40 protein-coding genes are annotated in these 45,573 nt (G+C 45.0%); 24 read left to right on the top strand and 16 right to left on the bottom strand.

The annotated features are described in order from the left end of the window. Positions 1 to 3: 3 nt before the first annotated feature. The 3 genes from B4240_RS06545 to B4240_RS06535 are packed head-to-tail and all read right to left on the bottom strand — an operon-like array spanning position 4 to position 2,975. The gene (locus tag B4240_RS06545) at positions 4 to 990 is read right to left on the bottom strand and encodes a hypothetical protein (protein WP_296237655.1); all 987 of its coding nucleotides are present in this window, start codon (positions 988 to 990) and stop codon (positions 4 to 6) included. A gap of 34 nt (positions 991 to 1,024) precedes the next feature. Next, complete coding sequence (locus tag B4240_RS06540) at positions 1,025 to 1,843, bottom strand: DUF72 domain-containing protein (protein ID WP_296237652.1); 819 nt, start codon at positions 1,841 to 1,843, stop codon at positions 1,025 to 1,027. Positions 1,844 to 1,883: 40 nt separating this feature from the next. Continuing rightward, the gene (locus B4240_RS06535; protein ID WP_296237650.1) at positions 1,884 to 2,975 is read right to left on the bottom strand and encodes a polyprenyl synthetase family protein; all 1,092 of its coding nucleotides are present in this window, start codon (positions 2,973 to 2,975) and stop codon (positions 1,884 to 1,886) included. 798 nt (positions 2,976 to 3,773) lie between these two features. Between B4240_RS06535 and fadB the strand changes: the two genes are divergently transcribed. The 4 genes from fadB to B4240_RS06515 all read left to right on the top strand — a co-directional run bounded on the left by fadB (position 3,774) and on the right by B4240_RS06515 (position 9,084). After that, positions 3,774 to 5,933, top strand: a complete 2,160-nt coding sequence (fadB, locus tag B4240_RS06530) for a fatty acid oxidation complex subunit alpha FadB (RefSeq protein ID WP_296237648.1) — start codon at positions 3,774 to 3,776, stop codon at positions 5,931 to 5,933. Positions 5,934 to 6,168: 235 nt separating this feature from the next. Next, positions 6,169 to 7,341, top strand: coding sequence for an acetyl-CoA C-acyltransferase FadA (gene fadA, locus B4240_RS06525; protein ID WP_296237647.1), 1,173 nt, complete (start codon positions 6,169 to 6,171; stop codon positions 7,339 to 7,341). 281 nt (positions 7,342 to 7,622) lie between these two features. Then, complete coding sequence (locus B4240_RS06520) at positions 7,623 to 8,198, top strand: isochorismatase family protein (protein WP_296237645.1); 576 nt, start codon at positions 7,623 to 7,625, stop codon at positions 8,196 to 8,198. 274 nt (positions 8,199 to 8,472) lie between these two features. Beyond that, the gene (locus tag B4240_RS06515; RefSeq protein ID WP_296237643.1) at positions 8,473 to 9,084 is read left to right on the top strand and encodes an HD domain-containing protein; all 612 of its coding nucleotides are present in this window, start codon (positions 8,473 to 8,475) and stop codon (positions 9,082 to 9,084) included. A gap of 114 nt (positions 9,085 to 9,198) precedes the next feature. On the opposite strand, the gene asd is transcribed toward B4240_RS06515, so the two are convergent. Then, complete coding sequence (gene asd / locus B4240_RS06510) at positions 9,199 to 10,035, bottom strand: archaetidylserine decarboxylase (protein WP_296237641.1); 837 nt, start codon at positions 10,033 to 10,035, stop codon at positions 9,199 to 9,201. A 127-nt stretch (positions 10,036 to 10,162) separates the two neighbouring features. Here asd and dtd point away from each other — a divergent pair, with 127 nt between their 5' ends. After that, the gene (dtd, locus tag B4240_RS06505; protein WP_296237639.1) at positions 10,163 to 10,615 is read left to right on the top strand and encodes a D-aminoacyl-tRNA deacylase; all 453 of its coding nucleotides are present in this window, start codon (positions 10,163 to 10,165) and stop codon (positions 10,613 to 10,615) included. Between the two features lie 11 nt (positions 10,616 to 10,626). On the opposite strand, the gene B4240_RS06500 is transcribed toward dtd, so the two are convergent. After that, positions 10,627 to 11,247, bottom strand: a complete 621-nt coding sequence (locus B4240_RS06500; protein ID WP_296237637.1) for a M23 family metallopeptidase — start codon at positions 11,245 to 11,247, stop codon at positions 10,627 to 10,629. Positions 11,248 to 11,442: 195 nt separating this feature from the next. On the opposite strand from B4240_RS06500, the gene B4240_RS06495 reads away from it, so the two are divergent. Further along, a complete protein-coding gene (locus tag B4240_RS06495; RefSeq protein WP_296237635.1) occupies positions 11,443 to 12,144 on the top strand; it encodes a putative quorum-sensing-regulated virulence factor in 702 nt (233 codons plus the stop codon). A gap of 27 nt (positions 12,145 to 12,171) precedes the next feature. Here B4240_RS06495 and B4240_RS06490 read toward each other — a convergent pair whose 3' ends face one another. After that, entirely contained in the window at positions 12,172 to 13,068 is an 897-nt protein-coding gene (locus B4240_RS06490) for an alpha/beta fold hydrolase (RefSeq protein WP_296237633.1), read from the bottom strand. Between the two features lie 438 nt (positions 13,069 to 13,506). On the opposite strand from B4240_RS06490, the gene B4240_RS06485 reads away from it, so the two are divergent. Next, a complete protein-coding gene (locus B4240_RS06485; RefSeq protein ID WP_296237631.1) occupies positions 13,507 to 14,184 on the top strand; it encodes a TIGR00730 family Rossman fold protein in 678 nt (225 codons plus the stop codon). Between the two features lie 155 nt (positions 14,185 to 14,339). On the opposite strand, the gene B4240_RS06480 is transcribed toward B4240_RS06485, so the two are convergent. Continuing rightward, positions 14,340 to 15,938 (bottom strand): FAD-dependent oxidoreductase, encoded by a 1,599-nt coding sequence (locus tag B4240_RS06480; protein WP_296237629.1) that lies wholly within the window; start codon positions 15,936 to 15,938, stop codon positions 14,340 to 14,342. A 564-nt stretch (positions 15,939 to 16,502) separates the two neighbouring features. Between B4240_RS06480 and B4240_RS06475 the strand changes: the two genes are divergently transcribed. Both B4240_RS06475 and B4240_RS06470 read left to right on the top strand, forming a co-directional pair. Then, positions 16,503 to 16,937 carry a hypothetical protein gene (locus tag B4240_RS06475; RefSeq protein ID WP_296237627.1) on the top strand — a complete coding sequence of 145 codons (435 nt, stop codon included), beginning with the start codon at positions 16,503 to 16,505 and terminating at the stop codon, positions 16,935 to 16,937. Between the two features lie 349 nt (positions 16,938 to 17,286). Next, positions 17,287 to 17,565, top strand: a complete 279-nt coding sequence (locus tag B4240_RS06470) for a type B 50S ribosomal protein L31 (RefSeq protein WP_296237626.1) — start codon at positions 17,287 to 17,289, stop codon at positions 17,563 to 17,565. Positions 17,566 to 17,719: 154 nt separating this feature from the next. Here the strand turns inward: B4240_RS06470 and B4240_RS06465 are convergent, their stop codons facing one another. The 5 genes from B4240_RS06465 to B4240_RS06445 form a co-directional block, all read right to left on the bottom strand. Further along, positions 17,720 to 18,553, bottom strand: coding sequence for an SGNH/GDSL hydrolase family protein (locus B4240_RS06465; RefSeq protein WP_296237623.1), 834 nt, complete (start codon positions 18,551 to 18,553; stop codon positions 17,720 to 17,722). Further along, positions 18,547 to 19,944 carry a nicotinate phosphoribosyltransferase gene (locus B4240_RS06460; RefSeq protein ID WP_296237621.1) on the bottom strand — a complete coding sequence of 466 codons (1,398 nt, stop codon included), beginning with the start codon at positions 19,942 to 19,944 and terminating at the stop codon, positions 18,547 to 18,549. Before B4240_RS06460 ends, B4240_RS06465 begins: the two co-directional genes overlap by 7 nt. Before the next feature lie 131 nt (positions 19,945 to 20,075). Beyond that, positions 20,076 to 21,158 carry a bifunctional nicotinamide-nucleotide adenylyltransferase/Nudix hydroxylase gene (locus B4240_RS06455; RefSeq protein WP_296237618.1) on the bottom strand — a complete coding sequence of 361 codons (1,083 nt, stop codon included), beginning with the start codon at positions 21,156 to 21,158 and terminating at the stop codon, positions 20,076 to 20,078. Positions 21,159 to 21,412: 254 nt separating this feature from the next. Then, positions 21,413 to 22,042: a glutathione S-transferase family protein gene (locus B4240_RS06450; RefSeq protein WP_296237617.1), complete on the bottom strand. Its 630-nt coding sequence runs from the start codon at positions 22,040 to 22,042 to the stop codon at positions 21,413 to 21,415. A 114-nt stretch (positions 22,043 to 22,156) separates the two neighbouring features. Continuing rightward, a complete protein-coding gene (locus B4240_RS06445) occupies positions 22,157 to 23,173 on the bottom strand; it encodes an alpha/beta fold hydrolase (RefSeq protein WP_296237615.1) in 1,017 nt (338 codons plus the stop codon). Positions 23,174 to 23,619: 446 nt separating this feature from the next. Between B4240_RS06445 and nfuA the strand changes: the two genes are divergently transcribed. Further along, the gene (gene nfuA, locus B4240_RS06440) at positions 23,620 to 24,303 is read left to right on the top strand and encodes a Fe-S biogenesis protein NfuA (RefSeq protein ID WP_296237613.1); all 684 of its coding nucleotides are present in this window, start codon (positions 23,620 to 23,622) and stop codon (positions 24,301 to 24,303) included. 225 nt (positions 24,304 to 24,528) lie between these two features. Further along, positions 24,529 to 25,833, top strand: a complete 1,305-nt coding sequence (locus tag B4240_RS06435) for an O-acetylhomoserine aminocarboxypropyltransferase/cysteine synthase family protein (protein WP_296237611.1) — start codon at positions 24,529 to 24,531, stop codon at positions 25,831 to 25,833. Positions 25,834 to 25,956: 123 nt separating this feature from the next. Here the strand turns inward: B4240_RS06435 and B4240_RS06430 are convergent, their stop codons facing one another. Both B4240_RS06430 and rsmI read right to left on the bottom strand, forming a co-directional pair. Continuing rightward, complete coding sequence (locus B4240_RS06430; RefSeq protein ID WP_296237609.1) at positions 25,957 to 26,976, bottom strand: adenosine kinase; 1,020 nt, start codon at positions 26,974 to 26,976, stop codon at positions 25,957 to 25,959. A gap of 192 nt (positions 26,977 to 27,168) precedes the next feature. Continuing rightward, positions 27,169 to 28,128 carry a 16S rRNA (cytidine(1402)-2'-O)-methyltransferase gene (rsmI, locus tag B4240_RS06425; RefSeq protein WP_296237607.1) on the bottom strand — a complete coding sequence of 320 codons (960 nt, stop codon included), beginning with the start codon at positions 28,126 to 28,128 and terminating at the stop codon, positions 27,169 to 27,171. 119 nt (positions 28,129 to 28,247) lie between these two features. Between rsmI and B4240_RS06420 the strand changes: the two genes are divergently transcribed. The 8 genes from B4240_RS06420 to hisC all read left to right on the top strand — a co-directional run bounded on the left by B4240_RS06420 (position 28,248) and on the right by hisC (position 36,376). Next, positions 28,248 to 28,697 (top strand): YraN family protein, encoded by a 450-nt coding sequence (locus B4240_RS06420; RefSeq protein ID WP_296237606.1) that lies wholly within the window; start codon positions 28,248 to 28,250, stop codon positions 28,695 to 28,697. 236 nt (positions 28,698 to 28,933) lie between these two features. Next, positions 28,934 to 29,740: a BON domain-containing protein gene (locus tag B4240_RS06415; protein WP_296237604.1), complete on the top strand. Its 807-nt coding sequence runs from the start codon at positions 28,934 to 28,936 to the stop codon at positions 29,738 to 29,740. A gap of 401 nt (positions 29,741 to 30,141) precedes the next feature. Beyond that, positions 30,142 to 31,041 (top strand): alpha/beta hydrolase, encoded by a 900-nt coding sequence (locus B4240_RS06410; RefSeq protein WP_296237602.1) that lies wholly within the window; start codon positions 30,142 to 30,144, stop codon positions 31,039 to 31,041. A 100-nt stretch (positions 31,042 to 31,141) separates the two neighbouring features. Further along, the gene (locus B4240_RS06405; RefSeq protein WP_296237601.1) at positions 31,142 to 31,393 is read left to right on the top strand and encodes a BolA family protein; all 252 of its coding nucleotides are present in this window, start codon (positions 31,142 to 31,144) and stop codon (positions 31,391 to 31,393) included. Positions 31,394 to 31,519: 126 nt separating this feature from the next. Next, positions 31,520 to 32,788 (top strand): UDP-N-acetylglucosamine 1-carboxyvinyltransferase, encoded by a 1,269-nt coding sequence (gene murA / locus B4240_RS06400; protein WP_296237599.1) that lies wholly within the window; start codon positions 31,520 to 31,522, stop codon positions 32,786 to 32,788. A 95-nt stretch (positions 32,789 to 32,883) separates the two neighbouring features. After that, positions 32,884 to 33,579: an ATP phosphoribosyltransferase gene (hisG, locus tag B4240_RS06395; protein WP_296237597.1), complete on the top strand. Its 696-nt coding sequence runs from the start codon at positions 32,884 to 32,886 to the stop codon at positions 33,577 to 33,579. Between the two features lie 286 nt (positions 33,580 to 33,865). Further along, complete coding sequence (hisD, locus tag B4240_RS06390) at positions 33,866 to 35,161, top strand: histidinol dehydrogenase (protein ID WP_296237595.1); 1,296 nt, start codon at positions 33,866 to 33,868, stop codon at positions 35,159 to 35,161. Between the two features lie 81 nt (positions 35,162 to 35,242). After that, positions 35,243 to 36,376: a histidinol-phosphate transaminase gene (gene hisC / locus B4240_RS06385; RefSeq protein ID WP_296237593.1), complete on the top strand. Its 1,134-nt coding sequence runs from the start codon at positions 35,243 to 35,245 to the stop codon at positions 36,374 to 36,376. A gap of 74 nt (positions 36,377 to 36,450) precedes the next feature. Here hisC and B4240_RS06380 read toward each other — a convergent pair whose 3' ends face one another. Both B4240_RS06380 and B4240_RS06375 read right to left on the bottom strand, forming a co-directional pair. Next, a complete protein-coding gene (locus tag B4240_RS06380; protein ID WP_296237591.1) occupies positions 36,451 to 38,139 on the bottom strand; it encodes an anthranilate synthase component I family protein in 1,689 nt (562 codons plus the stop codon). 2 nt (positions 38,140 to 38,141) lie between these two features. After that, complete coding sequence (locus B4240_RS06375; protein WP_296237589.1) at positions 38,142 to 39,377, bottom strand: beta-ketoacyl-ACP synthase II; 1,236 nt, start codon at positions 39,375 to 39,377, stop codon at positions 38,142 to 38,144. Between the two features lie 528 nt (positions 39,378 to 39,905). Here B4240_RS06375 and B4240_RS06370 point away from each other — a divergent pair. From B4240_RS06370 to B4240_RS06350, 5 genes are all read left to right on the top strand, one after another. Further along, complete coding sequence (locus B4240_RS06370; protein ID WP_296237587.1) at positions 39,906 to 41,123, top strand: EcsC family protein; 1,218 nt, start codon at positions 39,906 to 39,908, stop codon at positions 41,121 to 41,123. Positions 41,124 to 41,548: 425 nt separating this feature from the next. After that, a complete protein-coding gene (gene rpsL / locus B4240_RS06365) occupies positions 41,549 to 41,923 on the top strand; it encodes a 30S ribosomal protein S12 (RefSeq protein ID WP_011281154.1) in 375 nt (124 codons plus the stop codon). Positions 41,924 to 42,130: 207 nt separating this feature from the next. Beyond that, complete coding sequence (gene rpsG, locus B4240_RS06360; RefSeq protein ID WP_068405119.1) at positions 42,131 to 42,604, top strand: 30S ribosomal protein S7; 474 nt, start codon at positions 42,131 to 42,133, stop codon at positions 42,602 to 42,604. Between the two features lie 405 nt (positions 42,605 to 43,009). Further along, positions 43,010 to 45,136 carry an elongation factor G gene (gene fusA / locus B4240_RS06355; RefSeq protein ID WP_144297763.1) on the top strand — a complete coding sequence of 709 codons (2,127 nt, stop codon included), beginning with the start codon at positions 43,010 to 43,012 and terminating at the stop codon, positions 45,134 to 45,136. Positions 45,137 to 45,357: 221 nt separating this feature from the next. Next, a partial coding sequence (locus B4240_RS06350; RefSeq protein ID WP_296237584.1) for a GTP-binding protein occupies positions 45,358 to 45,573 on the top strand: 216 nt, incomplete at its 3' end.

The raw sequence follows: 45,573 nt of genomic DNA, 5'->3' as shown, positions 1-45,573 counted from the left end.
TAATTATTGGGTTTGGTATAAAAATTGACCTCGTTCTGATACTGCATTGGATTTATCCAAAGCAAACTTCTCTGCAAAGAATTTAACTTCATCTTGTTTTAGGCGGTCAAGATTTATAATAAGAAATTCTGCTGATACGCTGCGAACAATTGAAGATCGGTCAAACGCTGATCTATTAAGCAATTCGATTAGAGGTATATGCACATCAATTTTTCGTTCAGCAATAACAGGTATTAATTTTCTTCTGCCATAAGCTTTATCAATCCACTTCCATTCATAACCACTAATCCATGTCATTCGGGCTTCAAACAAACTACGAAACGCTTTAGCTCTTACGTAAGGCTGGATGGCATTATGAGCAATTTCATTGAGGTAATCATCAAAAATAGGCAGCTGACCAAGTTGGGACAATAAACTAGGAATGGCTCCTGACGCAAATGTGATTAAATTATTTTTCAATGATAAAGTGACATCTTTTCTTAAAGTAGTATTTAAAATGACATTTCTATTTTCTTGTCCTATACGACCCCATGAATTCCAATTTGATAAAATGGTTATCAAAGCTTCTGCAATAATTTTAGAGTCAGTTTTGCGGCTGACTAAGATAAAAGCTTCTTTGGCAGCCACACGAACTTCTGGAACCCAATCATTTAATCTGCGAGCAATTAATATAAGAAAAAAAGCATTAGGAGCGCTCTCTGACAATAATTTTAGACTTTTTTCGCGTTCGTAGCCGTCCCAACTGACCAGTCCTAGCCAAGATGCTTGCTCAATAAATAGTGATTTGATAGCTTTTGACAAGCTTTCCCACTTTGGTTGTGATACTAAGTATTTTGCTACTTCCTCACGTATGAGGCGTTCCCAGTAATCTAAATTAACTAGCTTCAGCTGTGAAGTAACTTCAATCATAGGTGTCATGTCACCTTTTGACTTTAAAACATTATTAATTGCTAAGATAAATTTATCAGTCATTTCTATTGATGGTTGCATGATTTGCTTACTCCAAGCAGCAATGATTTTTCTATTAAAGCACCTCAAACCCAAACTTACTCAACGCTTCCCTTAACATCGCAATATTATAATATGCATGGGCATTGACGGTATTTTGAAAGAAAATATACAGCGTATCAAAATGTTGACGCTGATTGGCAATCGCCTGCGCCCAGTCCTGCATCTCAGTCTCACTATAGCGATAATCATGCCGATCGCTGGCGCTCATCGCATCCCACCAGTTTAGATTATTACCATGCATGCGCAGGTAGCCAGTGCGCTGAGTAAATATCAGCCGTGACGGTGGTAGCCCGCTGACCTTGGGATAATCGACGCTACACCAAATCAAGCCTTGCTCGACAAAGCTATCAACCACTTGCGGGGTATGCCAGCCGTTATGGCGAAACTCAACGGCTAACGGATAGTCTTTAAACCAACTGACCAAATTGGCGAGATAGAGCCGATGCTCGCGGGTACGGTCAAAGCCGTGCGGGAATTGCAGTAGTAGTGGCGCGAGCGCATCCACTTCGATGAGCGGGGATAGAGCGTTTAGAAAAGCCTCAGCATGTTCGGCGGTGCCTTTACGCGCATGGGTAAAGTCTTGATGCAGTTTGACGGCGAACTTCAACTCACTATTCGCTTGCACGTAGGCTTTATCAACCATACCAGCAAAGGCTTTTTGTCCGATCGGCGCATAGAAGGTGCTATTAATCTCGACCGCGCCGTATTGCTTGGCGTATTCGCGTAAAAAGTCCGTTTTTTTGGTGCCAGTGGGATACAGCGTCCCAAGTAAATCGGTATCGCTATAACCGCCCGTGCCGAGATAAATACGCGGAGTAGGGGTACTGTCCATGTTAACCACCCTTTATCGTTTTTAATGTTTATTGCTAAGCTTATTTTTTACGTGACCAAAGCCATTCGATTAGTGCCAATAGCGCATCATTGTCCTTACTGATATTAAGCTCACGATTGTTCAAATCGCGACCGCTTAATTCACGAATAATAGCTGCGCGTCCGTCATTAAATAGCGATTGCGCATAGCGGGTAGCCTGCTCAACGCCCATCAATTTTACATAGGTGGATTTGTCTAATTTTTCATCGCTGCCGGCAGGTTTGCCCAGCGTATCGGTGCTGGTGGTCACATCTAAAATATCGTCTTGGACTTGGAAAGCCAAACCAATATGCTGCGCGCAATCTTGTAGAGCGATGCGCTGCGGCGCTGTGGCACCCGCACAAATGCCGCCCATCAGCATTGCCGCTTCAATTAAGGCACCGGTTTTATCACGGTGGATGGCTTCTAGCTCGCTTTGCGTGATATTCGTACTGGCTTCAGCATTAAGATCAAGCATCTGCCCCGCTACCATACGTCTGGCGCGAGGCGTAAAGACGGCAAATAGCTGGCTTGCGATGGCGGAATCAAACGGCGCAAAGGTTGGCAGCTCGGCGGTTAATACTTCAAAGGCAAGTGTTTGTAGAACGTCCCCTGCCAGTAGGGCGGTTGCCTCGGTAAAGACAATATGTGCGGTTGGCTGACCACGGCGCAGCTCGTCATCGTCCATACAAGGCAGGTCATCATGCACCAACGAATAGGTATGCAAAAGCTCTACCGCCAGTGCGGCGCGGCGGCACATATCATAATCTGAGTCGTTTTCTAGCAGAGATTCTAAATTATCATTTTCATTCGTGCTATTAACAACATCGTCATTAGCATTGCTTTGATTGACGCTGGCAAAGGCACTGGCAACCAATAGTGGGCGTACCAATTTGCCTTGACCGGTCATCACATAACGGCAAGCATCAAGCAGTGGGCTTGGTAGCTCGGCGTAAGCAAACAGCATCTCGATATCTCGTGCGAGTTGTGCGCGCACGGCGCTATGAAATTGCTCAGTGTTATTATTAAAGCCAGCAAAGGACATAATTCTTGAAGGCCCAAGGCTGGCAGGCGTAAAGCTTGGCGTAGAAGTAGAAGAAGAGGAAACAGTCATAATCCAACCATTTATCAGGTCAATAATAAAAATAGCGTTAGTGTAGCATGATAGATTACATTGCTTATGCGGCAAGTATTATCAATGACGCATTTTTGACGGCTTAATGTTAAAAAGGCCTGTTAAAAAATCGTAATAATGCAACAAGCCCTCGTTACGTATTATTGATTTAACTTAGCGGTTGAATATGTTCTGATGATGCAGTGGGTTAGAGATAGAAAATGCTATTTATCAGGATTGACGCTATTAGAAATAAAAGCGCTTAGAATTGAAAGCTCTAAAGATTAAAAGCGCTAAAGATTGAAAGAATAGCACTCATCATATAATCTCAGTATACAAAGCATCACTTAAAGCACCTTGGCAGCAAGGTAAAGAGTTGGTATCGACTTAAGAGTGACTTGCGAGTATGGTATTAGCTTGTGACAGTCAGGGGCATAATCCCCTACACTAATTGGCGTAAAAATGGTCTGGTACTTAGCGGATGGGTTTTTAACCTTATTTTAAGTAACCTATCATCTCAATGCTCAGTCAGTATTTATAACATCAGTACCGGTAACAATCGTATATAAATAAAGCGCCGTATTCATGGGTGCAAGCGTGGTAAAACGCGGCACAAAAAATGAATAAACATGAGCGCTGGATAATAAAGACATCTGCACTGTTCAATCATACTGACTTTATAAGACGGTGGATTGGCGGTGTTATTACTCGTTTTTCTAACAATAACTGGCTATGGGCTTTAATTTTAAAGCTTTTAATTTTAAACCGTAGCTTTCGTTATATAGCAAGGAGTTTCAAATGGTATACCAAGGAAATCGCATTACGGTGACTATGCTAGAGGATGGCATCGCCAACATGCAATACAACGCCGAAAATGAGAGCGTGAACAAGTTTGATGCTGAAACCAATAAGCAGTTTGCTGAAGTTGTGACTGCGCTAGAAAAAGCCGATGACGTTAAGGGCTTAATCGTCACCTCGAGCAAAGGCGTCTTTATCGCTGGTGCGGACATCACAGAATTCGTTGGTTCTTTTAAGCAGCCAGAAAACGAGATCAAAGATTGGGTCGTCAATATCAATGACACCTTTAACCGTTTTGAAGACCTACCATTTCCAAAAGTAGCGGCCATCAATGGCGCAGCGCTTGGCGGTGGTTGTGAGATGACGCTGGTTTGTGAATACCGCGTTATGAGCGACAAAGCCATCATCGGTCTGCCAGAAACCCAATTGGGTATCTTCCCAGGTTTTGGTGGCACGGTGCGTAGTACGCGTGTGATTGGTATCGACAATGCGCTTGAACTCATTGCTACAGGCACACCGAAAAAACCACTTGATGCGCTAAAGCTTGGCCTCGTTGATGCGACGGTTCCTGCTGATGACTTGCAAGACGCGGCGATTGATTTGGTCAAAAAATGTATCTCAGGTGAGCTTGATTGGCAAGCAAAGCGTGAAGAGAAGCTAAATCCGGTTAAGCTCAACCAGCTTGAGCAAGCGATGGCCTTTAACAGCGCCAAAGGTATGATCTTTGCCAAAGCCAATCCTAAGCAGTACCCAGCGCCAGCAATCGCGATTGAAGCGATTGAAAAGCACGTAAACTTGCCACGTGATAAAGCGATTGAAGTAGAAGCGGCAGGTTTTGCTAAAGCCGCGAAAACGCCACAAGCAGAGAGCTTGGTTGGTCTGTTCTTAAACGATCAATTGGTGAAAAAACTTGCCAAGCAGCACAGCAAGAAAGCGCATGAGATTAACGAGGCGGCCGTATTAGGCGCAGGTATCATGGGCGGCGGTATCGCCTATCAGGCAGCCAGCAAAGGCTTGCCAATCATCATGAAAGACATCAAGTCTGAGCAATTAGAACTTGGTATGGGCGAAGCCAGCAAACTGCTAAGCAAAATGGTCGAACGCAAAAAGATGACCCCAGCAAAAATGGGCGAAACCTTAAGCCGTATCCGTCCAACATTGAACTATGGCGACTTTAGCGAAACTGATATCGTTATCGAAGCGGTGGTTGAAAATCCAAAGGTTAAGCGTGCGGTACTAAAAGAAGTTGAAGATTTGGTAAAAGACGACTGTATCCTAGCGTCAAACACCTCGACGATTTCTATTACTTATTTGGCTGAAGCACTTGCGCGTCCAGAAAACTTCGTTGGTATGCATTTCTTTAACCCAGTTCACCGTATGCCACTGGTTGAAGTTATCCGCGGTGAGAAATCATCTGAAGAAGCGATTGCAACTACGGTTGCGCTAGCGTCTAAAATGGGTAAAGTGCCCGTTGTGGTTAACGACTGCCCAGGTTTCTTGGTCAACCGTGTGCTATTCCCATACTTTGGTGCCTTTGATTTGCTGCTCAAGCAAGGTGCGGATTTTGCTCATGTCGATAAAGTCATGGAAAAATTCGGCTGGCCGATGGGTCCTGCTTACCTAATCGACGTCGTCGGTTTAGATACTGGCGTACACGGCGCAGAAGTGATGGCAGAAGGTTTCCCTGACCGCATGAAGCCTGATTATAAAGGTGCTATCGAGCATTTATATGAAAACAACCGCCTAGGCCAGAAAAACGGTGTTGGTTTCTATAAATATGAGACTGACAAGCGCGGTAAGCCAAAGAAAGTCGCTGACGAAGCAACTTATGAGCTGCTAAAAGCAACGACGGATAGCGACAAGCAAACCTTTGATGATCAAACCATCATCGACCGCACCATGCTGGCGTTCTGTAATGAAACCGTACGCTGCCTAGAAGACAACATCGTCAGCACGCCAAGTGAAGCCGATATGGCAATGATTATGGGCGTCGGTTTCCCGCCATTCCGCGGTGGTCCATGCCGTTATATCGACCAAATGGGTCTGGATAACTACTTGGCGCTATGCGAAAAATACGCGCATCTTGGCAAAGCCTATGAAGCGCCGCAGAAAATTCGCGACATGGCAGCAGCAGGCGAGACCTTTTACGCAACGGCGTAATGGGCGGTCATTACTAGGATGAAGTGCCGTACGTTTGCTGATGATAGTGCAAGCTATTTATATTTAATATCAATATTTTTTAATAGCAGACGTACGATTATAGTGAGTTACATTTAGGGTTAGTACAAGGAAATCGAGCGCAGATGTGCGTATTGTGCTTTAAGCGAGATTGACGAAGTAATGGCGCTAAATTGGACTGACTACACTGACAATAAAAATTGAAAAGGAAGATAGTATGACAACTTTAAGTCCAAAAGACGTGGTCATCGTAGATGGCGTACGTTCAGCGATGGGTAAATCTAAAAACGGTATGTTCCGCCACGTTCGCGCTGATAGCATCTCTGCTGAATTGGTTCGTGCCTTGGTTGAGCGTAACGACTTTGACCCCCGTGACGTTGAAGACATTATTTGGGGCTGTGTCAACCAGACGCTAGAGCAAGGTTTAAACATTGGCCGCAACATCGGTTTGCTAGCGGATATTCCTAAGACCACTGGAGGCCAAACCGTCAACCGTCTGTGCGGCTCTTCTATGCAAGCACTACACACAGCTGCGGCGCAAATCATGACCAACCAAGGTGAAATTTTCATCATTGGCGGTGTTGAGCACATGGGTCACGTCGGCATGATGCATGGCGTTGACTTAAACCCAGAAGCCTCAAAGCACTATGCAAAAGCTTCAAACATGATGGGTTTAACGGCTGAAATGCTTGGCCGTATGAATAACATTACCCGCGAAGAGCAAGACGCTTTTGGTCTTGAGTCACATCGCCGTGCATGGGCTGCCACGGTAGAGGGTCGTTTTGACAATGAAATCATCGGTATCGAAGGCCATGATGCCGCTGGTCGCTTGCAACTATGTACTGTCGATGAAGTGATTCGTCCAGACGCAACGATGGAGCAAATGCAAAAGCTACGTCCAGCCTTTGATCCAAAAGGCGGTACGGTAACGGCTGCAACTTCATCAGCACTCTCTGATGGTGCCTCAGCAATGCTGGTCATGAGCGCGCAAAAAGCCAAAGATTTGGGTCTAAAACCACGTGCGCGTATCCGTAGCATGGCGATTGCTGGTTGTGACGCGGCTATCATGGGTTATGGTCCCGTTCCTGCCACGCAAAAAGCGCTAAAACGTGCTGGCATGAGCCTTGATGACATGCAAACCATCGAGCTAAACGAAGCGTTTGCTGCCCAAGCGCTATCGGTACTAAAAGCGTTAAACTTAACCGATAAGCAAGACATCGTTAATATCAATGGTGGTGCAATTGCTCTCGGCCATCCACTCGGCTGTTCAGGTGCGCGTATCACGGTTACGTTGCTAAACGCCATGGAGCAGATGGATACTGAGATTGGCCTTGCAACTATGTGTATCGGTCTAGGTCAAGGTATCGCCACTGTGATTGAGCGTGTGTAAGCTTTTTAACGAGCAATTTTAGTCTGATTTATTTAATAAAAACTCCAATCTTTATGATTGGGGTTTTTTTATGGCTGCATGCTAAAAATTGCGTTACTACATCATGTTCATGGCCTCATGTTCATAACGTGTGCATAAGTTGTTATTAAAAATTATCTTCATTGACGCCCTCAGAAATCTGTGACTAAATAACAGTAAAGCAAATAAGCTCGTCAATTAATAAAACCTATAAGCCAACACTAGCATTTAGTTATCAATGTCAGTCGTACAAGGAGTGTACTATGTCTACCATGATTACCGATCGCACTTATCGTATCGCCCGCGAAAATACCCAAGCAATGATTATTGATATCCAAGAACGCTTGACGCCGCACATCTATGACCATGAAAATATTGTCAAAAAAACCGTCACTCTGATTAAAGGCCTACAAGCTCTTGATATTCCTATCATGCTTAATGAGCAATATAAAAAAGGACTGGGCGATACCTTACCTGAAATACGTGAGGTACTCGAAGACGATAACGCCAAAAGTTTTGAAAAAGTGACCTTTAGCGCCTGTGATAACGATGATTCGTGGCATTATTTGGCCCAGCAAAATCGCAGTATTGTCTTATTATTTGGCGTGGAGGCGCATGTTTGCGTGATGCAAACCGCGCTTGATTTGCTCGATAATGGCATGCAGCCGGTTATCATTGGTGATGCGGTCGGCTCGCGCTTTCCTTATGATAAAAAACAAGCGATTCGCCGTATCCGCCGCGCTGGCGGGGTTATCAGTACGGTAGAATCCATTTTGTTTGAATTATGCCGCAGCAGTAAAGACCCTGCCTTTAAGACCATTAGTAATTTGATTAAATAACGGCTGTAAAGTTTTAAAAATCTTCCTAAAAAAATTTTCAGCTGTTTGACACAGATAGCGCTTAATCATATAAGCGCTATTTTTTATGGACTATCATTATAAAAGCTGTTTTGTGATAGTTTTTGACCTCATAGTTTTTGACCTCAAGGGTTTCTGCGTTGATAATGTGTATCGTTGACTAGGGCATGCTCTCATTTTAGCGCTGCCTATCTCATAAGTGCTTACGTAACACGCTAAAATAAGCACAATAAATTTTTAAAAACCAGAGACTCCTATGTTATTAACCAATCCCAATCTTACCGCAAATATTGATATCAATGATGTTACCCATTTCTTATTAGAGCTTGATGCCCTAAAACGCGTCAATCGGCGCAGCTATGTGACGGGTACGACGCGCTTAGAAAACTCCGCCGAGCATTCTTGGCATTTGGCCATGGCCTGCTGGTCCATCGCTGAATTGTTTAAGCTCGACGTTAATCATGAGCGGTTACTTAAAATGGCGCTCATTCACGATTTGGGTGAAGTCGATGCAGGGGATACCTTTTTATTTGCCAATAGCCGTGGTGATGCTCACGTTGAAGAGCGCGAGGGTATTGCGCGATTGCAAAACGAGCCCGGCAATGGTATTAAAAACTTAAGTGAGATTTGGGAAGCGCAAGAGACTGGCAGTAGTAAAGAAGCCGAACTGCTCAGAGTGGTCGATCGAATTTTGCCATTTTTGTTAAATATAAATACGGGCGGCAAAACATGGAGTGATCATGAGGTGACGCGCTCACAAGTGACAGGCGTACTGGGGTTTATTAAAGACAGCTTTCCTAGTATTCATGACTGGCTAACAGAGCAGATTGATTTTGCAACTGAGCAAGGCTGGTTGATTGATGCGTAAATAGCAGCTCAACGTCACTGTCAAAAAAGAAATAAAAAATAAAAAAGAAAACAAAAAGCCCAGTTAAACGTCAATATTTACGTTTAACTGGGCTTTTTATCAATAGTAAAAAAATTACTGGGGTTTAGCAACACCCAATAGCTGTCCCATTTGCACAATGCTATTAGCCGTTAAGCCATCTTGCCAATCGGCTTTTGCCGCTTTTGGTAAAACGATAATGGCGGTTGAACCTAAATAAAAGCGTCCAAGCTCATCGCCTTTTTTAAAGCTCATATTGTGCAGCGCTTCTTGGATAGTATCGGTGCGGCTAATTTTGCCAGTTGCTACCGTTTCGATACCAGCGACAATCATTGCCCCAACCATTACCACCGCTGCTTTGCCATATTTTGTGTCAAACAGACAAACCAAGCGCTCGTTACGGGCAAATAAATCCGGTACGTTGGCTGCCGTGACATTATTCACAGAAAATAGCGTGCCCGGTATATAACGGGTCTTGGTTAAAGTACCTGCAAATGGCATGTGCACGCGGTGATAGTCGCTCGGCGCGAGATACACGGTAGCAAAACTGCCATCAGCAAAATATTTGCCATCTTCGCTATCAGCAAGCAGTTGGCCAATATCGTAATGACGACCTTTGGCTTGCAGCAGCTTATGGTCAGAGATTTGCCCGAGCTGCGAGATGATGCCATCAGCAGGGCTGACGATACCGTCTGCGCTGCTATCAATAATACGCGCATCGCCTTTTAGCTCACGGGTAAAAAAGTCGTTAAAGCTCTCGTAAGCGTTAAAACTTTGGCGCTCGTATTCATCCAAGCTGACATTGTAAGCTTTGGCAAAGCTGCGGATAAACGCGCGTTTGACGTACGGATGACGGCTAGCGGCCAAACGTCCAGCGACTTTACTCATCTGCTGCTGTGGCACAAATTGTTGAAGGGTCGTAAATAAATTCATAATGAGATTACCAAAATAGGGTTCGATGTAATTATTAATAGGCAAGTTGATAGCGGTATTTTATCATGCTCAGGTATGATTGTATGACCATAAACTGTAAGCTATTTATAAATAAGGAAGGCCGTAAATGAGAGCGTTGATACAAAGGGTGCGCCGTGCCAGTGTCACTGTTGACGAGCAAGGCGTTGGTGAGATTGAGCAAGGCATATTGGCTTATATTGGTTTAGGGCCAGATGACAACCTGCAAAGTGCGCAGCGTATGATTGATAAAATCCTCACCTACCGTATTTTTGAAAACGCTGATGACCCTGCTAAGGTTGGTAAATTGGATAAAAATGTGCAGCAAGTGGGTGGCGGCTTACTATTGGTATCACAATTTACCTTAATGGCGAAAACCGATAAAGGCCGCCGTCCTGACTTTGGCGGCGCGATGGCTCCCGCTGCTGCACAAGCGTTATTTGAGCAATTGGTGACTTATGCAAAAACTCAGCATCCCACTGTAGCGACTGGTCAGTTTGGCGCTGATATGCAAGTGGCCAGTATCAACGATGGACCGTTAAATTTCTTACTAGAAGTGTAGAGCTTAAAGGCTTAAATCGAGCTATTAGGCTTTTTTAATAAGGGATAAGGGTTGACCGCGCTGCCATTGATATAAATGCCGTAATGGACGTGGGTCGTTGTGCCTTTGGCGTTACCACTGTCGCCGACATAGCCGATAATATCGCCGCTATTTACCCAGTCATTTGGACTGATATCGGCATAATCTTCTAGATGTGCGTAATAATGTGCGGCGCCGCCCGGTCCAATGATAACCACTACGCGCCCGCCCAAATTATTTTCGCCAACTTTACTGACAATACCTTGCGTGGTTGCCTGTATCGGCGTACCACGCGGCGCAAAAATATCGATGCCCTCATGGGTGCGGCCTTGGCTACGCGCGCCGCCCCACGTATCCGTTAAATGCCGTCCCGGTAGCGGGCTAGGTAAGCTATTTTCGGTGGGTAATGGTTGTTGTAACAGGCTGAGCTGTTGCCATCTTGCCAGTACAAACGACTGCGTTTGCTGGCTGATACTCGGTAAAAGCTTATCGAACACAAATAACAGCAGCAATAACACAGCCGCCTTGATTAAGACACTAAATACGCGGCCCAAGACGTTTGGCTTTTTGTTTGGCTCTTTGTTTGGCGGTGGGTTATTGCCGTCTGCTAGCATTGATGTCTCTTTAATTTTTTGCCTTCATTCTATTTAATATTATAGAAGTTAACGTCTCTATTTTCTGTATGCCATTGTTATCCCTAGCTTTTATCCCCATAAATACCTCGCTGCTTTTAAAATTTATATATTTTTTAAAATTTATAGAAAACCTCGATACTGCTACCTATTTTTAAATAACGATGGCTAAACTCTATGACTGACACGGCGCTGATTATTGATACCGAAACCGATCAAGGTCGTGATCCACGGCCAATTCAAGTGGCAACGATTAATGTAGCGACGGGTTTTGAGTGGATGAAATACTTTAATAGCGGTCGCTCGATTTCCCCATTCGTCATTAAAATTCATGGTATCACCGATGACGATGTCGCCGGTCTTGAGCGCTTTGAGCTCGAGCAATTTGAGTTGCCACAGTATTTGATTGGCCATAATGTACGCTTTGATTGGCGGGTGATAGGTAGCCCGTCTGCTAAGCTGATATGTACCGTACGGCTGGCGCGCGTTGCCTTTCCAGAATGGAGCGCCTATGGTCAGTCAAAATGTATCGAGCAGTTATTGGGCAAAGCTGAGGCAAGCAAGATGACGATTGCCGCTCATGACGCGCTAGGTGATGCGCGCATGTGTTATCTGCTGTATCAAGCGTGCTGCGAGCGCCTAAAGATAGCACCGACGGACTTTGCGGCCGCTCATGCTATCGCTAATAAAGCCCATCCTATAAGCAAAATGCCCTTTGGCAAACATAAAGGCATGCTGATTAAAGACGTGCCGATTAGCTACGTCAAATGGATGCTGGGTAACATTCATAATATGCAGCCGTCGCTGTATTCGGCTTTGACCAAGCGCGTCAAAGCCGAAGAGACGGCAGATCAGGCAGCAAACAATAGGCAAGCTTAAATAGGCGCGTTTATACTTAAATAAAAGCTATTGCTGCTTATTTAACCAATCAGTCGCCATTTGCCAAAGCTCAGGGGCTTTTGCATGGGTTTTGCGACTAAAATAGCCCATGTGACCGATACTGTTTAAGCCAAACTCTTTTGGCGCAAAAATGCGTTTTTCGGCCGGCATCTTACTAAAGACGCGAATCATGTCGTCCATGTTTGTACTGTTGGCAATGTCATCATCGCTAAAGCCGAGCCACAAAGATGGCGCGGTTATTTCATCATAAAAATGGGTGTGAATACTTTTGCCAAAAGCGGTCTTAATATAACCTGCGCCATTGCACCACTCGCGCCATTGACGAGCGACGCCGCGCGGTAGCGGCTCTCCCATACCGATTTTATCCGCTGGCGTATAGCCTAACGTCAGATTGGTGAGTGGAATAAAGGCATCCATAAAACCCATGGCTTTTAATTTATAAGGCATGTCCATGTTTTTGATTTGCCCTGATGAGCAAGCGACATTCAACACCGAAGCAATGGCTTTATAATTTGGCATCAAACCAATCAGCTGACCGCCGGCACTATGACCAATCAAATGATAAGTGGCATTGGTAAATTCATCTTGCAAGGCATCAAGGACGGCTGGCATGTCGTGGCGACCCCAGCTGATTAAAGAGGCATCGCATTTCGTCAAATCGGTGGTAAGCGACTCGCCGATACCTTCGTTGTCAAAGGTCAACACACCAAAGCCTTGCTCGGCTAAATAAGCGGCAAAATTATGGTAAAACTGGCGTTTAATCCCTGTCGCTGGCGCCATCATGACCGCGGCTTTCACTTCATTTTTAGGGCGATAAACCGTCGCTGCCAATGCGCGATTGCGCTCGGTCATGATGCTTAAAGAATAAATATCCGTTTGATTGTTGTTGTGAGGTTTTTCCATGGTTTAACCTTAATAGGTGGGGGTCATGTTTAATTGTCATTTTTATAAGCAAATGCTTTGGATAAATAAAAACATTGCGTAATGCGGCGCATGTGTGTGGTGCTTGATGTTAAACGTGTAGCAATTGCGTAATAATAAAGCACTTCAGCGATGTGATGACGCTGGGATGGCCGCCGAATAGCACTGCTTATGGTAAAATAAAACTTAAGTAGGAAGGGGGCCGAAAGTGACTTTCAAGTTCTATACGCCAGTTCTAGCTGGTTTATTTTGAACGACATTATTCAATAATATTTTCATTTATAGTTTTTTGACCAATTAACCTACATCAAAAAAACAACTCTTATAATCAATCATGTTTTAATAGCTAAGTATTCAATAGCCATGTATTTAATGGCTAAGTATTTAAGAAAAAATCGCTATAACAATTAAGGAAACTCTATGCAAATGAAAATTAACAATGACACTTATGAAGTTATTACCAGTCAAGATATTACCAATATTGAAAAAGCGGTAGATAAAGCCTCGTTAACGATGCCGCTGGTGGCGGTTTATTGCGGTTCACGCTCGGGTAATAATGAGGTTTACGAACAAGCAGCACGTGAGCTGGGTCGTGCGCTTGCGGATAATGGTTTGGGTTTGGTTTACGGCGGCGCCAGCATCGGGCTGATGGGCGCAGTTGCCGATGAAGTCATCAAAGGCGGGGCAGAAGCGGTTGGCGTGATTCCAACCTTTATGCTTAAGCACGAGATTGCCCATGAGCAGCTGACGCGCCTGCATCTAACCGACACCATGCACACCCGTAAAACCGTCATGGCAGAGTACGCCGATGCCTTTATTACCTTGCCGGGCGGGCTTGGAACATTAGAAGAAATTATGGAAATTGCCACGTGGCGCCAGCTATATCAGCATGAAAAACCGATGATTATTCTTAATATCAACGGTTTTTATGATTGTATGATTGAGCATTTACAATACACCGCTGAGCAAGGGTTTATGAAGCAACAAGACCTTGAGCGTTTGGTGGTGTGCAATACGATTAGCGAAGCGATTGACCTACTAAAAACTGTGGTAAAAATAGACGATGCCGTCGATACCGAAAAAATGGCGGGTAATTAAAAGCGCCTATTTTTATCTATAAATGCTTTTATTTAAAAAAGGAGAGTAGGGCGTATTATTAGCCTTGCTCTCCTTTTTTTTGCTTTATTTTTAGCACTTACGTCCCTTAAACAATTTCTCAAGTTTCATAGGTTTTAAAAAACCGTTGCAATGACTTACCTTTCACCAGCGTTTAAACTGTCCAAAGTCGTGTCATGGATACCATGATTTACGCACGCCATCGCCAGCGGAAAGCCGCGCTCTTTAGCCAAACTGCGGGCAACACCATCAATCGCTAAGCTATCATTGTGCGCTAAATACGCCCATTCATGCGCATAACGCTGACGGTTTTCTGGTGCCTCAAAATCAACCAAACCAAGCGTCGTCAATTCATCGACGATTTGATCGGCCGCTATCAAGGTAGAGGACGCTTTGACGTTTTCGGCGCGCGCATAACGGATATTAGAATACAAGCTCACATCGGCAACGCGCAAGGTATCGTCCTGACCGGGTATTTGCTGTCCACCATATAGCGCGTTACCAACCGTACGCGCGCTATGAAAGGTCGGCACAAACTCGGCGACATGATCAATCGCTTGCTGGCTACGTGCTTGTAGCGGCGCTTTATCCCAGCCGTCCTCGATATAGTGTAAGTATTGCGATGGCAATTTCGGTTGGGCGCTGTTCTTATTAGAGGCGACCAAACCATCATCAAACAGCGTGATACATTTACTCATGCCATGTATTTGAAAATAGCCATCGGGATAGGGCGTTAGCTGCGCCATGCCTTCAGGGGTGCCGCGCTCACCATAAATAATAATCTCAGGTAGCTGCCCGCCCGTGCCATCCCAGTGGGTAATATAAGACGATTTAAACTCGACCATACGCGTGACTTTGACGCCAACCATATCATCGATGACGCCCGTACGAAAACCGCAAGCGTTGATTAAGTAATCGACTTCGATAGACTCCGTTTGAGGTTCCGTGTTCGTTTCATTTTCAAAATCCGCTTCAGTTTTAATATCAGAGCGCGCCGCTTGCTGATAATCGATACGCCATTTGGTCACATGGTGGTCAGCGTTTGAGCAGTTTTCACAATCAACAGGCATCACTTGCCGCACCTTTGTGTCGGTAAACACATGCGCATGCTCATACTCTTCTAAAGCCAGTTGTGCAGAAGCTGCCAAACGGAAGATATTCCAGCCGTATTCTTGCACGACAATCAGCGGAAATTTGACTTTACTTAAGTCCAAATACTTAGCGACTGGTATCATCCATTCATCAACCGTGCGTGGCACCGCTACTTGCTCGCGCTTGGACAATTCAATAAGCCGTTCATGACTATAGAGCTGATAGTAGTCCTCAGGTTCGCCAAGCACCTTATTATTAGCATCTAGCTCGATAAGTTTACGATAAGCATCGGTCAAAATATCAAGGCGTGGTAGCAAGTCTTCGGGCAAGCCTTCATCGCGCGTTGGCACGGCAAAAACCGTCGGGCGCACATCGATGGTATAAGGATAAAGACGCAAAATATCGATGCACTGTTTAAGCAATGCGATGCAATCTTCGTCAGGGATTTCACGATAAAGATTGCCGCCGGCATGCAAATGGCACATCGGTGGCCCATCGATAAGCGATTTGTTTTTTTCAAATAAATAGGTTTCAAGCCCTAATGCCGCAAGGCGAATGGCAATGGTTGCCCCAGCCGTGCCGCCACCGAGGATACCGACCCGTTTGGCTAAAGGTGCTTGATTGTGCAAAAAAGTGTGCGTCATTGTTGTGATTATATCCTTAAGCGCATGCCCGTTATCAGAGCATGCACGGCGTATTTATTGACTGATTTATTTATAGACAGTTGGTTACTAAACAGTTTTTAGATAGGCTATCGATATGCGTGCAGCGGGCGCTAAGTTCAATATTCATCTTAAGCCGCCATAGTCACATTTGCCATTGTTTAGTCATTCTTACTTTATATAGCGTTATTCTACGAAAAACTAATCTCTATACGGCGGTAAATAAGTAAGCTGCGGCTTAATTTTGTCAGCAGATAGCGATAAGGTAAGCGAGGAGAAAAGAGAGTAAACGGAGAGAAAAGAACAATGAAAACACAGGCAGGCAAACAGCTTTCTTGTAAAGTTAGGGTTTTGGTTTACTTAGTTGAGGTCTTTAAGCGCTTTTGTAAATTTATATAATGGTAGAAACGTCTGCTGTCCTGTCTATGCTATATTAAAAATGCTTAGAGATAAAAATATTAATCATCAAAAAAATTCAAACCTTTTGACGACAAGAAAAAATCTAATCGTACTTTTATTCAATTTCACCATAACAAGGAAGTTATTATGAAACATCTACTTATCTTATCTGTCATTTCTGGCACCCTAGCGCTTAGCGGTTGCTCTACGTTTAATAACATGTTTGGCAATGACGATTCTGGCATGCATGATGTACAAGCGACCGTCAAAAATACCGCGCCAGTTGCCAGTAGAAATGGCATGTTGGTCGATGCAACCAACCATATGACCTTATATACCTTTGATAAGGATTCTATGAATAAATCAGAATGCGGCTCTGCGTGCCTGGTCGCTTGGCCAGCGTTTATGGCACCGAGTAATGCCAAAGCGTCAGGGCAGTTTGCGGCGTTCCAGCGCGAAGACGGCAAATATCAGTGGGCAGTAAACGGTAAGCCGTTATATTTTTATGCCAATGACACCAAGGTTGGTGATAAAAATGGCGATAATAAACTTGGCGTTTGGCATATCGTAAAAACCAAATAGCGTACAGAGCAATTTTAACAGAAATAAAAAGTAGCTATTTATAGCTGCTTTTTTATGCGGTTTTTTGACTCAGCATCATGGCGTTAAGTCGCGCTTATGGCGTGGTCTTATCGTAGAAGCAGCTTGCATCGAGCAGCAAAAACCGTTAAAATCGCGGTTTGATTTTCCCGCTGGGGAAAGGCTAAGTGAGCAGCGGTGTGGTGTTGGGTGCTGGAATAAGCCAGTGACGTAATTGCCAGACTGACAGATGTCCTTAGTGCCTCAGTTACGTATGTTAGTGTGCTTGATAGTTAAAAAAGATGCCATTAAGCAAAAACGCCGTACATACATCGGACATAGAGAGTTTATTATGCGTAAAGATATCCATCCTAATTACCAAGAAGTTTTGTTCCATGACACTAACGCTGACGTGTTTTTCTTAACGCGTTCAACTGTTAGCACCAAAGCCACTCGTGAATACGAAGGTGTCGAGTACCCATACTACCCACTTGATATCTCAAGTGCGTCGCATCCATTCTATACTGGCGAACAACGCAAAACGTCTACTGAAGGCCGTGTTGCAAGCTTCAACAAACGCTTTGGTGCGTTTGGTGGCCGTAGCAAAAAAGCTGCTGATTCTGCTGAATAATTTATACTTATGGTATAAATATATGTCGCTAAGCAGTCTGTTGCTAAGCAATAAAAAAACCGCTGAATATTCAGCGGTTTTTTTTGTTTAATTTTTAACGTTAAGTTTTACCATACTCAGCTATTTAACCTCAGTTATTCAACTTAGTCGCAGATTACTCTAGCAATTCGACTATTAATTCTGCCACTTGCTCGGCCCAATAACCGTACATCAGGCTGCTTGGATGAAAGCCATCACTGGCAAACATCACCCTGATATCGATTGGCGAGCCGTTAGAATGCTCCTCTATCATACGCGCAAAGTCCGTTGCCATGTAAGTAACGCCATCATGTGCAGTACAAATTTGCTGCAACATACCATCAAGGATGGCCGCTTTTGCACCAACAAAGTTATTTAACGGCGCAGGTATGGCAGGCATTTGTGCCATCGGCGGCAGGCTTAAAAAAATCAGCTCACGCACGCCAAATTTACGCTGCGCGATAGCGATGATATCTTCAATTTGCTGCTGCCACTTATCTACAGAGACGTTGGACGTGGTGTCATTGACGCCAACACTTAGCACCATGACATCAGTAGGCTGGCTAGGAGTAGGCAGTACATAGAGCCTGCGCAAGATATCAAAGCTGGTGTGTCCAGTCGTCGCTTGCAACGACCAGTTTAGGATATCAAAGGTGGTATGGATAAGCGGTTGCTGCGTCAAAATGGGAATCAAATGACCAACTAGCGCCTCTTGCTGGGTTTGACTACCGACGCCCGCCGCCGCTGAGTCACCAACGACCATTACCGTTAACGTCTTTTTGTTATCGTCATTTGAGGCATCAGGACTTGAGGCATCAGGCGCGCTATTGAGCTGAACCTGGCCGTGTCTGTCGCCATTTGGCTCCGGCAGGCGCACGGTATCGCGCTTGATTTTGTGCCCTTGATACAGATAAACAGGGGCGAATAGCACGTCTCTTGCCACTGCTGTCATTTTACTGGTATCTACCATCCTGCGCGCTCCCGAATCGTGGTGAGACTGTCTTCAATGAGTAATTGTCCATCAAGATAAACGTCTCGTAATAGGTTAACTGTATTAGCGGCTAAGTCTTCAGCTTTGATGGTTTCTAACGTGCCATCGCTGTTTTTTATCAGCGCCAAACGGCCTTTTTTTGAGCGTTTTGAGCGGCTGGTGACGGGGTCTTTATAGATGTCTTTCCACACGCCATTGATAGAGATGGCACTGGCTTTCATCGCCCAGCTCATGGTATCGCGATTGACTTGCTGCAGTAGGCCGCCGCCCATCCCAAAGGTGATATTGTCGGCGCTAAAGCCTGCGTTTAAGACCACATCGATAATTCTCCCCAAGCTTTGCGGGCTGATACCGTCGCCTTGGATGACGCGCACATAGTCAGGTAGCACTTTATAACCTTTACGGTTAATGGTCGTGCCAAATTTTACCGCCAAGCGCTCTAAAGCCTCACGCACGACTTTTGCAGGATCGCCGCTATCTGGCCGAATAACTAAAGTGCCGCCCATATTTTTAACGCCATCTTTTAGGCTACCGCCCCAGATATTATCAATGGCATTCCATAAATCATAGCTGTCAGATACCACAGAAAAACTCTTACCTGCGCCGCCAAACTGCTCAATCATATTGGCAAAAGCGGCAGTTTCTCCATCGCGGCCCCAAGCGGTCATGGTGCTGTGCTCAGCAGCAGGAATAGAGAAAGCGGCCATCTCTTTATCCATCTGATACCAGCGACTGGCGGCAACCAAAGCCGTCAATGAGTCGGTACCAGCAAAATTTACCAAATGCGCAAGGCTGCCTAAGGCGACAGATTCTTGACTAGAAGCGCCGCGCGAACCAAAATCATGCAAACGGAAAATAAGCGACTCGGTATTGTCGGCGGATTTTTCTAGTGCCTGACGAATAATACCTTTGCAATAATGCGAGACACTAGCGACGGTTGAGGGATACCAAATCGCGCGCAGGAGCGCCGTTTCGATATAGCTTGGTAGCCAATAGAACTCAGGGTCAGTATTGATGATTTGGCAGACCACATTGGATGCTGGAACGACGCTGCCCTCAGGGATGGCTTCGATGCGTAGGGGCAGATAGCCGCCATGCTTATCGACCAGCAGCTCCCAGCCCGCACGGTTAAAGGTCAAGCCGTGCGCTTCAATGACGGTTTCGGCTTCATCGATATCTTGATGGCTAATCGGTGTGCTTAAGTATTCTTTAATAAAGGCTTGCAGACCAAAAAACACCACCTCGTAATCGCCTTTACGCGCTTCAATGTAGCTTGACAGATACTCGCTACCGCTTGGATATTGCACCCAGTGCGAGGTTTTATAGCTGTCGCTATTTAAGATTAAATTGTTTAAATTGCTGGTATACATCACAGAACTCCTCTGCTTTGAGATGCCTTAGCTGTTTTTTTAAATAACAGTGGCGGCGGTGAGCCATTGCCGTCTATCGGCTTGGGCGTGAAAGTTGTTAATAACAGATAGGGTAGTCACTCGATAAAAACCTACAAACCAACCATTTTGATGATAATTGCATAATGGTCTTCAAACATCATAGTCGCATCAAGCTCAGCAAGCGGAAGCCAAAAGGCTTTGGCAGCGTCGTCACCGCCTTTTACTTTTGGCAAGCCTTTTGGGTCGTTTTTTAGCTGAAAATAAAAGGCTTGGGTAATCGTGCGCCCACGTGCCGAGCGATAAGGGTCGTCAAAGGTATGCTGACTGTGGCAAGAGCCGCGTAGCACAGGCTCAGGAACTTTTAGGCGCGTTTCTTCGCGTAGCTCACGGATGCAGGCATCAAAAAGCGTTTCTTTTGGGTTTAAAAAGCCGCCCGGTAGCGCCCACAGCCCGCGCCCCGGCATACTACGGCGCTCAACCAACAAAATATGCCCTGATTGGACGACCAACGCATCAGCGGTCATAAAGGTGGGCGGGTAAGGGGCAGACTCCCACTGGCGTTTGTATTTATCGACAAAATCAGCTTCTTCATGCAGGTTTTGATAAGTATCGGTTTTTTTAAAGTCATCGAGAACGTTGCGGGTTGATTCAGGGGTGCGCTCAGGCGTTGGCGTCGCGCCCATCAGGTAGCTATCGCGAATGGGAGTGGCGGATAAATTATGATAATTGGGCACAGAAACCGACGCCCAGTTTGGAAATAAGGATAAATAATACGACGAGCTGTCTTTTGAATGGCCAATTAGTCCAATATCGCTTTCTAAATCTCCCGTGACAGATTTGACGCCCGCTTGCACGTATTGCAGCCAGCGCGTGTCATTGTAGAGCGCATCATCCAGCCCGACGCAGTGAATACGCGCCGCTTCCGCTGGTGAGTAGGCATTTTTTATCATCGTCGCCCGCTCAGCGACGCTAAATGGATTGCGCAGGCTGCGTGGTAGGTTGGCAGAACCGATCAGCATAATGACGTTATCGGCACGTTTTAACGCTTCATCGACCACCGCTTTGTGACCACAGTGAAACGGCTGAAAGCGCCCAATAAAAACCAAATAGCGATAGTCTTTATTGTTTTTTGCGTCTGAACGTTCCTTATCGAAACGTTGCTTATCCAAACTCTGTTCTGCTGCTTCATTCATACCTACCAACTCCTAACCTGCTGCGATCAATGATCCATTCAAAATAACTCAAAGAGGCTAATACTGACACAGGCTGTATCAGGCTGACAAGTACAAAGATGTTTAGTGCTGTGACATTGCTGATGTGGATGGGCTCGTCGTTTATTGTTGTCTTGATTTTATTTAAGACCAACTGTTTTTATTAAGGCTGACTGTAAAAGAAAAGACCCTTTTAAAACATTAAAAGGGTGTCTCTAAAAATTCGTTATAAAAATCTATAGCGAGCCGATTTTTTCTAGCTCTTCTTGACGTAAGATTTCAGTCACGCCAGCATCTTCTTCGATACGCTTAATAAAGCCATCAAAGTTTTTATAGTCAGATAAATCAATCGCAAACTTCTTAGACCACGTTAAAGCAGCGTATAGATAAATATCAGCAGTGGTTTTGCTGCCTGTTAGATAATCGGTTTTGCCCAATTGCTCGTTAGGCAGTCTGAGCAGATGCACGATCTTTTCCTTAGCCTTTTTCTTTAGGTTCTCTTGTGCCGCATCACCTTCGACAAAGCCTTCAGCAGCAAAGAGCGGACCAAACGCTTTATGCAAATCCGCATTTAAAAACGCCAGCCACTGCATAAGTTTGGCTTGTCCGGCAGGGGAAGTATCTGTGCCAAAGATATTGGCTTCCGGATAGTTGGCATTGATATAAACTTGTGTGGCAATATTTTGGGTGACAATGGTGTCCCCATCGACGATGGCTGGCACCGCCCCTTGCGGATTGATACGCAAATAGTCTTCTGACTTCACCGAATCTTGATCTAAAATCTCCAGCTCATAGTCTGCCCCTGTCCATTCAAGGGCGGTATGCGGCACCATTGAGCAAGCGCCCGGCATGATATATAACTTCATAAAAAAATCCTTTGATTTATGACTGAGTTCGATTCAGTCTAAACAGCCCATCCATCTAAGTCAGTTATATTATGTGAAGTTAGTTTTAGGAGATGTAGCCTTATCATGCAGATTTTACGCGCTGCGTCCTGCATGTTTGTCAATCCACGCGGCGACGGTTGGCCAAATCTCTTTGGCGGCAGGGCGGCTATTTAGGATGCGGCTATGGTTATAATCGTCCAAGTCGCCATGACTGAGCGCGTATTCGCGAAAAACGTTGGCAGAATTGTTGTTGGGAGAGTTATTGTTGACAAAATTGTTGTTAGGAGAGCTGTTGTTGGTAGGCTGGTTAAAGTCGTTAAAAAGTGACAAGCAACCTTGAGTTGGCGAGATGAATTTATCGCCTTTAGCGCTGATGGCATAAATGGGCGTGGTAATGGTTGGCATATATTGTCGGTAATCAAAAAATTCACTGTCAGCAGCACTTTGTTGACGGTTACTATCAAAAGCGCTTTTTTTAATACCATTAGCATCGATATCATTTTGCTCAATAAAACTGCTGTGAAAGTTTTTATGCAAATTCCACTCGTACCATTGGTTCATGGTGTAGTAGTTTTCGTTAATCGGGCCTAATTTGAGTTTTTTGGCGGGAATATAACCGAAGAGGCGCGTGAACAGTTTGGCGGCGACAATTTTAAAATGATTTTTAGGGCTGACTATCGCGCCATACACTTGGCAGGCAAACATGCTGACGCTGTTTATTTTATCGATATAATGCGGATGTTGAATGAGAAACATCGTTAAGCACGCACCGCCGCCGCTATGGGTGACGCAGTGTAAATTGCTGAGCTTTAATTCGCTAAATAAATAAGCAAAAGCCGCAGCAAAATCATAAGTTGCAACGGTTTCAAAGTTAAATTTATCTTTTGGGTTTGAGCTTGCACCGTGAGCGCGCCATTCCATAATATAACAATGATGCCCAAACCCTGCTAAGTATTCAGCAATTCTTAAGCAGGTTTTTTTATCCGAAAAAGTACCATGCGTTAAGAAAATATTTTGTCCTTTATTGGCAGCATCGTTAGAGCGTTGATGGCTTTTTTCATTATCGAACACCTCCCAGATGGCGATTTTTACGGTATCTTTTGTGCTCACAAAACTTACATTCTCAGTCAACATAATACGCTCTCAAGGTAGTTAAGATTTTTTTTATTCATTTTTCAAAAGTTTTTATGACACAAGCGTTAACCGTATTCAACGCCCGCTAGACTTGATAAGTCCGCACACCGTCTTTATATACTATAAAGCTGGGGACAGCTTACTATAGTGAGCCTTGTTAAAAATAGCTACGGCTTAACGCAGCAGCGCTTAAAACATAAGTGCTTAAAACAGCCACTGCCAATTCACACTAGTACGGTCGGAATTGCGCGCTAAGTGCGCTATAATAGAAGCCATAAATAGTGATAAAGAAATAACCATCTCAGGCAGAGCAATAAAACGATAAGCCAAAATGATGGTAATTTCATTAGCCCCAACCTCACACAGACGACACAGTAGACGTGGGCAATATAACGCTTGTGTCATAACACATAGGAAGCATTATGAGTGAACACAATCCAACTGACACGCAAGTAGATCCTGCTGTCGATTACGAGTCAGCGTTAGATACTGAGCAAGCCGAAGTCAAAAGTAATATCACCATTACTGAAGCGGCGCAAGGTTACTTAGCAGAATTATTGGCCAAGCAAGGCACCGAAGGTATTGGTGTACGTATTTTCGTTGAGCATCCTGGTACGCCGCGCGCAGAGTGCTGCATGGCTTACAATCAACCGGGCGAAGAAGACAGCGCTGATTTAAAACTGACCTATGATGATTTTGCGGCGTTTATTGAAGCAGCGTCCGTGCCTTATTTAGAAGATGCGGTGATTGATTATAATAAAGACCGTTTTGGCGGGCAGTTGACGTTCCGTGCACCAAATTCAAAAGTGCCAAAAGTCGGCGCTGATGCCAGTGTCGAAGAGCGTATCAACTATGTCTTGCAGTCTGAGATTAACCCAAGCTTGGCCGCTCATGGCGGTGATGTGCAGCTGCTTGAATTGATTGAAGAAGAAGGCGTTGGTTTAACCGCCGTATTAAAATTCGGCGGTGGTTGTCAAGGCTGTTCAGCGGTTGATATGACCTTACGTCAAGGCGTTGAAGTGCAGCTTAAGCAGCAAATCCCAGAGCTGACGCAAGTCATCGATGACACGGATCATACCCGTACCGAAAACGCTTACTATAAATAAAGAGTGATGAATAAGCATATTTATAATAGTAATATTTTATGGGTATCTACTGACTGGTTTATTTGCTTATAAATATTACTTATGAATATTCGTCATTAAGAGATGAAAAATTTGCTATTCTTTTAATAAAGAAGCTGGGTTATGATTAACTCAGCTTTTTTTACGACTATTGATTGTGAATGTTTTTGATAACTTTAGTATGCCATTAATTTTTAGGAGCAGAATATGAGTGACGGACAAGCAGCTAAAAAAAATACCCCGCATCTTGAGACTTTGGCGATTCACGCCGGTTATAGTGTTGAGCCCACCACCAAGTCGGTCGCCGTGCCTATTTACCATACCAGCTCGTACGCCTTTGATAATACCCAGCATGGCGCAGACTTGTTTGATTTAAAGGTTGCCGGCAATATTTATACCCGTATTATGAACCCGACCACTGCGGTGTTAGAAGAGCGCGTTGCCGCACTTGAAGGCGGTATTGGGGCGCTTGCGGTCGCGTCTGGTATGGCGGCCATCACATATGCGATTCAAACCATTTGTGAAGCGGGCGATAATATCGTCGCCGTATCAACGCTCTATGGCGGCACTTATAATTTATTTGCTCATGCTTTGCCGCGCCAAGGTATCGAAGTGCGCTTTTTTGATCATAAAAACCCTGTAGCGATTCGCGACTTAATCGATGATAAAACCAAGATGGTCTTTGCTGAAAGCATTGGTAATCCACTGGGCAACATCGTTGATATCCAAGCGCTAAGTGACATTGCCCATGAATACGGCGTGCCAGTGGTGATTGATAGCACGGTAGCAACGCCTGCGCTGTGCCGTCCATTTGAGTTTGGCGCTGATGTTGTCATTCATTCATTGACCAAATATATGAGCGGTACGGGTACCTCGATTGGCGGGGCGATTGTTGATAGTGGTACCTTCCCTTGGGGCGATTATCCTGAGCGTTTCCCGCTGTTAAATACGCCAGATGAAAGCTATCACGGTGTCAACTTTGTCAAAGACGTTGGCGCAGCAGCCTTTATCGCCCGTGCGCGCGTCGCTCCGCTACGTAACACCGGTGCGGCAATCAGCCCATTAAACGCCTTTGGTATCTTGCAAGGTATGGAAACCTTAAGCTTGCGTATGGAGCGTCATGTACAAAACGCGCAAGCCGTTGCTGAATATCTACGCGACCACGATAAGGTTGCGTGGGTGAAATATGCAGGTTTGCCTGACCATCCTGAGCATGAGCTTGCTAAAAAATACATGAAGGGCACGCCATCTGCTATTTTAACCTTTGGGGTAAAAGGCGGACTTGAAGCTGGGGCGCGCTTTATCGATGCGCTGCAACTGATTACGCGTTTGGTCAATATCGGTGATGCTAAGTCGCTCGCTTGTCACCCAGCAACCACGACCCATCGTCAGCTTAATGAGCAAGAGCTAGAAAACGCCGGCGTTAGTGCGGATATGGTGCGTCTCTCAATTGGTATTGAACACATTGACGATATCAAAGCCGACTTAGAGCAAGCACTTGCCGCCGCTTAATTAAAAGATAGTTTGCTGTTATGTTATTGATGTTATCAATGCAAGCGAAAAAGCCCACATTCTAGGATATGGGCTTTCTTATAAGTGCTTTATCATAAAAGGTTTTTCTAAGATATTCAGCCGCTAAACAGTTAAAACGCGGCGCGAGATATATTGATACTCTTGTGACGCGAGACGTGGACCAAACTGCTGAATGACCTGCGCGGCGATTTCGCTAGCAAGTCGTCCGCATTCTGGCAGACTGTAGTGCTGCGATAAAGCATATAAAAACGCGCCAGAGTAGTTATCACCAGCGCCGTTGGTATCAATAACATTGGCAACGACTGGCGTAGGAATGTCGTAAAATTCAATTTCTGACTCATCATTTGGTTGATGAGCGATGATGGCACCATTTGGCCCATCGGTAACCACCGCTGTTTGACAATGCTCAAGTAACGCACGCGCCGCCGATTTATGCTGCTTTTTATCGGTAAATAATTTTGCTTCTTCGCTATTACAAAATATCACCGCAACTTTATTGCCAAGCATATTCAGCAAACCGTCTTTGGCAAACTTCACCACCGCAGGATCGGCAAAGCTGACGGCGATTTTGGCACCATGGACAACGGCTTGTTGGCGCAACTGGGTCATCGCTGGCTGAATACCTTCAGACATTGCCAAATAACCTTCTAAATACAACCATCCTGCTTTGGTTAATGCCTCAAAATCGACGTTGTCAGCGGTAATATCGCTTGACGTACCAAGGAAGGTTTGCATGGTACGCTCGCCATCTTCAGTCACTGCAACGACACAGGAACCTGTCACGCCGCCTGCGTGGATGGACTGCGGTGAGGTAGCAACGCCCGCTTCGTGCAAGTCTTTTAGATAAAACTCACCCTGTGTGTCATCACCGACGCGGCAGGCATAAAAAGGTTTGCCGCCCAAACTTGCAAAAGCGTACATGGCATTGGCCGCTGAGCCGCCGCCCGCTTGTTTTGATGGCGCAATTTCTGCCAGTTTAAAATAAGCCAGTAACTGCTGCTGCTCTTCTAGTCCTGCCAGCGTCATATTGCCTTTGGTGAGCTCAGTCTCTTCTAGCGCTGCATCCGACAGTACATATTCGTGGTCGACCAAGGCGTTACCTATCGCCATCACATCATACATTGCCTATTTCTCCTCAATGAATTTATTAGCATTTGTTTTATCAGTTTTAACTTATAAGGGCTTCATTTATCAGCACTTAGTTTATCAGTACTTATGTTTTATCAGTTTTAACTTATAAGGGCTTCATTTATCAGCACTTAGTTTATCAGTACTTAATTTATCAGGGCTTAGCTTATGTTTTGTCGCTAAAAATTATGGCGCTTGTAGCTCAAGTAGGCGCTGATAAAGCGCATTTTTTTTGACGCCTGTGATGTCAGCAGCCAAAGCAGCGGCTTTTTTAACCGACAAATCTTCTAGCAAGCGCTGTAATAAGTTATCGTGAATACTGATATCATCAGCGTCCTGCGTCACTTGCGCCCCAGCGACGACGACCACGATTTCACCGCGTTGCTGATTGTCATCGGCTTTGACAAATGCAACCAAATCCCCAAGCGTGCTTTTATGCACGGTTTCAAAGGTTTTGGTTAATTCACGGCAAAACGTCACTTCGCGCGCTGCCCCAAAGATTGCAGCCATGTCTTCTAAGCTGGCAATGATACGATGCGGCGCTTCATAAAAAATCAAGGTTTCGGTGCGTGAGTTGAGAGCCGTTAGCTGTTTTTGGCGACCGTGGGTTTTTGCCGGCAAAAAACCAATAAAGCTAAAACGGTCTGAAGGCAGTCCTGCAACCGACAATGCAGCAATGGCAGCAGAGGCGCCAATAACAGGCGAAACGCGAACGCCAGCAGCATGAGCGGCTTGCACCAATTGATAACCGGGATCACTAATCAGCGGCGTGCCCGCATCACTAATCAGAGCAACCGAATGACCTTGCTGAATCATCTCAATAATTTTGGGGGTTTGAATGGCGCTATTATGTTCATGATATGCCCAAAGCTTATGATGGCCTTTTTGTTTAGCCGCGCTATCAGACTCGTTTTCGGCAGTATTGTTTTTATCGTATGACGTTCCTTTTTCGGTATCCTCATCCTTACTACCTTTGGTCTGGATGCCAAAATGCGACAATAGCTTGCCTGAGGTGCGCGTGTCTTCGCAGGCGATGATGGCAACTTGTTTTAGAATATCGATGGCGTGCGGTGTCATGTCGCTTAAATTACCAATCGGCGTGGCAACGATATAAAGACAAGCTGGCATCGCGGTAGGGCTAGACATGAAAACCTCGGAGTGTTAAATACGGAAATTAAAACGCGAAAGTGGTTAGTTTAGCATGATGTGCTATGATAATTCTCAAATGTTCAGCTGTCCTATAGATGTGATAGTAAAGAGACGTGATGGTAAATGACAAACCCTTAACCCTGACTTCACCAACACAGCGTCAAGGCAGCCGTTTTGAGCAGCAAGCGTGCGAGTTCCTGCAAGCGCAAGGTTTGACATTGGTGGCGCAAAACTGGCAACAACCGAAAGTGGGTGAGCTTGACTTAATCATGATCGAAAAAGGACAGGCGTGGTCGACGCTTATTTTTATTGAGGTACGGCAGCGGCAACGTTCAGGATTTGGTGATGCAGCGCTTAGTGTAACCAAAAATAAGCAACGTAAAATTATCAAAGCAGCGCGCTATTTTTTGCAGCAGCATCCTGAATATAGTGAGTATGAGTGCCGCTTTGATGTGATTGCCTACGATACTCTTGCCAACAATAAGACCAACCATACTCAAGAAATGCCGCCAAAAAATACTCAACCAGAATGGCTACAAGGCGCTTTTATCGCCTCAGCGTGGTAAAGGGACTTTGCGAATTTAAACAGCTGGAACGCAATTTGGTTTACAGGTTAAGCTAAAAAGTAAAATAAATAAAGCATCAAGCTATCGTTACCAAAAGCCTAACCGCCTAGCATAAAATTTCAGTAAAGTAGCGGCTTTAAAAATACTTCATTTAATCATATTTTTATCATTGCCATTAACAAGCGTTATTCACTAATCATTAGTTAAACACTACACCCTGTTCTAAGAGGTAAATCATGACACGGATGCATTTGCGCACTGCTATTTTGGGCTCATCACGCTGCAAGGCGATTGGCATTATGCTACTGACCAGCATTGCCGCGCCTGGTTGTACCACCAACTATTTGACCAATAGCACAGAAGGGACGTATGGCGTGCCAATGACCGAGCGCACCATTCCGCAGCGCTTACTCGACCGTAGTATTGAACATACCGTCAAGATTAACGTCTATGGTTTGCAAGAAAATTTGCAGCAAATTAGCCGCATGAGTGTCGATAGCTTTAATAGTGAAGTGTTGCTCACCGGTGAGGTGCCAACAGAAGCCATCAAAGCAGAAATTGAAAAAGTGGTTAGCTCTATGCCAGACGTCCGTCACGTCTACAATGAGCTAAACGTTAGCGCCTCAAAAGGCTATAGCGCAACCGTTCATGATGGCTATATCACCTCCAAGCTAATGGCAAAAGTCGCCGCCAGCGATGGCGTAAAGGCCTCGCAGATTAAAGCGGTCACCAATGATGGCGTGGTATATATTATGGGACGTATGACACCAACGCAGCAAAGCCATCTGATTGATATCGCCAATAATACCGTTGGCATCACAGAGTTGGTGCTGTTGACCACCGTCGTTGATGATAGAGGGGTAAAGCTGGGCGATGACGATATTATGTACGAAAATAATTTAGTCAATCCTAGCAGAGGCCCAGCGGTCAATCGAGTGGTTAATAATAGAGCAGCGCCTGAGCTTACAAGTTCGGCCACAGTAGATACTGCTATCAGTGCGACGCCACTTATCGTCGATGAAAATGGCACGCCAGTTAATTAGCCATCATCCAGTTCTTATATTGATATTTATCAAGCTTTTAGTTAAGTCTTTTGGTGACAATCACAAGAAACCTAAACAGTCATAACAGGAAAAGCACGTTAAATCCCAAGCCAGCCAGTAAGATATAAAACGTGAAAATTAGGAATGTTAAAAAGTAGAGGATACGCCTAACTAAAATAATAAAGCCGTCACTCTACTCTTAACTGTTAACTGACTAAGTGCTAACTGACTATCAAGTATTAACCGACAACGAGCTTATAATAGGAATACTAAGGATGAAGGATTTATATAAAAGGACTGTTCAAAAAGCAACAAGGCAAAAAGAAATAACGCAAAAAGCAACAAGGCAAGAAAGGATAACGCGGATTAAGACTCTTACGCCTAAACGTATTAGCGTCGGCGTGACGGCAGCATTAGCCGTTGGCGGCATTGCGCTTGCAACCCAGCAAGCACAGGCGCTATCGGCGCTAGCTATTGTTAATGGCATCACCGCAAATGGCGGTGTTGGCGTCAGTAAAAATATTTTATATGGTGATAAGCCGTTACAAGATTTGGATGTCTATTATCCAAAACCGTTGGCAGAAGCCATGCAGTCAAAGAACGCGACCGCTGATAAGGCTATTAATGATAGCTATCCGATGGTAGTTTTTGTCCATGGCGGCTCGTGGGAAAGTGGCAATAAAGACGAATATGCCTTTGTTGGACAGAGTCTGGCGCAAGCAGGTTATGTCACGGCAGTGATTAATTACCGTAAAGCGCCCGAGCACGTTTACCCTGATTATGTAGAAGATACCGCGCAGGCCATTGCTTGGAGCTATAAAAATGCCAAAAGTCTGCACGCTGACCCCAAACGTTTAGCGGTCATAGGGCATTCTGCGGGCGCGTTTAATGCGGTTGCCGCCGTTGCTAATGAGGATTTTTTAGCACCCTATGGCGTCAAGCCAACAGATATTGCCGCTGTGATTGGCATCGCTGGTCCTTATAGCTATGATTTTCGTAAATATAGTAGTGCAACCGCTTTTGGGGCCGATGCCACGCCAGATGACGTCATGCCAGATCGCAATATTAAAGGCACGCAGCCACCGTATTTATTGCTAACGGCAGAAAAAGACAACGTCGTTCATATCAGCAATACCGTTAAGATGACGCAAGCATTAAAAGCAGCGGGCGTCAAAGTCGAAACAGGCGAAATTGCTGGTGCCAGTCATGCCACTAGTATCGGTGCGATGGCGCCGCCATTACGCTGGGTCAATGACGTACGCGCGCAAGTGCTCAGCTATTTGGATAAAACGCTCAAATAGTTAAGCCCAGTTGTATAAGACAGTACTGTAAGATGGTCAAACTCTTGTTATAATGGCTAACTTTATATCCACCTATCTAACCCTTAAGGCAGAATATTCTATGAGCATGAACGCTGACGATTTGATTGCATTTTTACGAACTCACTTTCCTGATGCTTTTATTCAAGCTGCCAATCAAGGAACCAAGTTTGATGTGCGAGTGGTTGATGCCAGCTTTGAAGGCAAGCGTGCGGTGCAGCGTCAGCAGGCAGTTTACGCTTTGGTCAATGATAAAATTGCTAGCGGCGATATCCATGCGCTCAATATTCAAGCGTTAACCCCAGCTGAATGGGAAGCGCAATCACAAGGCTAACCCTTTTAACTTTTATCTATCATCTCTTATCTATGACTAGAATTTGTCGCACCGGCACTTTATATGGCTGGTTTTATTATTGCTAGTTTTCATATTTTTTATACTTATCGCTAGGTTGTCACCTTTATGGATCAATTTTTAATCACCGGTAGCAGTCGTATCGCAGGGGAAGTTACTATCTCAGGCGCTAAAAATGCCGCTTTGCCTCTACTCGCTGCTATGATTTTGGCCGAGACCCCAACGACGTTGCATAATGTGCCATCGTTACAAGATGTGCGTACCTTGATTGAATTGATCGCTGGCATGGGCATTGATATTCAAAAGCAGGGCAATACCGTCACTTGCGATACCAAAAATATCGATAATTTTTATGCGCCGTATGATTTGGTTAAAACCATGCGCGCCTCGATTTTGGTTCTAGGCCCTTTGCTGGCGCGTTTTGGAGAGGCGGAAGTGTCTTTACCGGGCGGCTGTGCCATCGGTTCGCGCCCTGTTGACCAGCATCTAAAAGCTTTTGAAGCCATGGGTGCTGAGATTAGCGTCGAGAATGGCTATGTCAAAGCGCAAGCGCCAAAAGGTGGCAAGCTTATCGGCTGTAACTTCTCCTTTGACATGGTGACAGTTGGCGGTACGGAAAACGTCATTATGGCTGCGGCATTGGCCAAAGGCACTACGGTGCTAGGCAACTGTGCGCTTGAGCCTGAAGTGGTTGATTTGGCCAATATGCTAGTGGCAATGGGTGCTAAAATCAGCGGTATTGGTACGGCAACCATGACCATCGAAGGCGTTGAGCGCTTGCATGGTTGTGAATATTCGGTCGTACCAGATCGTATCGAAACGGGCTCTTATCTTGCCGGTGCTTTGATGACGCGCGGCGATGTGTTGACCAAAAACACCTCGGCACTTTTATTAGCGCCTGTGCTCGAGAAGTTTGAAGACATGGGCGCGGTTATTACCACGGGTGATGACTGGATTCGCGCGCAAATGCAAGGCCGCCCATTACCGGTTAATATACGTACCCAGCCGCATCCAGGTTTTCCAACCGATATGCAAGCGCAGGTGATGGCGATTGCGTGCCTTGCTGACGGCACCAGCACCTTTATCGAAAATATCTTTGAAAATCGCTATATGCACGTGCCGGAACTCAACCGTTTGGGTGCCTCTATTCAAGTAGATGGCCATACGGCTGTGGTTAAAGGCGTTGAGCATTTTACGGCGGCGCCTGTCATGGCAACGGATTTGCGCGCATCGATGTCATTGGTCATGGCGGCGGCTTCTGCTGAAGGCAAGAGTTTGATTGACCGTATTTACCATATTGACCGTGGCTATGAGCACGTCGAAGAAAAACTGCGCGCGCTTGGGGTCAATATCGAACGTATTAATACGAATGACTAGGCTGAATCATTAACCACTGCTATTGGTATTAACACCTAATAAATTAATAATGCCTGGCAAATAAGGCAATTAACTGTACACGGACACGAGTCATTATGACTGAAGCAAGCAACAGCTTACCAAATGATGGTTTATTAAACGAAGTAAATGATGAGTTTTCAGGTTTAACATTGGCGCTATCAAAGGGTCGTATTTTAGAAGAGACAATGCCTTTGCTGCGTGCCGCTGGCGTTGAGCTATTAGAAGACCCTGAAGCGTCGCGTAAACTTATTTTTCCAACTTCCAATCCAAATGTGCGCGTCTTAATTTTGCGCGCCAGCGACGTGCCAACCTATGTTGAACACGGCGCGGCTGATTTTGGCGTGGCGGGTAAAGATGTGCTGCTTGAGCATGGTGCCAATCACGTTTATGAATTGCTAGATTTACAAATTGCCCAGTGTAAGCTGATGACAGCGGGCGTAAAAGATGCGCCGCTACCAAATCGCCGCCTGCGTATCGCCACTAAATACGTCAATGTTGCCCGCGCTTACTTTGCCAGCCAAGGTCAGCAAGTTGATGTGATTAAGCTGTATGGTTCAATGGAGCTTGCGCCATTAGTTGGTTTGGGTGACTTGATTGTTGACGTCGTCGATACCGGTAATACGCTGCGCGCTAATGGCCTTGAAGCGCGCGATCATATTTGTGATGTGTCGTCACGCCTTATTGTCAATCAAGTCAGCTATAAGCGTAAATTTGCCCTACTTGAGCCGATATTAGACAGTTTTAAAGACAGTATTGCCAGCGCTTCTTAATTTGGCATTTCTTTATTTTTATAAAGCGCTCTTATAAGGCATTGCCAATCATTGATAATACTAAGTACGGTTATACAAAATTTTAAACCAGTTTGGCGCTCTAGGAGATATATAGCGTGCTAAACTGGTTTTATTGCGTTTGCTTGCCAGAAAATACAAGCTCAGTATAATCTGAGGCAGCTACCTATAAATAAACTGGCATAGCCGCTTTTTTTATTTTTACATTGCTTTTTTATCTCTACTATTTTTTATAGCCGACTTTCATGCTCAAACATAGGATTCAGTCATGCGCCAACTAAGTACCCAAGATGCTGATTTTGACAGTCAACTGACCCAGCTACTTGCTTTTGAAACGGTCAACGATGCTAATTTATTAAAAACCGTTGACGATATCATTGCAAAAGTACGTCATGACGGCGATAGTGTGGTACTGGCGTTGACCCAAGAGTTTGATCAGCATCCGGCGTTGATGATACAAGAGTTAGAGCTGTCTAAAGACGCACTTGCTGATGCGTTTGCCAATCTTGATGATGAGGTAAAAAATGCGTTAGTGACGGCGGCCACACGGGTGCGGACATTCCATGAGCGCCAGGTGCAAGAAACTTGGCAATATGAAGATGAGCTTGGCAATCGTTTAGGGCAAAAGGTCACGCCGCTTGATCGCGTAGGTATCTATGTGCCCGGCGGTTTGGCTTCTTATCCGTCTTCAGTATTGATGAATGCCATTCCTGCTAAAGTGGCTGGCGTTGCCGAGGTAATTATGGTGGTACCAGCGCCAAAAGGCGAGCTCAATCCCTTGGTACTAGCCGCCGCGCATTTGGCACAAGTGGACCGTGTCTTTACCATTGGCGGTGCGCAAGCGGTTGCAGCTTTGGCATACGGCACCGAAACCATACCAGCCGTAGATAAAATCACTGGCCCTGGCAACAAATATGTCGCGGCGGCAAAGCGGGCGGTATTCGGCCAAGTTGGCATTGATATGATTGCTGGTCCTTCTGAGGTATTGGTCTATGCAGAAGGTGAGGCGCAAGATCGCGCTGATTGGTTGGCAATGGATTTATTATCACAAGCCGAGCACGACCGTATCGCGCAAGCTATCTTTGTGACTACTAGTAGCGAGCAGCTTAACGAAGTGGCGGCTGAGATTGAAAAAGCCTTGGCAGAGTTGCCAAAAGCCGATATTGCCCGTGACTCGCTAAAAAATCGTGGCGCGCTTATTTTAGTCAAAGACCGCGCGGAGGGCATGGATGTGATCAATCGCGTAGCGCCTGAACATTTAGAGTTATCCGTTGATAACCCCGATGCGCTACTGAACGATATTCGTCATGCTGGCGCTATCTTTATGGGTCGTCACACGCCTGAGGCGATTGGGGATTACTGTGCTGGTCCCAATCACGTGTTGCCAACCTCGGGTACGGCGCGTTTTTCTTCGCCGCTTGGCGTTTATGACTTCCAAAAGAAATCATCGATTATTTATTGTAGTGAGGCAGGGAGTAAGCCACTGGCTGAGACGGCAGATATTTTAGCGCAGCGTGAGGATTTAGAAGCCCATGCGCGCTCAGCCCGTTATCGTTATCAGTAAAACCGTTAATAAGACAGTTGCATCATTTCATCTTAATAATCTACATTCAATCATTTATGTGGCTAATGAGTAGGATAACTTATGAGTGAGTTAAAGATAGACACCAGACTTTGGTCATATAAAGCGCGTAATTTGTCACCTTACGTCCCAGGCGAGCAGCCTCAACATGAAAATTTATGCAAATTAAATACCAATGAAAATCCATTTCCGCCGTCACCAAAAGTCGGCGAAGCAATCGCCAAAGTCTTAGCGCAGCAAGCGGATGAGCTGCGTTTATATCCTGCGCCTGAATCTGATGGTTTACGGGCGGCATTGGCTGAGTTATACAGCCTTGATATCAACCAAGTGTTTGTTGGTAATGGCTCTGATGAAGTATTGGCGCTGATATTTGCCAGTTTTTTCCTAAAAGAGCGCCCAGTTTTAGCGCCTGATATTAGCTATAGCTTTTATCCTGTTTACGCCCATACTTTTGGTATCGAGCTGGTGCAAATCGCCCTAGAAGCGGATTTTAGTATCAGTCCAGATGCCTATCGCCAGCCATGTAGCGGTATCATTATCGCCAATCCTAACGCCCCAACGGGTTTGTTATTATCGCTTGCTGATATTCGTAAACTTGCTGGTGAGCATTCAAATTCGGTGATTGTGATTGATGAGGCTTATATTGATTTTGCTCAAAAAGAGGAAAACGGCTCGGATGCGGAAGTATCAGCGGTAAGTCTCATCAATGAGTGCGATAATATCCTTGTTACACAAACCTTTTCAAAATCACGCTCACTTGCTGGGTTGCGGGTTGGTATGGCGTTTGGCAACCCTTCATTAATCGAAGCGTTAACGCGTATGAAAAATAGCTTTAATAGCTATCCGCTCGATAAATTGGCGCAAGCGGGAGCAACCGCTAGCGTCTTAGACGTTGAATACTTTACCCAAACTTGTCAGCAAGTGATTGACTTACGCCAAGCGCTTAGCGCCGAGCTGATGGCTTTAGAATATAACGTCCTGCCATCGCAAGCCAACTTTGTCTTTGCGCGTCCAAAAAACGGTAATGCCAGCGGCGTGGCGGCTGCCTTACGCGAGCAAGGTATCATCGTCCGTCATTTTGATAAGCCACGTATTCATGAGTATTTACGTATCACCGTTGGTACCGCAGAGCAAAATAAGCGTTTAATAGCAGCATTAACAGCGTTGCAGACAGAAGCGGAAACTGCGATCAATTAACTGCCGAATAGCGATAATTATATAAATAAAAGAGCCTGCTAACGTCATGTTAAGCAGGCTTTTCTGACTTGTTATTATATTTCTTGAGAGAGAATGGAGAGTAGGTTGCCGACTTTATCAAGGCACTCTTGATATTCAGCAGCGCAGTCAGAAGCAACCGTGATACCGCCACCAGCCCATAAGCTGACATGTCTTTCTTGTTCTAATTCATCATTCGATAAGCTGTTGGCTTGTAGCGTACGAATCAACACATTCCACTGTCCGCTGCCATCAAAGTTCATATAGCCCACGGTGCCGCAGTAAGCACCGCGCGCTGCACCTTCTAGCTCTGAGATGATTTCAACCGCGCGTTTTTTTGGCGTTCCTGTGATGGAACCGGCCGGTAAACTGCCAAATAATACGGTAAGTGGGTGAGTATCCGTCTTTAGCTCAGCGGTGATGGTGCTGACCATATGATGGACATTGCTAAAGCTTTCAATCGCAAATAATTGCGGCACTTTGACGCTGCCAATTTTGGCATATTTACCCAAATCATTGCGCAGTAAATCAACAATCATGACATTTTCGGCGCGGTCTTTTTCGCTATCGATAAGCTGCTGTCTATAAGCGTCATCTTGCTCAGCATTTAACCCGCGCGGCATCGTGCCTTTAATTGGTTTGGTGCATATATAGTGCTTACCGGTGCTATCGTCTTTGGTAAAAGTAAAAAACAGTTCAGGCGAGCAGCTTAACAATTCAAATGGCTTGTCTTGCCCATTAACGCTCATGTCACTCTTAAAATTATTAACCGCTAAATAGCCTGCAAAGGGCGCTTTCGTATTACGATGTAGGGCAGGCAAGTAGTCAATTAGTTTTGCCCTGCTACCATTATCACTGAGAGTATTAAAAGAACCTTGCCATGCTTGGGTGAGATTGATTTGATAGCAGTCGCCTTGCTGCAGATAGGCTTGCGTCTTATCAAAGGCTTGCTGATAATCACCCTTGCGCCACTGCGCTGTTAATAACAAAGGCGTTGTTTTATATGACGCTGCAAGCGTTGGCCTCTCTCCAAACGTATTAGAAAGCTTACTGTCCAATTTATCTAAATATTCTATAAGCGCGTTAACCAGTGCGCTTTTTTGCTCATCACCCGTATTACTATCAGCATACGCCATACTATTTTTTATATTTAGCTGCCAGCTCGTTTGCTCAGCGTTGGGCGTTAGATACATATCATAATGCCCTAAGCTGGCACAAGGCTGGGTTGCGAGCTTAATATTCGCAGCTGGACTTAGCTCATAAGCGGCAATATCATAACCAATAAAACCTATTAATCCGTGCTGATAACTTGGCTGCTGATTATTTTCTTTAATTAAAATAGAGTCATCATTATAAGTGTCATAATTCTGACTGTAAGCGATTAATTCTTCCTGCCAATCGCTATAACTCATCGTGACTGCTGTACTGCTATTACCTTTATCTCGATTGTCATCACAGTAGGTTTTGACGACATGGTAAGCGGCTTGTTTAGTAGGATGTGACGCGTTGTTAGCGGAATAATAAACAGTCCAGCTTACTTTTGGTAATAAACCAATCACAGGTCGCCCAGCGTTATTCAGCCAAACCAATTGCCAGTTTGCTTTAGGGTCTTGAGCGTACAAATAACGCTGCAGTTCGGGCATTAATTCGGCGGCGGACAGCCCACCAAAACGCCAGCTAGGATGAGTAGCTGGCGATGGGGCAGAAACTCTCTGCTCAGTTTTATTATAAGCTGCTGCGGGCATAATTAGGCGTCAAACTTTTTAATAATTAAAGTCGCATTGGTGCCACCAAAACCAAAGCTATTGCTCATAATCGTTTCAAGCTTAACATCACGCTTGTCGGTGACAATATCAAAGCCTTGAGCCGCAGGGTCTAGTTCTTGCACATTGATACTTGGCGCGATAAAGCCTTCTTGCAGCATGAGTAAGCAATAAATCAATTCTTGCGCGCCAACGGCTCCTAAGCTATGACCGGTCATCGACTTGGTTGAGCTAATAGGCGGCACTTGCCTGACATCATCATTAAATACTTTAGCAATGGCGTTAAGCTCAGTGATATCACCTAGTGGCGTGCTGGTGCCGTGACTATTGATATAATCGACGCGCTCGAGGCCGGCATCGGTGAGGGCAAGCTGCATACAGCGCACGGCGCCTTCACCACTTGGCGCGACCATCTCGGCACCATCAGAGCTTGCACCATAACCGATGATTTCAGCCAAGATATTAGCACCGCGCGCCTGAGCGTGCTCAAGGCTTTCAACCACCACCATTGCACCGCCCGCGGCAATCACAAAGCCATCGCGGTCTTTGTCATAGGCTCTAGAAGCAAGCGTTGGCGTGTCATTATATTGTGTACTGACCGCGCCCATGGCGTCAAACATACACGACTGCGTCCAATTCTCAGCTTCACTACCGCCCGCCAATATCACATCGGCTTTACCAAGCTGAATAAGCTCAGCGGCATGACCAATACAGTGCGTTGATGTCGCACAAGCAGAGGTTAAAGAGTAGGAAACACCTTGGATTTTTAAACCCGTCGCAAGCGCTGCTGACACCGAGCTGCCCATAGTTTTTGGTACCGCCATCGCCCCAACACCGCGCAGACCTTTTTCGCGCATGGCATCGACCGCATTGACGATATTTTCAGTTGACGCGCCGCCTGAGCTTGCGACCACGCCCACACGCGGGTTATGGTTGATGGTGTCAAGAGACAGGCCTGCCTGCTCAATGGCGCTCAACGCACTGACATACGCGTAGAGACTGGCGTCACTAAAAAAACGCTTTAATTTACGATCAATACCCGACGTATCAAGCGCTGACTGATCAATACTACCGCTAACCTGTGATTTAAAGTCGTGCTCAGCATACGATTCATTGAATGTAATGCCTGAGCGCCCTTGTTTAAGAGCATCGGTGACAGTCGCCAAATCATGTCCGATACAAGAGACAATCCCTGCTCCAGTGATAACAACGCGGCGCATATTCTATTCCTTATGAGTAACGATTTTTTGATAATTACCTTTAATAATCGCTTTTAAATGCTTATTTGACAGTCATTGTAATACGCAAAAACAAACGTTATGCTGCATACATGCTGATTGATAAATAAAAGTACAACTGTGCTTTGAATAATGGCATATGATAACGTATCGACGCTTTAAAATCTTGGCGTAAGTATAAAATAACGACAAAACGGTCATTATTTTTAAACCAGCTTATGGCCAAAAATGAAAAAATATTTTTTGTCGAATTAAAGTAGCACTAGGCCTAAACAGGCAGTGATAGGTGAGTTAAAATAGTGCGATAACATTTCAGCTGAACTGCATTTAGCTATATACTAAAAGCCGTCATCGTTATGAAGAAGCGCTACTTTTAGATACAAAACTGACGGCAGTGATAACATTGTTGGCACTGACAGTGGTCAGCAGCGTTGGCTAAAATGACTACCAATTTAAGACTTAGCTATAAAAATATTAATAACAACCAATCACCATATTAAGGATATCCAAATGGCAAAGCAGAGCACACTTTCTAAAGGTATCAGCAGCGTCGGCGCTTTTACGCGCAATAATCTAGAGCGTATGGGCGCGATTATTGACAGCATCAATGCCAAGACCGGCAAGCCGCAACAATTCAAAGCGGTAAATCTAGGCGATGAAGATTATCAGCAGGATTTATTTCGCGAACAAACCTTAAAAGCAACGCAGCAATTGCTGGGCCCACGCCTTGCCACCTATGGTAAATACGCCAAAAAAGTCGTGCCAAACAGCCTGTTTGATTCGACGGTCGATGGTGCTTTTGCGCAAATTGCCAAGCTTGCTGCCAGCTGGAGTCAGATGGACCTGCCAAATCAGCATCGCTTTGCCAATATCGCAAACTTAGATGATGAAGAGCGTTATGCGCTCGCCACCGATATTGCCAATCAGAACCGTGCCTTGGCGACTTTGGGGGGATTGACTGGTTTAGCCGGCCTGCCAGGTTTGCTCGCCGATACCTTGTGGTTGTTACTGGTATCACTACGGACGGTTTATCAGTTGGGTGCGGTTTATAACAAACCGTTAACGGGCAAGCAAGGCGTCAAGATGGCTTATGAGTTACTTGCCAATGCTGACTTAAGCAAGATGCAAGAAAAACAAGCCTTACTAGCGGGTATTGGCATTGGTAAAGGCTTGCTTGATAATGCGCAAAGCAACGGCCTGCATAATGAGCTGAAAAACCTTGGCCTAAAAAACAAAAATGTGAATTTTTATGCCGAACAAGTAGACAACATTGCCAGCCAAGTTGGCATCGACCTCGATAAAATCAACTTGTCATGGCTACGCCGCTTTTTACCTGCGACCGCCGTTATTGTCGGTATGCGCTACAACAGTCAGCTGATTGATGAAGTGATTGGCGTGGCACAAGCGACGTTTGCGCCAGAAGCCAAGCTTGCTAACCGTAGCATTACCGACGATAGCAGTAGCGAAGAGCGGGTCAAAAAAAATACTAACAGTAATGATGAAAAACAGAATCATCAGTCTGATAATGAAGAAAAAGCGGCTGACAAAGCTAAAGACGACAAAACCAAAGACCATAAAACCAAAGACGACAAAGCCAAAGACCATAAAACCAAAGCTGACGAGACAGAGAGCAAAGTACAAGCAGCTTCAGAACCTGTTGCAAAAACCACTGATGAAGAATCAGTAGATGAAAACTACAAAAAAGCTCAGGCAAGCAATAAAGAGTAAAGCCTTCTTTATAGAGTATTTTAGCTGATTTTGCTATAAAAATACGGGCATAAGCTGATATAAATCGGCTTATGCTTTTTTATGGAAAGGTTTTAGAGCTAAAAAAGTATCTTAACTTAACCATAGCGTCTTGAAAAATAAGTAACCATCTCCATTAATGCTTAACATCGATTTTACCACTTTGCAATTAGACAATTGCTCATCTTAAAATCTGTTGCTTATCATTTAATCTGCTACAATCTTTACTCATGCATATCTGTCGAATGTTGTAAAGGACGACCACTCATAAGTGGTTGAAATAGCAGCAACAACTCTTTATAATACACTGTCCTAAAAATGGGTGTGCCAGAATCTGTCATTACTGCCAGATGGTTGGCGCATTGCCCCATTTTTTTGTTTTATACCAAACGGGAGAAGGATGCCTTATGGCAACAACTAACCAATTGATTCGTAAAGGTCGCAAAACCATCAAGGAAAAATCAAAAGTTCCTGCGTTGGAAGCGTGCCCACAGCGCCGTGGTGTATGTACTCGCGTATATACTACTACCCCTAAAAAACCTAACTCAGCCATGCGTAAAGTATGTCGTGTACGTTTGACTTCAGGTTATGAAGTATCAAGCTACATCGGCGGCGAAGGTCATAACCTACAAGAGCACAGTGTTGTTCTTATCCGTGGTGGTCGTGTAAAAGATCTACCAGGTGTACGTTATCACACTGTTCGCGGTGCTCTAGACTGCGCAGGCGTAAAAGACCGTAAACAAGGTCGTTCTAAATATGGTGCGAAGAAGCCTAAAGTTTAATAGCTAATTATTAAATACGCTTATTTGTATCACCCATTAACTGTGCATGGGACTGGTGTTAGCTGTATTTTTATTCAATAAATGATTTATCGCTATAACATACCGCCATGCAGTAAGGCTGACTGACAACTCGATATAACGCCATCCAATACGTAATTGGTGCGAGATTGTGAATGTCAGACACTCCTGAAGAAAAGGATTATTATTATGCCAAGACGTCGCGTCGTTGCTGCCCGTGAGATCCTACCGGATCCTAAGTTTGGTAGCCAAACTGTTGCAAAATTCATCAACCATGTCATGAGCCATGGTAAAAAATCTACTGCTGAGCGTATCGTTTACGGTGCCCTTGAGACAGTAGGCCAAAAGCGCAACATCGAAGATCCAGTCGCTTTCTTTGAAGAAGTTTTAGAAAATGTCCGCCCAATGGTCGAAGTAAAAGCTCGCCGTGTTGGTGGTGCAACCTATCAAGTACCAATGGAAGTACGCCCCTCCCGTCGTACCGCCTTGGCTATGCGTTGGTTAGCTGAAGCTGCTGCTAAGCGTTCTGAAAAATCAATGGCTTTGCGTCTTGCAGGCGAATTGAATGATGCTGCTGACGGTAAAGGTAATGCGATGAAAAAGCGTGACGAAGTTCACCGCATGGCAGATGCCAACAAAGCATTCTCTCATTACCGCTTCTAAGCCAGTTTTTTTAATTCTGGCGTAAATGCTTAGGATTAACGGTTTTACTCGTTAATCCTTATATTGTTAATTTATTCTATTGATTGCCGCCATCATTATTAGATTATTAAATTTTTTATCGAAAAATGGATAAACTATTGAATAATGTAGATGGCGGATATCTGTCAAAATGCTGTTTTGAAAGGGATGCTTTTCCGTAAAGCCTGCAAAGAATCTGCACCGCTTAAAAAAAGTCTCCTGAATTTGATGCCGCTATATTCTTAGTATTTGCTCTTTTTTTGTCCGTATTAGGCCCAATAATTAGTAAGTAATATAACAAAGCCCATAGTTCCATGGCTTTGTCGTAGAGTATGAGGTAGAGACACAACACATTAATACATACACGAATTTCCCTAGGAAAACACTATGGCTCGTAAAACTCCCCTAAAGCGCTATCGCAATATTGGTATCTCAGCGCACATTGATGCTGGTAAGACGACCACTACTGAGCGTGTTTTGTTCTATACCGGTGTTAGCCACAAGCTTGGCGAAACCCATGATGGCTCAGCCACTATGGACTGGATGGAGCAAGAACAAGAGCGTGGTATTACTATCACCTCAGCGGCGACGACTTGTTTTTGGTCAGGTATGGCAAAGCAGTTCGACGAACACCGTATCAACATCATTGACACCCCAGGTCACGTTGACTTCACCATTGAAGTTGAACGTTCTATGCGTGTACTTGATGGCGCTTGCATGGTTTACTGTGCAGTGGGCGGCGTTCAGCCACAGTCTGAAACCGTATGGCGTCAGGCAAACAAATATAAAGTACCGCGTCTTGCCTTCGTAAACAAAATGGACCGCGTTGGCGCTGATTTTTATCGCGTTATCGACCAAATCAAAACCCGTCTAGGCGGTAAGCCAGTACCGTTGGTTATCCCAATTGGTAAAGAAGACGACTTTGAAGGCGTTGTGGATCTTGTGTCTATGAAAGCTATCTATTGGGACGAAGCGTCTCAAGGTATGCAATATGAAGAGCGCGACATCCCAACTGAACTACAAGAAAAAGCGGAAGAGTACCGTGAGTACCTAGTAGAAAACGCGGCTGAAGCATCAGAAGAGCTCATGAATGAGTATCTTGAAAATGGCGAATTGACCGTAGAGCAGATTCATGGCGCGCTTCGTCAATTGACCATCGACAACGAAATTATTCCACTACTTTGTGGTACGGCCTTTAAGAATAAAGGTGTACAAAAGATGTTGGATGCGGTTATTCAGTATCTACCTGCGCCAATGGACGTACCTGCTATCCGCGGTATCCTTGACGACAAAGACGAAACTGAAGGTAAGCGTGAAGCGTCTGATGACGAACCATTCTCGGCACTAGCGTTCAAAATCATGAATGACAAATTCGTTGGTAACTTAACCTTCGTTCGTGTTTATTCAGGCGTGATCAAACAAGGCAGCAGCGTTTATAATCCAGTTAAAATGAAGCGTGAGCGTGTTGGCCGTATCGTACAGATGATGGCGGATTCTCAGCAAGAGCTTGAAGAAATTCGTACTGGTGATATCGCCGCCTTAGTTGGTATGAAAGACGTCACCACAGGTGATACGCTATGTGACGAAAACAACGTCATCACCCTAGAGCGCATGGAATTCCCAGATCCAGTCATCAGTCTAGCGGTTGAGCCTAAGACTAAAGCTGACCAAGAAAAAATGTCAATTGCTTTAGGCCGTTTGGCAAAAGAAGATCCATCGTTCCGTGTTCATACTGACGAAGAGTCTGGCCAGACCATCATTAGTGGTATGGGTGAGCTGCATCTAGAGATTCTTGTTGACCGTATGAAGCGTGAGTTTAACGTTGAAGCGAACATCGGTGCGCCGCAGGTTGCTTATCGTGAAACCATCCGTAACGTGGTTGAGCAAGAAGGTAAATTCGTTCGTCAGACTGGTGGTCGTGGTAAATTTGGTCACGTTTGGTTACGTCTTGAGCCTCTTGATCCAGCAGGCGACGTTATGTACGAATTCGCTGAAGAGGTTGTCGGTGGTGTGGTACCAAAAGAGTATCATGGCGCAGTTGACAAAGGTATCCAAGAGCGCATGAAAAACGGCGTACTTGCAGGCTACCCAGTGGTTGGTGTTAAAGCAACCTTGTATGATGGTTCTTACCATGATGTTGACTCGGATGAGTTATCATTTAAAATGGCTGGTTCTATCGCTTTCAGAAAAGGCTTCATGGCAGCAAACCCAGCGCTACTTGAACCTATTATGAAAGTAGAAGTTGAAACGCCTGAAGACTACATGGGCGATATCATGGGCGATTTAAACCGCCGCCGTGGTATGGTTCAAGGCATGGAAGATCTTCCTGGTGGCACAAAACAGATTCGTGCAGAAGTACCATTAGCAGAAATGTTTGGTTATGCCACACAGATGCGTTCAATGTCGCAAGGCCGTGCAACATATTCTATGGAATTCCAAAAATACGCTGAGATTCCAAAATCAGTTGCAGAAACCATCATCTCTAAGTACAACTCTAAAGATGACGACGAGTAAATAGCGCTCATAAAATGACAATATAAAGCATATCTTTATATTGTCAGTGAAGAATCCGCCAATAACTTGTTAAAAGACTTGTTATTGGTCGCGATTTTCTTATAATATCTGCACATTAGTATGTGCAACCTTTTAACACTTATCTTAATGTGGTCCGTATTATTTAGCTTGCGTATTTCTTAGCAGTTAGATATTTGACCCCAAATAAAGAGGAAATACCCATGGCAAAGGCCAAGTTTGAACGCAACAAGCCACACGTCAACGTCGGCACCATCGGACACGTTGACCATGGTAAAACAACCCTAACAGCAGCGATTGCAACCGTTGCAGCAAAAACCTCAGGTGGCGAAGCCAAAGACTACGCGTCAATTGACTCAGCCCCAGAAGAAAAAGCCCGTGGCATTACCATCAACACTTCACACGTAGAATATGACACC

Source organism: Psychrobacter sp. UBA5136 (genome assembly GCF_002414005.1).
Lineage (GTDB): Bacteria > Pseudomonadota > Gammaproteobacteria > Pseudomonadales > Moraxellaceae > Psychrobacter.
Note: the sequence above shows the minus strand (reverse complement) of the source record. Positions and strands in the feature narration are given on the sequence as shown.

Excerpts from the sequence above, each read along its gene's own strand:
- B4240_RS06545 (WP_296237655.1), bottom strand. The coding sequence starts at position 990 with ATGCAACCATCAATAGAAATGACTGATAAATTTATCTTAGCAATTAAT.
- B4240_RS06540 (WP_296237652.1), bottom strand. The coding sequence starts at position 1,843 with ATGGACAGTACCCCTACTCCGCGTATTTATCTCGGCACGGGCGGTTAT.
- B4240_RS06535 (WP_296237650.1), bottom strand. The coding sequence starts at position 2,975 with ATGACTGTTTCCTCTTCTTCTACTTCTACGCCAAGCTTTACGCCTGCC.
- fadB (WP_296237648.1), top strand. The coding sequence starts at position 3,774 with ATGGTATACCAAGGAAATCGCATTACGGTGACTATGCTAGAGGATGGC.
- fadA (WP_296237647.1), top strand. The coding sequence starts at position 6,169 with ATGACAACTTTAAGTCCAAAAGACGTGGTCATCGTAGATGGCGTACGT.
- B4240_RS06520 (WP_296237645.1), top strand. The coding sequence starts at position 7,623 with ATGTCTACCATGATTACCGATCGCACTTATCGTATCGCCCGCGAAAAT.
- B4240_RS06515 (WP_296237643.1), top strand. The coding sequence starts at position 8,473 with ATGTTATTAACCAATCCCAATCTTACCGCAAATATTGATATCAATGAT.
- asd (WP_296237641.1), bottom strand. The coding sequence starts at position 10,035 with ATGAATTTATTTACGACCCTTCAACAATTTGTGCCACAGCAGCAGATG.
- dtd (WP_296237639.1), top strand. The coding sequence starts at position 10,163 with ATGAGAGCGTTGATACAAAGGGTGCGCCGTGCCAGTGTCACTGTTGAC.
- B4240_RS06500 (WP_296237637.1), bottom strand. The coding sequence starts at position 11,247 with ATGCTAGCAGACGGCAATAACCCACCGCCAAACAAAGAGCCAAACAAA.
- B4240_RS06495 (WP_296237635.1), top strand. The coding sequence starts at position 11,443 with ATGACTGACACGGCGCTGATTATTGATACCGAAACCGATCAAGGTCGT.
- B4240_RS06490 (WP_296237633.1), bottom strand. The coding sequence starts at position 13,068 with ATGGAAAAACCTCACAACAACAATCAAACGGATATTTATTCTTTAAGC.
- B4240_RS06485 (WP_296237631.1), top strand. The coding sequence starts at position 13,507 with ATGCAAATGAAAATTAACAATGACACTTATGAAGTTATTACCAGTCAA.
- B4240_RS06480 (WP_296237629.1), bottom strand. The coding sequence starts at position 15,938 with ATGACGCACACTTTTTTGCACAATCAAGCACCTTTAGCCAAACGGGTC.
- B4240_RS06475 (WP_296237627.1), top strand. The coding sequence starts at position 16,503 with ATGAAACATCTACTTATCTTATCTGTCATTTCTGGCACCCTAGCGCTT.
- B4240_RS06470 (WP_296237626.1), top strand. The coding sequence starts at position 17,287 with ATGCGTAAAGATATCCATCCTAATTACCAAGAAGTTTTGTTCCATGAC.
- B4240_RS06465 (WP_296237623.1), bottom strand. The coding sequence starts at position 18,553 with ATGGTAGATACCAGTAAAATGACAGCAGTGGCAAGAGACGTGCTATTC.
- B4240_RS06460 (WP_296237621.1), bottom strand. The coding sequence starts at position 19,944 with ATGTATACCAGCAATTTAAACAATTTAATCTTAAATAGCGACAGCTAT.
- B4240_RS06455 (WP_296237618.1), bottom strand. The coding sequence starts at position 21,158 with ATGAATGAAGCAGCAGAACAGAGTTTGGATAAGCAACGTTTCGATAAG.
- B4240_RS06450 (WP_296237617.1), bottom strand. The coding sequence starts at position 22,042 with ATGAAGTTATATATCATGCCGGGCGCTTGCTCAATGGTGCCGCATACC.
- nfuA (WP_296237613.1), top strand. The coding sequence starts at position 23,620 with ATGAGTGAACACAATCCAACTGACACGCAAGTAGATCCTGCTGTCGAT.
- B4240_RS06435 (WP_296237611.1), top strand. The coding sequence starts at position 24,529 with ATGAGTGACGGACAAGCAGCTAAAAAAAATACCCCGCATCTTGAGACT.
- B4240_RS06430 (WP_296237609.1), bottom strand. The coding sequence starts at position 26,976 with ATGTATGATGTGATGGCGATAGGTAACGCCTTGGTCGACCACGAATAT.
- rsmI (WP_296237607.1), bottom strand. The coding sequence starts at position 28,128 with ATGTCTAGCCCTACCGCGATGCCAGCTTGTCTTTATATCGTTGCCACG.
- B4240_RS06420 (WP_296237606.1), top strand. The coding sequence starts at position 28,248 with ATGGTAAATGACAAACCCTTAACCCTGACTTCACCAACACAGCGTCAA.
- B4240_RS06415 (WP_296237604.1), top strand. The coding sequence starts at position 28,934 with ATGACACGGATGCATTTGCGCACTGCTATTTTGGGCTCATCACGCTGC.
- B4240_RS06405 (WP_296237601.1), top strand. The coding sequence starts at position 31,142 with ATGAGCATGAACGCTGACGATTTGATTGCATTTTTACGAACTCACTTT.
- murA (WP_296237599.1), top strand. The coding sequence starts at position 31,520 with ATGGATCAATTTTTAATCACCGGTAGCAGTCGTATCGCAGGGGAAGTT.
- hisG (WP_296237597.1), top strand. The coding sequence starts at position 32,884 with ATGACTGAAGCAAGCAACAGCTTACCAAATGATGGTTTATTAAACGAA.
- hisD (WP_296237595.1), top strand. The coding sequence starts at position 33,866 with ATGCGCCAACTAAGTACCCAAGATGCTGATTTTGACAGTCAACTGACC.
- hisC (WP_296237593.1), top strand. The coding sequence starts at position 35,243 with ATGAGTGAGTTAAAGATAGACACCAGACTTTGGTCATATAAAGCGCGT.
- B4240_RS06380 (WP_296237591.1), bottom strand. The coding sequence starts at position 38,139 with ATGCCCGCAGCAGCTTATAATAAAACTGAGCAGAGAGTTTCTGCCCCA.
- B4240_RS06375 (WP_296237589.1), bottom strand. The coding sequence starts at position 39,377 with ATGCGCCGCGTTGTTATCACTGGAGCAGGGATTGTCTCTTGTATCGGA.
- B4240_RS06370 (WP_296237587.1), top strand. The coding sequence starts at position 39,906 with ATGGCAAAGCAGAGCACACTTTCTAAAGGTATCAGCAGCGTCGGCGCT.
- rpsL (WP_011281154.1), top strand. The coding sequence starts at position 41,549 with ATGGCAACAACTAACCAATTGATTCGTAAAGGTCGCAAAACCATCAAG.
- rpsG (WP_068405119.1), top strand. The coding sequence starts at position 42,131 with ATGCCAAGACGTCGCGTCGTTGCTGCCCGTGAGATCCTACCGGATCCT.
- fusA (WP_144297763.1), top strand. The coding sequence starts at position 43,010 with ATGGCTCGTAAAACTCCCCTAAAGCGCTATCGCAATATTGGTATCTCA.